Raw genomic sequence first — 57,156 nt, 5'->3', positions numbered from 1 at the left:
CGCGGTGCCCCCGCTCACCCTGCTGGCCTGGGCCTCCTGGGTCGCCGGGGACACGGCGACGGCCCGGGTCGTGCTGGGGCACGTCCTGAGCCTCGCCCCGGGGTACCTGCTCGCCGATCTGCTCCACCAGTCGCTCAACGACGGCCTGACGCCCCGGGCGCTGATGGCGGTGGTCGAGGCCCAGCGGCGGCGTCGGGAGACGTGCGAGGCCGTGCCTGCCGAGCCCCTGCCCGCCGACGCACCGGAGGAGGCGCCCGGCCCCGTCCCGGCCGCGGGCGCCCCGTCGGGGCGGCGGCGTCGCCGGGGTGGCCGCCGCAAGGGCGCGGCACCGGTCACGGCGGCGGAGGGGAGCGGGCCTTCGGGCGGCACGGGGCCCGCCCCGGGCGGAGCCCCGAGCGCCGCCCCGGAGTCCGGGCCGGTCGCACTGCTGCCCTCGCCCCGGCGCGCGCCGGAGGCGGAGCGGGCCGGGGAGCGGCCCGCCGGGGGCGTGCGGCTGGGCCGGTCCTCGGCCTGCGCCCCGGCGGAGGCCTCCCGGGCCGCCGCCGACCGGTGCCGGGGCGCCCGGCGGGCGGGGGGAGGAGGACGCCATGCGCGCTGACCTCCTCTTCGCCGCCCCGCCGGGGCCGGCGGGGCGGGCTCTAGGCCTCGCCGTGCGCCATCTTGATCAGGCGGTCGAGCACCTTGCCGCCACTGACCCGCAGGCCGTCGTGCTCCCACTCGTTGGTGACCCAGGCCCGCAGGCCGCGCACCGCGCGGGCGGTGGCCAGCGAGTCGGCGGTCGCCACGTACATGTCGTCGTGGTAGACGGCCGCCGTCACGGGCACGGTGTTGGCGGCCAGGCGCGCCGGGTCGTACAGGGCGGGCCATTCGGTGCGGGCGGCCAGCAGTTCGGCCGCCTCCTTCAGCGGGCGCAGCGCCGGGTCGGTGTCGAACATCCAGGGGTAGATCATCTCCCCGGTGAACAGCACCGGGCCGTCGCCCTCCAGCGCGGACCGGGCGTCGAACTGCGGGAACTCCTTGCGGACGCGCTCGGCGGCCCAGGCGGTGGCGGCGCCGCCGTCCACGGACCGCTGGCCGTAGATCGACTCGTGCAGCACGGCGTACAGCGGGCCGCCCGCGAAGGAGAGCTGGGCCTGCGCCCCGGCCAGGAAGGTGTCGGAGAGTTCGGGCCCGGCCACGCCCTCCACCCAGGCCTCCTCCAGCAGGTGGTGCAGGGAGCCGGAGCCGCTGCCGCCGCCGAGCATCAGCCCGAGGGCCTGGAACGCCTCGACGGTGAGCAGCCCGCCGCCCGGGAGGGACGCGGGGGCCCCGGCGAGGTGGGCGGCGATCCGCCGCACCGCCTCGACGTCCCCGGGGAAGCGGGCGTAGTGGTCCTCGTTCTTGCGGGCGACCTGACGGTAGGTGGCGCGGTAGACGTCGTCGGCGCCGGTGGTGAGGCCGGCGAGGCCGCCGGTGACGAAGGCCTCGGTCAGGCCCTCGGGGAAGAAGGAGAGGTAGGTGAGGGTGCAGAAGCCGCCGAAGCTCTGGCCGAGCAGGCTCCAGCGGCGGTCGGCGCCGAGCAGTCGGTGCCGGATGAACTCGGCGTCGCACACGATCGAGTCCGCGCGGAAGTGCGCCAGGTAGTCGGCCTGCTCCTGGGCGCCGCCGCGCCGGGCGAGGGTCTGCCGGGTCGCCGGGGTGGAGCGGCCGGTGCCGCGCTGGTCGAGGAGGAGGACGCGGTAGTCGTCCAGGGCGCGGTCCAGCCAGGCGTCGCGGCCGAGCGGGCGCGGGGACTTCCCGCCGGGCCCGCCCTGGAGGAAGAGCAACCAGGGCAGGTCGTCCTGCTCGCGGCCGGCGGCGACCACCTCGCGGGCGTACACCTCGATCCGCTCGCCTTCCGGGGCGCTGTGGTCGAGGGGCACCTGGAAGACGTGGTCGGTCGTGACAATCCCGGGCAGCCGGCTGACGGTGGACATGCAACTCCTCGGTCTCTGCTGGTCACAGCCGTCGCGTCGCCGACCACGGGGTCGCCGGGCGCGGGCGCCGCGACCCTCGCACCGTATCCTGACCGCTTTCGGACGGTGGTTCGGCCTCCATCCACCCGCGCGGGCACCCGTCGCGGGGCAACCCCGGGCCGTACCGCCGGCGGCCGGTCCCGGTCCCGGGCGTGACCTGGAGGCGGCCCCCGGCGTTCACCCCTGGGGCGCGCGGCGTCGGAGCGCGTGCCCGCACGGCGGAGGAGGGAGCGACTGCGGAGCGGCGGTGTACCCGCCCTGCGGGCCCGCCTCCCCGAGGGGCCACCGCCCGCCGGGCCGCGAGGGCCCTCGCGGCGGCGCCCGCCGGCGGACCGGCAGCGGTCGGAGGGCGTCCGCGTCGGGGCGCCCGGCCGGCGGGAGCGACGGCCGTGCGGCGGTGGTGTGACGGCGAGGTGACGGGCCCGTGTGTCGGCCGGTCGGCTCGGGCCTTAAGGTCGGCGCGGCGCGTCTGCACCGGCCCGGTGCGGCGCACGGCGCGGCACGACCCGGCAGCGGGTACGGCCGGGCACGGCAAACCGTCGGCGGGGCAGCCCGCCGGCCCGCACCATCAGCACGCGATCGAGCACGCTCGCGGCCCACCGGCCAGACCCGGCCACCGGACCGCCGAGGGGAGGAGAGTCCGGTGACCGCCTTGAGGCCACCCCAGGCCATGCCGGCCGAGACCGTGGCCGGAGCGCCGCGACCGGCCGGACGGCCGGAGCAGGCCCCGCCGACCGCACCCGGCGGCGCGCCCGGCGGGCAGGGCCGCCCCACGGCTCCGCCGCGACCCCAGCCCCCCGCCGTCCACCACGCGGTGCTCTGCGTCAACGCCCCCGGCATGGCCGCCTCCGGCCCGGACGGCCAGCTGCGCGGCCACGGCCTGCACGGCTTCTACCAGCACGGCGTCCGGGTGCTCGCCCGGATGGAGCTGCGGCTCGGTGGGATGGAGCCGCTGCCCCTCCAGGGCACCCTGACCAGCGCCGCCCGGGCCCGCTTCCTCGGCGCCGTCCGCCTCCCCGGCGACCTCGACCCGGACCCGGCGCTCACCGTCGAGCGGCTGCGCCACGCGGACGGCGTGGAGACGGTGACGGTGCGCAACACCGGCGCCCGGCCCGCCCGGCTGCCGCTGGAGATCGCCCTCGGTACCGACCTCGGCCCGGTCGCCGAGATCGCCGCCGGGCACCGCCAGCCCGACCTGCCGGGCCAGGTGCAGTCCTCCGGCCTGCGCTGGACGGGCCCCGCGCACAGCGCCGTCGTCAGCGCCAAGCCCTCCCCGCACGCCGTGCTCGCCGGTGCCGGGGTCCTGCGCTGGGACTTGGAGGTGCAGCCCGGCGCCCGCTGGTCGGTCGAGCTGCACGCCGGGCTGGAGGCCACCGCCCCCGGCCCCCGGCCGCCCGGCGGGCGCGGCACCGGCGTTCCGCTGCCCTGGGCCGAACCGGAGGTCCGCAGCGACGACCCCCGCGTCGCGCCGCTGGTCACCCGCTCCCTGGACGCCCTCGGCGGGCTGCTGTTCGCCGACCCGGACCGCCCGACCGACCTCTACGCCGCCTCCGGCGCGCCCTGGCGCTTCGGCCTCGCCCCGGCCGACGCGCTGTGGGCCGCCCGGCTGACCCTGCCGCTCGGCACCCGGCTCGCCGCCGGCACCCTGCGGGCGCTGGCCCGCCGTCAGCAGGCCGCCCCCGCCCCCGGCCGGGTCGAGGGTCTGCTGCCCGGCGCCCTGCGCCACGGCGGCCCCGAGCTGCCGCCCACCTGCACCGCCACCGAGGCCACCCTGCTGTTCGTCACGGTGCTGGCCGAGGCCTGGCGCTGGGGCCTGCCCGCGGCGGAGACGGCCGAGCTGCTGCCCGCCGCCGAGCGGGCCCTGGCCGCCCTGCGCGAGGGCCTGGTCGACGGCTTCGTCACCGACCTGAGCCGCCCGGCGGAGGACCGCGCGGCGCACCCCGTGCCGGCCAGGGCCGAGGTCCAGGCCCAGGCCCATCGCGCCGCCCTGCACGGCGCCGAGCTGCTGGAGGCCTTCGGCCGCCCCGGCGCCGGGCAGTGGCGGGACTGGGCGGCCGGGCTGCGCGGGCGCTTCCGCGAGCGCTTCTGGGTCGATGACCTCTCCGGCGGCCGGCCCGCCGCCGCCCTCGCCCCCGGCGGCCGGCCGCTGCCCGCCCTCGCCTCCTCCCTCGTGCACCTGCTCGACACCGGGCTCGCCGCGGACGGCGGCCGGCACGAGAGCCTGCTGGAGCGCGAGCAGACCAGGCTGCTCGCCCAGCGCCTGCTCGCGCCGGAGCTGGACAGCGGCTGGGGCCTGCGCACCCTCAGCGCCAAGTCCCCCCGGTTCAACCCGCTCGGCCACCGCGGCGGCGCGGTGCGCGTCCACGAGACGGCGCTGGCCGTGGCCGGGCTCGCCGAGGCGGGCCACGAGAACGAGGCGGGCGCCCTGCTGGAGGGCCTGCTCGACGCCGCCGCCCACTTCGAGGGTCGGCTGCCCGAGATGTACGCGGGCGAGCAGCGCACCCCGGGCAGCCCGCCGGTGCCGCACCCCGCCGCCTGCCGCCCGGCGGCCGTCTCGGCGGCCGGCGCCGTGCACGCGGTGTTCGCGCTCGCCGGGGTCAGGCCCGACGTCCCCGGCGGCCGGGTCCTGGTGCGCCCGGCCAGCACCGCGCCGCTGGGCGAGCTGGAGCTGACCGGGCTGCGGGTGGCCGGAGAGCCGTTCTCCGTCCGGGTGAGCCGGATCGGGGTGGCGATGGTCGAGGAGGCCTCCGAGGAGCTGCAACTGGTCGCCCGCTGACCTCCCGCCGGCACCGCCCGCCCGGCACGCGCCGGGTGGGTGGGCGGCCCCGTCCCGTCCCGATCGGGGCCTGTGCTTATCGTCAGAGAGACGACTATGATCGTGGCCATGTCGCGTTACGATCCGTCGGCCTTCCCCCCGTTCGCAGTCACGGTTGACCTGGTGGTGCTGACGGTGCGCGACCACTCCCTCTGCGCCCTGCTCGTGCGCAGAGGTGAGCCGCCCTACCAGGGGTACTGGGCGCTGCCCGGCGGCTTCGTCCGCCCGGACGAGGGCCTGGCCGAGGCGGCCTCCCGGGAGCTCGCCGAGGAGACCGGCCTGCGCGCCCACTCCGCCCCCGGGCACGACGCGGTCGGCCCCGCCACCGCCGCCGGGGCCCACCTCGAACAGCTCGCCACCTACGGGCACCCGCAGCGCGACCCCCGGATGCGCGTCGTCAGCGTCGCCTACCTCGTGCTCGCCCCCGACCTGCCCACCCCCCGGGCCGGCGGCGACGCCAGCGGCGCCCGCTGGGCCCCGGTCGGCGACCTCCTCGGCCAGACCCCGGCGGACGGCGTCCCGCTCGCCTTCGACCACGGGCTCATCCTCGCGGACGGCGTGGAGCGCGCCCGCTCCAAGATCGAGTACTCCTCCCTCGCCACGGCCTTCTGCCCGACCGAGTTCACCGTCGGCGAGCTGCGCCGGGTCTACGAGGCCGTCTGGGGCGTGGTGCTGGACCCGCGCAACTTCCACCGCAAGGTCACCGGCACCCCCGGCTTCCTGCTGCCCTCCGGCGGCACGACGACCCGTCAGGGCGGCCGCCCTGCCCAGCTGTTCACCGCCGGGGGCGCCTCCGCGCTCAACCCGCCCATGCTGCGCCCGGAGTCCTGAGCCCGGCCCGCGCCCGGCCCGAGCCCCGCCCGGAGCCCTCCGCCCGAAGCCCTCCGCCCGGACCCCTCCCCGGTCGGCCCAACCCCGTTACCCGGCCGGGGAATCGCAGGATCGGATTGTCCCCTGATCGGGTGAGGTGGACGGCCCAGGGCCCCGCGCCGCCGTCGTAATGCCCGGAATCGCCCCCGCCGACCCCTAATGTGCTGGCGCGAGGCCGCGCGGGCACCCGTCGGCCGATCAGGGGGCACCGCGTCCAGCGGGACCGGCCGAGGGCATGGGAGCGACCAGCGATGATCCAGAGCACCGGACTGACCAAGGTCTACCGCAAGGGCGCCCCGCCCGCCGTGCTCGACCTGACCTACGACCTCCGGCCCGGCCTGGTCACCGTGCTCCTCGGCGCCGAGGGGGCGGGCAAGAGCACCGCCCTGCGGCTGATGCTGGAGCTCGAACGCGGCCAGGGCGTCACCCTGTTCGGCGGCCGCACCTACCGCAGGCTGCGCCGCCCCGAGCGCGAGGTCGGCGTGCTGCTGCCGGGCCCCGGGGAGGGCGCCGCGGCCGTCGCCGGGCACCCGGGCCACACGGCCCGCGGCCACCTGCGGATGCTCGCCGCGGCCGTCGGAGCCCCGGCCCGGCGGGCCGACGAACTGCTGGAGCAGACCCGGCTGTCCGCCGTCGCCGGCCAGCGGCTGCGCACCTTCTCGCCCGGCATGCACCGCCGCCTCGCCCTGGCCGCCGCCCTGCTCGGCGACCCCGCCGCCCTGCTGCTGGACGCCCCGACCGAGGGCCTGTCCCCGCGCAACATCGAGTGGTTCCACTCCTTCCTGCGCTCCTTCGCCGTCGCGGGCGGCACCGTCCTGACGACCACCCGCGCCCCGCGGGAGGCCGCGCAGCTCGCCGACCGGGTGATCACCCTGGACCAGGGCCGCCTGGTGGCCGACCAGCCGGTGACGGAGTTCAGCCGGACCAGGCTCAGCCCCGAAGTCGCCGTCCGGGGGCCGCAGATGGCCCGGCTGGCCGACCTGCTGGTGAGCCAGGGCGCCGAGGTCCGCCGGGACGGCAGCGTGGGCCTCGCGGTGGCGGGCCTGGACCGCACCGAGATCGGCGAACTCGCCTACCGCAACGGCATCCTGCTGCACGAACTGGCCGACCGGGTGGTCGAGCAGCCCGCGCCCCGGGCGGCCCTGCCCGTGCCCTCCGGCCGCTCCGGGAACCTCCAGGTCCAGCCCGGGGCCGAGGAGCCGCTCGCCCGCGAACTCCCCCAGCAGCCCGGCGAGTCGACGGCGGGGGAGCCGGGGCAGGCCCTGCCCGTCCGCGAACTCGCCCAGCAGGCGGGCGGGTCGGCCGCGAAGCCCGGCCCCGCCCTGCCCGTCGCCCCGGCCCCCGCCACCGGCCGCGGCCCCCGGGGGCCCCGCGCCGCCCTGACGGCCCTCGGCGCGGCCCCGCGCCGGGGGGAGGCGACGGGTGCTCGGCCCGGCGTGGCCGTGGACAGGCTCTACCGCGAGGACCCCGCCGATCCGCCGAGGCCCGCCCGCACCCTGCGCCGCACCAGCTCCGCCGACCTCCTCACCGACGACACCGTCCGGCTGGCCCGCTCCACCCGCCCCGCCCCCGCCGGGCAGTCGACCCCGGCCGTAACCCCGGCCGAGGCCCCGGCTGAAATCCCGGCCGAAGCCCCGAGCGGCACCCCCACAGCCCCGAGCGGCACCCCCACCCCCACCCCCGACGACCACCGGAGCGAGTGAACCGTGCGAGTCCTGGCCTACGAGCTGCGCCGACTGCGCGGCCTGCGTTCCACCTGGCTGCTGCTGGCCGCCGTCCTGCTGGTCGACGCCGTGGTCGCCGCCGTCCTGGCGAGCCAGGCCCCGGCCGGCCTGCTCGGCGCCCCCGCCGGGGCGCGGCTGCTCACCGCCGCCGTCCCGCTGATCCCGCTGCCCTTCGCCGCGCTCGGGGCCGGCGCGCTGGGCGCCCTCTCGTACGGGCACGAGGTGCGCCACCCCGGGCTGCCCGCCTCCCTGGTGTCCTACCCGCGCCGGGTGCGGCTGCTGCTGGCCAAGCTGCTGGTGGTCGGCCCGGTGGCCGCGCTGCTGGCGCTGGCCACCCTGCTGCTCGACACGGTGGCCGTGCACCTGGCCCTGCCGGGCGCGGTGACGGTCGCGGCCTGGACGGACCCGGCAGCACTGTCGGCCCGGGCCCTGGACGCGCTCACCGGAGCCGGGCTGACCGGCCTGGACGACCTGCCGGCCGCCTTCGCCCCGCTGGCCCTGGTGGCCGGCCACGGCGTCCCCGCCGCGCTGCTGGCCTTCGTCCTGCTGACGGTGGTCGCGGCCTGGACCGGCGTGCTGACCGCCTCCCTCACCCGCAGCGCCGTCGTCGGCGTCCTGCTGCTGTGCGCGCTCCCGCCGATGCTGGAGACCGGAGTGGCCCTGCTGCTGCGTCAGACGGGCCGCCCGTGGCCGGAAAGGGCCGCCGAACTGCTGCCCTTCCAGTCCGGCATCGAGTGGGCGTACGGCTGGGTGTACGGCGGTGCGCGGGAGGCGGCGTCCGGGGGAGCGGCCCTGACGGACCCGGCGCTGCTCGCGGCCGTCGCGGCCCCGGCGGCCCTGCTGCTGCTCGCCGTCCTGCTGCTCCAGGCCCGCCGCCGGACGCTCTGACCCCGCGAGGACCCGGCGAGGACCCCGCGACGACCCCGAGCGGACCTCGCCGCGCCCCTGACGGCGCATCGGGCGCCTGCGGTCCCGAACCACCAAGATCGACCAGCAGTGACCGGATTGAGCGGTTCTTCCTGATAAGAAGTCAATTATCCAGTCACGGTCGATCACCCTTTCGTGTGCTTTTCACGAGAATTCTCAAGCTGCGCCTGCCGATCGCCGACAAAGGAGGCGTGAACACCCTTGCGCACCCCACCATGACCCCCGCCCGTTCCGCCGAAGGGCCCATCGTCCCGGGCGATCTGGACCGCTTCACCTACGCCGACCGGCCGACCCCGCCGGCGCCCCGCTGGGAGGGCGCCGAGTCCGATCTCTCCCGGGTCGGCCGCAAGACCACCAGCAGCCGGGGTCGAGGCCTGCACGGCCAGCTGGTCCAGCAGCTCGGCCAGATGATCGTCTCCGGAGACCTCGGCGCCGACCGCCCGCTGGTCCCCGAGGAGATCGGCCAGCGCTTCGAGGTCTCCCGCACCGTCGTGCGCGAGTCGCTGCGCGTGCTGGAGGCCAAGGGCCTGGTCAGCGCCCGGCCCAACGTCGGCACCCGGGTCCGCCCGGTCGGCGACTGGAACCTGCTGGACCCGGACATCATCGAGTGGCGCGCCTTCGGCCCGCAGCGGGACGAGCAGCGCCGCGAGCTGTTCGAGCTGCGCTGGGCGATCGACCCGCTGGCCGCCCGCCTCGCCGCGGGCCACGGCCGCGAGGACGTCCAGCAGCGGCTGGGCGAGCTCGTCGAGATCATGGGCCACGCCGCCGCCCAGGCCGACCTGTCCACGTACACCCGGGCCGACGCCGAGCTGCACGCGCTCATCCTCCAGCTGGCCGGCAACCGGATGCTGGAGCACCTGTCCGGGATCGTCTCCTGCGCGCTCCAGGTCTCCGGCGGCCCGGCGATCTCCTGCGAGCGGCCCTCCGAGGCCTCCGTCGGCCTGCACGCCCGGCTGGTCGACGCGCTGGGCGCGGGCGACGGCACGGCCGGCGAGGCTGCGATGCGGGCGCTGCTCACCGTCCACCCCGAGATCGAGCCGTCCGTTCCCGCCCCCCGGGAGCACTGAGGGCCCGTTCCGGTGCGCGGCCGCCCCGGCTCCGTCCACCCCCCACCGTCCGTCCCCAGGGCCCTCCGGCCGCACCGAGCGGCGCCGCCGGAGGGCCCTCGCACGCTCCCGGACCGAAACGGACCCGAAACGGGCGGGCTCGGGCCGGCTCGGGCGGGAGCGGACGGGATCGGGCGAGGAGCGGCGGGGGATCGGCCGGAAACGACCGAACGACCGGTGGGCCGCCCCGAGGTGCGGTAGCGTCCCTGCCGACGACCTCCGGAGCCGGTGCGCGATGATGGACCCCGGCCCCGTGGCCGGGGGCGCCGTGCGGTGTGACCCGCGACACGATGGCCATGCGTAACACTTGACGCGTAGCAGCGATGTGTCCTGAGCGGAAGCAGCTCCGGAATACACCAACCTGTCAGAATGCTGTGTTGGTCCGCGGCGCTGCTGCCGTCCAGTTGACCCCAGTCCTCAAGCCCGAGTCGGTCGGAATCGACAACGCACGCCCAGGCGCGCGTCTCCTTCCCCGCCCGCTCGGGCGGCAGGTACGGGTTCGAGTCCACTCTTCGTCCGAGAGGTAGTTCGTGTCGGCCAGCACATCCCGTTCGCTTCCCCCCGAGATCGCCGAGTCCGCGGCTCTGCTGGCGCTCATCGAGCGGGGCAAGGCCCAGGGGCAGATCGCCGGTGACGACGTGCGCCAGGCGTTCGAGGCGGACCAGATCCCGGTCACCAAGTGGAAGAACGTCATGCGCAGCCTCAATCAGGTACTGATCGAGGAGGGGGTGGACCTCATGGTCAGCGCGGCCGAGCCGGCCGGCGCCAAGCGCAAGAGCGTTGCTGCCAAGAGCCCCGCCAAGCGCACCGCCACCAAGGCTGTCACCACCCGGACCCCGGCCGCCTCCGCGGCCCCGACCAAGCCGCCCGTGCGCATCGCCCCCGGTGCGCCCGTCGCGGCCCCGGCCGTCGCCGCCGCCTCGGCGCCGGCCCCCACGGTGTCCGCCGAGATCACCTCCGAGACGGCCGCGGCCGGCTCCGAGGCGAAGGCGCCCGCCGTGAAGAAGGCCGTGGCCGCCAAGAAGGCCGTGGCCAAGAAGGCCGCCGCGCCGGCCAAGAAGACCGCCGCCAAGAAGACCACCGCCGCCAAGACCGGCAAGGCCGGCGAGGACGAGGCCGGCGGCGAGGAGGAGGTCCTCGAGGACGTCGCCCTGCCGGGCGACAAGGCCGAGGGCGAGAGCGGCCCGGAGGAGGAGTCGGAGGGCTTCGTCCTCTCCGACGACGACGAGGACGACGCGCCGGCCCAGCAGGTCGCCGTCGCCGGTGCCACCGCCGACCCGGTCAAGGACTACCTCAAGCAGATCGGCAAGGTCCCGCTGCTCAACGCCGAGCAGGAGGTCGAGCTCGCGAAGCGCATCGAGGCCGGCCTGTTCGCCGAGGACAAGCTCTCGGCCGCCGACAAGCTCGCCCCCAAGCTCAAGCGCGAGCTGGAGATCATCGCCGAGGACGGCCGCCGCGCCAAGAACCACCTGCTGGAGGCCAACCTCCGCCTCGTGGTCTCGCTGGCCAAGCGCTACACCGGCCGCGGCATGCTCTTCCTGGACCTCATCCAGGAGGGCAACCTCGGCCTGATCCGTGCGGTCGAGAAGTTCGACTACACCAAGGGCTACAAGTTCTCGACCTACGCGACCTGGTGGATCCGCCAGGCGATCACCCGCGCCATGGCCGACCAGGCCCGCACCATCCGCATCCCGGTGCACATGGTCGAGGTCATCAACAAGCTGGCCCGCGTCCAGCGCCAGATGCTCCAGGACCTGGGCCGCGAGCCCACCCCGGAGGAGCTGGCCAAGGAACTCGACATGACCCCCGAGAAGGTCATCGAGGTCCAGAAGTACGGCCGCGAGCCGATCTCGCTGCACACCCCGCTCGGCGAGGACGGCGACAGCGAGTTCGGTGACCTGATCGAGGACTCCGAGGCGGTCGTCCCGGCCGACGCGGTCTCCTTCACCCTGCTCCAGGAGCAGCTGCACTCGGTGCTGGACACCCTGTCCGAGCGCGAGGCCGGCGTGGTCTCCATGCGCTTCGGCCTGACCGACGGTCAGCCGAAGACCCTCGACGAGATCGGCAAGGTGTACGGGGTCACCCGTGAGCGCATCCGCCAGATCGAGTCGAAGACCATGTCGAAGCTGCGCCACCCGTCCCGCTCCCAGGTGCTGCGCGACTACCTGGACTGATCGGCGCTTCGCCAACGAGGGCCCGCGGCCGTACCGGTCGCGGGCCCTCGCGCGTGTCCGGGCGTGTCCGGGTCCGTCCTGACGCGAGGAGGCACGGGGCCGGACGGCCGTCAGCGTACGGGTGGCGTTGATCGCTCGTCCGGGTGGAGGCGTACCCGTACGGGGTCGCACAGTGTAGCCGGTCCCCTACGCTGTGCCGGTCGCCCCCGCTACGAACCGACTGGAGTCACGGTGCTGCCTGACGTGGACCGCGCTGACCTGGGCCGAGCCGACCACCCCGCCCCCGCCGACCGCCCCGCGGGCAGGCGCCGCCGGGCCGTCGCCCTGGCACTGCTGGCCGCGGTGCCCCCGATGGTCGCGCTCGGCACCGCCGCGCCCGCCGAGGCCCAGCGCCGGGTGGTCGGCGGCACCACCGCGAGCACCTCCGACCACCCGTGGATGGTCGCCCTCTCCAGCCGCCAGCAGTTCGGCGGCGGCCGCTCCGGCCAGTTCTGCGGGGGGGCGATGATCTCCCCGACCAAGGTGATCACCGCCGCGCACTGCTTCTACGACGAGCCCAGGGGCACCCGCGTCGACCGGCCCGGCCTCAAGGTGATCGTCGACCGGGACGACATGCGCGGCTCGGCCGGGCGGGAGCTGTCCGTCAGGTCGGTGTGGATCCACCCCGACTACGCCTTCGCCGCCAACATGAACGACGTCGCGGTGCTCACCCTCGCCGAGCCGCAGGTGGACCGGCCCGTGATCGAACTCGTCGGCCAGGGCGAGACCGCCCCGTACGCGGCCGGCACCCGGGCGACGGTCTTCGGCTGGGGCGACACCACCGGCCGGGGCGACTACTCGCCCCTGCTGCGCGGCGTGGACGTGCCGATCGTCGCCGACCAGACCTGCGCGCGGGCCTTCCCGGGCGGGCAGGACGGGAAGTTCGACGCCCGCGGCATGGTGTGCGCGGGGGAGGAGAAGGGCGGCAAGGACGCCTGCCAGGGCGACAGCGGCGGCCCGCTGGTGGTCGCCGGCCGGCTGGTCGGTCTGGTGTCCTGGGGGACGGGCTGCGCCGAGGCGGCCCACCCGGGGGTCTACACCCGGGTCTCCTCCGTGGCCGACGCGGTGCGCTCCGCGCCGTGAGCCGCCGCGCCGTGAGCCGCCGCGCCGTGAGCCGCCGCTCCGGGTGACGGTGCGGTCACGTTCTGACGTCGCGTCGGCCGCCCGGGCGCGAACGGGAAGGAACGGTTCGGGAAACGACGGAGCCGGGCGGCCGGCCCCCGAGGGGGTCGATCGCCCGGCCTTCCGGTCGCGCGCGGTGCGCGGCCGGACACAGCTCGACGTTGCTGTCGGGTGCGGCGCCGGATCAGCGCTCGCCGTCGGTGGCCGTCGCCGTCGTGGTGGTGCTCAGGCGGCCGCTCTCGTCCTGTATCTCCACGGCGATCTTCTTGAGCTCGGGCTCGAACTTCCGGCCGTGGTGGGCGCAGAAGAGCAGCTCGCCGCCGCTGGCGAGTACGACGCGCAGGTAAGCCTGGGCGCCGCATCGGTCGCAGCGGTCAGCCGCGGTGAGCGGGCTCGCAGGGGTCAGAACAGTAGTCACGTCGCCTCTTCTCTAGCTCGACGAGCTGTCGTACCAGGGTCAACATCCAACCAGGTCGAAAACGTTCCCGCTCGTGGCTTTTCTTCTCTGAGGATTCTGCTGTGTTGATGAGGAGGTGCCCCGGGGGCCGGTGGTTCATGCGTACCGAAATCCCGGGAACGGCCCTCTCCTCGAACGCCCGATCGGGACGGGGTGCGAGGTCCGCGTAGCATAATCCTCTGCCGGGTTGGAGCATAAGCCCCGCCCCGGGCGCCGGTAGCCTGCATAACGGCAGTTCCGGAGCCTGCACCGGGCCCCACGGTCCGCCAGGACCGGTGCCACCGGGCGGAGATGGGGCCCGCGCGGTCCACACCCGGGGGCGGTCCTTGTTCGCGCAGCGCGTACAAGCTGCGCGGGGCCGGGCCGTCGTGCCGGACACCCGGCGCAGCGGGCCGGGCACGCTGGGCGACGGATGTCGGTGCGGCGTGCTGCACTGGCGGACGGACCGGACGCGTCCGGATGTGACCGACGAGACAGAACTTCACCGAGGAGAGTGCCGCCGTGAGTGCCGAAACGACCGTGCCGTCCGCGCTGCTGGCCGGCGACGACGGTTCCAACTACAGCGCTCGGCACCTGCTCGTCCTCGAGGGACTGGAAGCCGTCCGCAAGCGCCCCGGCATGTACATCGGCTCGACCGACAGCCGCGGCCTGATGCACTGCCTCTGGGAGATCATCGACAACTCCGTCGACGAGGCGCTGGGCGGCTACTGCGACCGCATCGAGGTGCTGCTGCACCCCGACTCCTCCATCGAGGTCCGTGACAACGGACGCGGCATCCCGGTGGACGTCGAGCCCAAGACCGGGCTGTCCGGCGTCGAGGTCGTGATGACCAAGCTGCACGCCGGCGGCAAGTTCGGCGGCGGCTCCTACGCGGCCTCCGGCGGTCTGCACGGCGTCGGCGCCTCCGTGGTCAACGCCCTCTCCGCCCGCCTGGACATCGAGGTCGACCGCGGCGGGCACACCCACGCGATCAGCTTCCGCCGGGGCGCCCCCGGCCTGTTCACCGAGGCCGGCCCGGACGCGCCCTTCGAGCCCGCCAACGGCCTCACCAGGACCCGCAAGGTCCCCAAGGCCCGCACCGGTACCCGCACCCGCTACTGGGCGGACCGGCAGATCTTCCTCAAGGACGCGCGCCTCTCCCTGGAGAACCTGTACAGCCGCGCCCGGCAGACGGCTTTCCTCGTCCCCGGCCTGACGATCGTCGTGCGTGACGAGCGGCTCACCGAGAGCGACAAGATCGAGGAGACGGTCTTCCGCTACGACGGCGGCATCGCCGAGTTCTGCGAGTTCCTCGCCCCCGACAAGCCGGTCTGCGACGTGCTGCGGCTGCACGGGGAGGGCACCTTCAAGGAGACCGTGCCCGTCCTGGACGAGCTGGGCCACATGACCCCCACCGAGGTCACCCGTCACCTCGGCGTGGACATCGCGCTGCGCTGGGGCACCGGCTACGACACCACCCTGCGCTCCTTCGTCAACATCATCGCCACCCCCAAGGGCGGCACCCACGTCACCGGCTTCGAGCGCTCGCTGGCCAAGACCGTCAACGAGGCGCTGCGGGCCGCCAAGCTGCTGCGCGTCGCCGAGGACGACATCACCAAGGACGACGCCACCGAGGGCCTCACCGCCGTCGTCACCGTCCGGCTCGCCGAGCCGCAGTTCGAGGGCCAGACCAAGGAGGTGCTCGGCACCTCGGCGGCCAACCGGATCGTCGCGGCCGTCGTCGCCAAGGAGCTCAAGAACTTCCTCACCTCGGCGAAGAAGGACGAGAAGCTCCAGGCGCGGTCCGTCATGGAGAAGGTCGTCGCGGCCGCCCGCACCCGGGTCGCGGCCCGCCAGCACAAGGACGCCCAGCGCCGCAAGACCGCGCTGGAGACCAGCTCGCTGCCCGCCAAGCTGGCCGACTGCCGCAGCGACGACGTGGACCGCAGCGAACTCTTCATCGTCGAGGGGGACTCGGCGCTCGGCACCGCCAAGCTCGCCCGCAACTCCGAGTTCCAGGCGCTGCTGCCGATCCGCGGCAAGATCCTCAACGTGCAGAAGGCCTCGGTGAGCGACATGCTCAAGAACGCCGAGTGCGCCGCGATCATCCAGGTGATAGGGGCCGGCTCCGGCCGCACCTTCGACATCGACCAGGCCCGCTACGGCCGGGTGATCTTCATGGCCGACGCCGACGTCGACGGCTCGCACATCCGCACCCTGCTGCTCACCCTCTTCCACCGCTACATGCGGCCGATGGTCGAGCAGGGCCGGGTCTTCGCCGCCGTGCCGCCGCTGCACCGGATCGAGCTCACCAGCCCCAAGCGCGGCCAGGAGAAGTACCACTACACCTACTCCGACGCCGAACTGCGCTCCACGCTGCTGGAGTTCCAGCGCAAGAACCAGCGCTGGAAGGAGCCGGTGCAGCGCTACAAGGGTCTGGGCGAGATGGACGCCGACCAGCTGGCCGAGACCACCATGGACCCGCGCTTCCGCACCCTGCGGCGGATCAACCTGGGCGACCTGGAGCAGGCCGAGCGGATCTTCGACCTGCTGATGGGCAACGACGTCGCCCCGCGCAAGGAGTTCATCGTCGACTCGGCGGCCACGCTGGACCGCTCGCGCATCGACGCCTGACCCCCGGCCTGTTCCGAGAGGGCCCTCCACCCCCGGGTGGAGGGCCCTCTCGCGTGCGGTTCCACCCGCCGTCCACCCCGGCGCCGATCAGCCGGGGCCGCCGCGTCCGTAGCGTCGGTGGGGTCGGAAGAAGGCACCTCGGGACGGAGAGATCCGATGAGCACGCTGATCAACATCGTGGTGGCCCTGGCGGTGGTGGCCCTGGTGGTCGCCCGCCAGATGCGCCCGCAGAAGCTGGACGGGGAGCGCAGGTTCTGGATCCTGCCGCTGGTCCTCGGGGTGCTCGGGCTGCGCGACCCGCAGCTGATCGACCACGACCACGCCGCCCTGTCCGTCACCCTGCTCGTCGCCTCCCTGGTCGCGGTGCTCGGCATGGGCACGGTCTGGGGCTGGACGGTGCGGATCTGGCGCACGCCCACCGGGGAGACCTGGGCGCGCGGTACCAAGGCCACCGTGGCCGCCTGGGTCGGGATGCTCGCCATCCGGATCGGCATCTACGCGACGGGCAGCGCCCTGGGCGTCCACCAGTCCGGCAGCTCGCTGATGCTCGGCATCGCCGTCCTGCTGCTGGTCCGCTCGCTCGTGGTGAACTGGAGGGCCCGGTCGCTGCCGGCCGCGCGGCCCGAGGCCGCGCTGCGCTGACCTGCGCCGACCCGCTCCACTCGCTCCACTCGCCCCACTCGCCCCACTCGCCCCACCGATCATTGAGAACGAACGCCGAGGAGTCGCCCGTGGCCGGGTGGAACGCAACCCGCTGGCCCTCCCGCGAGGGCCTGGAGCGCGAGGCGGAGAGCCGGCCCCGGCGCATCCTCACCGTGCTCGGCCGGATCGTCATGCTGACCTTCGTCGGCTGGGGCACCTTCTCGGACGGCAGGTACAGCGGCTGGGCGGCGGTGGCCGCGGGGGCCGGGCTGGCCGCCTCCGTCGCGGTCTGCGTCGCCTACCTGAAGGCCAGCCGGGAGCAACGGCCCACCGCCACCTACCTCCTGGCGGCCGCCCTGGTCGGCTGCGCCTGGCTGGCCGACGCGGGGAAGGCCTACACGCTCGCGGACCTGCTCTGGATCGGCCTGGCCGTGACGGCGACCGTCCGGATGCCGCCCGTGCCCGCCCTGCTCACCGGCGTCGCCGCGCTGGGCTCGTACACGGCGGCCAGCTGGGCGAACTGGCTCGCCATCGGCGGCACGATCGGCGGGGTCGCCCTGCTCGGCTACCTGATGCGGCTGGACACCGAGGCGCGCGGCACCGCCCGGCGGCTGCTCGCCCAGGAGCGGGCCGCCCGGGCTGCCGAGGCGGAGAGCGCGGCGCTCGCCGAACGGGCCAGGATCGCCCGGGAGATCCACGACGTGCTCGCCCACAGCCTCTCCGCTCAGCTCGTCCACCTGGAGGCCGCCCGGCTGATGCTCGACGCCGGGACGGACCGGGAGCAGATCCGCGAACGGGTCGTCGCCGCGCGGCGGATGGCGCAGGACGGGCTGGCCGAGACCAGGCAGGCGCTGTCCGCGCTGCGCGGGGAGTTCACGCCGGTCGGGGAGTTCCTCGTCGAGCTGACGGGGCGGGAGCGGGCCGGGCTCACCGTCACCGGCACCCCCCGGCCGCTCGCCGCCGAGGCCGCCCTCGCCGTGCGCCGCACCGCCCAGGAGGCCGTCACCAACGTCCGCAAGCACGCGGCGGGCGCCCGGTGCGACGTCGAACTGCGCTACCTGGACGGTGCGGTGGAGCTGGAGGTGCGCAACTCCCGGGCGGCGCGCGGCGAGGCCGACCCGGAGCTGGCCGACAGCGGCAGCGGGTACGGTCTGCTGGGGATGCGCGAACGCGCTGAACTGCTCGGCGGCACCCTGCTGGCGGGCCCGGAGGACGGAGGATGGCGCGTGCTGCTGCGGGTGCCGGCATGAACGGGGCGGCGGTCACCAGGGTGCTGGTGGCGGACGACCAGACGGTGGTGCGCGAGGGCATCGTGATGCTGCTGGGGCTGCTGCCCGGCATCGAGGTGGTCGGGGCGGCCGCCGACGGGGAGGAGGCCGTCGCCCTGGTGGAGCGGCATCACCCGGACGTGGTGCTGATGGACCTGAGGATGCCGCGGGTCGACGGGGTCGAGGCCACCCGGCGCATCCGCGCGGCCCACCCGGGTACCGAGGTCGTGGTGCTCACCACCTTCGCCGACGACGAGTCGCTGTTCCCCGCGCTCCAGGCCGGGGCCCGCGGCTACCTCACCAAGGACGCCGGCGGCGAGGAGATCGCCAAGGCCATCGCGGACGTGCGCTCGGGTGCGGCCGGGCTCTCCCCGCAGGTCCAACTCCGGCTGCTGGAGCGGCTTTCCGAGTCTCCGGCCGCCGCGCAGGGACCCGCCCCGATGGCCGCCCCGCCGGCCGCCGTACGGCCCGCCGTTTTGCCGGGGGAGCTGCCGGACGGGCTGACCGCCCGGGAGGCCGAGGTGCTGGCGCTGATCGCCGAGGGGCTGTCGAACACCGAGATCGCCCAACGCCTGTTCGTCAGCCCGGCGACGGTGAAGACGCACATCAACAACCTGTTCGCCAAGACCGCCGTCCGGGACCGCGCGCAGGCCGTCGCGTACGCCTTCCGGCACGGAATCACCGGGACGCAGCAGTAGTGCGATGAGTGTCTGTCGGATCATCGCTCACCTCATCGAGTGAAGGTACCGGCGATGGTCCGGAGCGCCGCCCGGCGGCCCCCATGATGGGTCGGGACAGAGTGCCCGCCGGTCCAGGAGCAGCAGTGCCACAGCAGCAGACGAGCAGTCCCGGGCAGGGACAGCGATTCGACTGGTGGGCCGCTCCGGCCGCCGCCACCGACCCCGAGCCGGCGGCCGGGCGCCGCCGAACGGCCGTACCGGAGCAGCCGCCGCTCCACCGGCCGGGCGCCGCCCGTACGGAGCAGGGCGTGCCGCCCCAGGCCGCGCCCGCCGCCGCTCCGGTCGTGCCGCCCGCCCCCGTCGCACCGGCCCTTCCGGTCGCCACGGCGCCGGTGCCGGAGGCGGCGCCCGAGCGGGCCGTGGTCAGCGTGGACAGCACCGAGGTCTACCGGTCCGTCCAGGCCAGCGACGCCTTCCAGGCCATCCGGCACAGCTACCGCTCGTTCGTCTTCCCCGTCACCGGCGCCTTCCTCGGCTGGTACCTGCTGTACGTCGCCGCCCAGGCCGCCGCCCCCGGGCTGATGCGCAGCCAGGTCGCCGGGCCGCTCAACGTCGCCTGGCTGCTCGGCCTGCTCCAGTTCGCCAGCACCTTCGCGCTCACCTGGCTCTACGCCCGCAACGCCCGGACCAAGCGCGACCGCGCCGCCCTCGGCCTGCGCTGGGACACCCAGGACCAGCTGCGATGACGACGACCGCCACCCCGCCGCCCGTCGCCCCCGCCGGCGACCACCACGCCCTCGCGATCGTCCTGTTCGCCGTCATCGTCCTCGTCACCCTCGGCATCACCCTCTGGGTCGGCCGCGGGGGCAACGCCGCCGAGGACTTCTACGCCGGCGGCCGCGACTTCACCCCGCTGCAGAACGGCTTCGCGCTCTCCGGCGACTACCTCTCCGCCGCCTCCTTCCTCGGCGTCGCCGGGCTCATCGCCCTGTACGGCTACGACGGCGTGCTCTACAGCATCGGCTTCCTCGTCGCCTGGCTCGTCGTGCTGATGCTCGTCGCCGAACTCGTCCGCAACGCCGGGCGCTACACCCTGGCCGACGTGCTCGCGCTGCGGCTGCGCCGGCGCAAGGTCCGTGCGGCGGCGGGCGGCGCCAGTGTCGTCGTCACCCTGCTCTACCTCGTCGCCCAGATGGTCGGCGCGGGCTCGCTCGTCGCCCTGCTGCTCGGCACCAACAGCGCGCAGGCCCGCACCTGGGCGATCATCGCGGTCGGCGGTCTGATGATCGTCTACGTCACGGTGGGCGGCATGCGCGCCACTACCTGGATCCAGATCGTCAAGGCGTTCCTGCTCATCGCCGGTTCGGTACTGCTCACCGTCCTGCTGGTGGTCCGCTTCCACGGGGACCTCGGCGAACTCATGCGCCAGGCCGCCCAGCACAGCGGCGCCGGACACCGCTACCTCGAACCCGGCCTGAAGTACGGCGCGAGCTTCACCAGCCGCCTGGACTTCGTCAGCCTCGGCCTCGCCCTGGTGCTCGGCACCGCCGGGCTGCCGCACATCCTCTCCCGCTTCTACACCGTGCCCACCGCCCGGGCCGCCCGGCGGTCCACGATGTGGGCGATCGGCCTGGTCGGCGCCTTCTACCTGATGGCCATCGCGCTGGGCCTGGGCGCCACCGCGCTGGTCGGCTCGGCCGAGGTGCGGCACGCCAACTCGGCCGGGAACACCGCCGTCCCGCTGCTCGCCCTCGTCCTCGGCGGAGGCAACGGCAGCACCGGCGGGGTGGTGCTGTTCGCGCTGATCTCCGCGATCGCCTTCGCCACCATCCTCGCCGTGGTCGCCGGGCTCACCCTGGCCTCCTCGGCCGCCTTCGCCCACGACATCTGGGCAGGCGCCTGGCGCGGGAGGCCCCGCCGGTCGCTGCGGCGCCGGGGCGCGGTGCCCGCCTCGCGGGAGGCCTCGGACGGGGAGGCACCGGGCAGCGAGTCCTCTGGCAGGGAGGCCGCCGAGGTCAGCGAGCGGCAGGAGGTCCGGGTGGCGAGGGTCGCCGCGGTCGGGATCGGCGCGGCCGCGATCGCGATCAGCCTCTTCGCCCAGCAGCTCAACGTGGCCTTCCTGGTCGGCCTCGCCTTCGCCGTGGCCGCCTCCTCCAACCTGCCGGTGCTGCTGTACAGCCTGTTCTGGTCGCGGTTCACCGCCCGGGGCGCGGTCTGGTCGGTGTACGGCGGGCTCGTCCCGGCGATCGTGCTGGTGGTCTTCTCACCGGTCGTCTCCGGGACGAAGGTGGCGCTGTTCCCCGGCGTGGACTTCCACTGGTTCCCGCTGGAGAACCCGGGCATCGTCTCCATCCCGCTCGGCTTCCTGGCGGGCTGGATCGGCACGATCACCTCGCCGGAGCCCGCCGACGCGGACCGCTTCGCCGAGCTGGAGGTGCGCGCCCTCACCGGTGCGGGCGCGGCCTGAGCCGCCGCGCCCGGGGCGGCCCCCGGCGGTCCTGGGGCCGCCGGGCCCCGCGGTTGACACGGCGCCGGTCTAGGGCCGGGCCGCCAGGCCGTAGCGGTGCTCGGGGCGGCCGGTGTCCCCGTAGCGCAGGGTGAGCCGCAGGCGGCTGTCCCGCTCCAGCTGCTTGAGGTAGCGCTGCGCGGTGGAGCGGCTCAGGCCGGTGGCGTCCGCGACCTCCTGGGCGGACAGCGGCCGGCCCGCGCCGCGCAGGACCCCCAGCACCAGGTCGGTGGTGGGCGCCGAGTGGCCCTTGGGCAGGGAGCCCGCCGGGGCGCCGGCGCTGCGCAGCGTCGCGAAGAGCCGGTCCACCTCGTCCTGGCCGGCCTCCCGGGCCGGGGCGGCCAGCGCGTGCCGCAGCTGCGCGTACGCGACCAGCTTCTCCCGCAGCCCGGCGAAGGTGAACGGCTTGACCAGGTACTGCAGGGCGCCGTGCTGCATGGCGGCGTGCACGGTGGAGACGTCGCGGGCGGCGGTCACCATCATCACGTCGCAGGCCACCTGGCGCTCCCGCAGCCGCCGGACCAGGGCGAGCCCGGTCTCGTCGGGGAGGTGGTGGTCCAGGAGCAGCAGGTCCACCGGGCGGCGTTCCAGCGCGGCCAGCGCCTCGGCGGCCGAGTGCGCGGTGCCGGTGACCCGGAAGCCGGGCACCTTCGCCACGTAGGCGGCGTGCACGTCCGCGACCCGGAAGTCGTCGTCCACCACGAGTACGTCGATCATCAGGCCTCCACGAGCCGGGCGGCGGGCTGGGCGGGGAGCAGGGCCTCGGGCAGCTCGACGGTGAACCGGGCGCCGCCGAGCGGGCCCGCGTCGAGCGCGATCCGGCCGCCGGTGCGCTCGACGAGGCGCCGTACCAGGGCCAGGCCCAGGCCGCGCGGGCGGTGCGCGGGCGCGTCCTTGCTGGTCCAGCCCTCCTCGAAGACCTGTTCGCGCAGGCACTCCGGCACGCCCGGGCCGCTGTCGGCGACCTGGAGCAGCAGGGTGGAGCCAGCCGCCGCGAGGCTGACCTCCACCCGGCCGCCGCCCGTCGGCATGGCGTCCACCGCGTTGTCGATCAGGTTGCCCAGCACCGTCACCAGCGCCCGGGCGTCCACCACGGTGTCCGGCAGGTGCGCGGCCGGGGCCAGCAGCAGCCGCACCCCGCGCTCGGCCGCGACGGCGGTCTTGCCCGCCAGCAGCGCGGCCACGTGCGGGTCCTGCACCTGCTCGGCGATCCCGGCCGCGACCACGGCGTGCGAGCCGGACTGCTCGGAGATGAACGCCACCGCCTGCTCGTGGCGGCCGAGTTCGAGCAGGCCGAGCAGGGTGTGCATCCGGTTGGCGTGCTCGTGGTCCTGGGCGCGCAGCGCCTCGGTGAGGCTGCGGGTGGTGTCCAACTCCCGGACGAGCGACTCCAGTTCGGTACGGTCCCGCAGGGTCACCACGGCGCCGCCCTCGGCCGTGCTCATTCGGTTGACCACCAGCACCCGGTCGTCCCGGACGGCCGGGAGGTCGGTGCCGGTGATCCGGCCGGTCAGCACGTCGGCGAGCCGGCCGGGCGGCAGCACGGCGCCGATCGGCCGTTCGGTGCAGCCGTCCGGCAGGCCGAGCAGCCGGACGGCCTCGTCGTTGGCGAGGCGGATGCGCCCGTGCTCGTCCAGCGCCACCATGCCCTCGCGGATGCCGTGCAGCATCGCCTCGCGCTCCGCCAGCAGCGCCGAGATGTCGGCCAGCGCGATGTTGTGGGTGCGGCGCTTGAGGCGGCGGGCCAGGGCGAGGGTGGCGACCGTGCCGGCGGCCAGGCCCGCGCCCGCGCACAGCAGGATGCCGGTGAGCATCTTGAGCAGCCGGCGGCGGATCGAGTCGTCGCTGATGCCGACGGACACCTCGCCCACGATCCGGCCGTCCGCCGTGCGCAGCGGCACCTTGCCGCGGGCGGTGCGCCCCAGGGTGCCCTCCTGGATCGCGGTGACGCTGCGGCCGCTGAGGGCGGGCTCGGGATCGGTGCTGACCCGGTAGCCGATCCGGCCGGGGTCGGTGTGCGAGAGCCGGATGCCGCCCAGGTCGGTGACCACGACGAAGCTGGCGCCGGTGGCCAGGCGGATCTGCTCGGCGTTGCGCTGCACGGTGGCGGAGTCGCGGGCGTCGGCGGCCCGGGCGATCACCTCGTCGGTGGCGGTGGCCTGGGCGATGGACAGGGCGCGCTGCATGGCGTCGTGGTCCAGTTCGCTGCTCACGGGGGCCAGGAAGAGGCCGGCGGTGACGGCGGTGACGCCGACCGTGACGACCGTCTGGCTGAGCAGGAGCTGGGCGAAGACCCGGCGGGGCCAGCGGGGGAGCTTCATCCGGGCCTCCTCTCGGGGTGGGGGAGCGCAGGGGGCCGTGGGGGCCGTGAGGGCCGTGGGGGTCGGCACACCCTATGTTTCCGGCGTGTTTCTGTCAGCCGCGTCCCCGCAGTTGTAGCGCAAGCAAAACGAGCAGAACACCCCTCAATGGGGAGAAGTCGCACTACGCCGAGAAGGCTCCCGCCGGGGGCGGGCCCGCTCCTACCGTTCCGGGGCAAGCACCGACCCCGGAGGAAACATGAGCGAGCGAAGCGAGGCGGGGGCATGACGAAGACCCCGGCGATCGAGCTGATCGGCGCGACGAAACGGTTCCGCACACCGTCCGGCGCCCTGCACACCGCCGTCCGCGACCTCGACCTGACCGTCGCCGAGGGCGAGTTCGTCGCCGTCGTCGGCCCGACCGGCTGCGGCAAGTCCACCACCCTGACCCTCGTCAGCGGCCTGGAGGAGCCCACCGAGGGCGATGTGCGGGTGCACGGCGAGCCCGTCACCGGGATCGACCCGAGGGTCGGCTTCGTCTTCCAGCAGGACGCCGTCTTCCCCTGGCGCACCGTGCTGTCCAACGTGACGGCCGGCCCGCGCTTCCGCGGGATGCCCGCCGCCGAGGCCCGGGAGCGGGCCCGCGACTGGCTCGCCCGCGTCGGCCTGTCCGCCTTCGAGGACCGCTACCCCCACCAGCTCTCCGGCGGCATGCGCAAGCGCGTCGCGCTCGCCCAGACCTTCGTCAACGACCCGGCGATCCTGCTCATGGACGAGCCGTTCTCGGCGCTGGACGTTCAGACCCGCGCCCTGATGTCCGACCAGCTGCTGGAGCTGTGGGCCGGGACCGGTTCTTCCAGAAACGCGGCGTCGGTGGTGTTCGTGACCCACGACCTCGACGAGGCCATCGCCCTCGCCGACCGCGTCGTGGTGATGACCGCCGGGCCAGCCACCGTCAAGGAGATCTTCACCGTCGACCTGCCGCGCCCGCGCACCGTCGAGGCCGTCCGGCTGGAGCCCAGGTTCGTCGAGCTGTACCGCGAGATCTGGGCCTCGCTCGGCGAAGAGGTCCGCATCACCCGTGAGAGAGGAGCGGGTCGTGCCGCTTGAGACCGCCGCCGCCCCTGCCGCCCCCGTCGTCACCAGCAAGACCGAGGCCCGCCAACGCGCCGCCCGCAACCGCAGGTTGAGCGTGTACGGCGCCCGCGTCGGCGTCCTCGTCACCTTCCTCGGCCTGTGGGAGCTGTGCGCCCGCACCGAGGTGATCGACCCGTTCAACTTCTCGCAGCCGTCCAGGATCTGGAACCAGATCTGGCAGTGGACCACCCACGGCACCGCCCAGGGCTCCCTCGGCGAACAGATCGGCTACACCCTGTACGAGGCCCTGGCCGGCTGGGTCGTCGGCGTCATCGGCGGCGTGCTGCTCGGCATCACGCTGGGCCGCATCCGCTTCCTCGCCGACGTGTTCGGGCCCTACATCAAGGTGCTCAACGCCATCCCGCGCATCGTCCTCGCCCCGATCTTCCTGATCTGGTTCGGCCTCGGCCCGGCCTCCAAGATCGCCTCCGCCGTGGTGCTGGTCTTCTTCCCCGTGTTCTTCAACGCCTTCCAGGGCGCCCGCGAGGTCGACCGCAACCTCGTCGCCAACGCCCGCATCCTGGGCGCCTCCAACCGCAAGGTCACCCTCCAGGTGGTCATCCCCGCCGCCACCACCTGGATCTTCACCAGCCTGCACGTCAGCTTCGGCTTCGCGCTGATCGGCGCCATCGTCGGCGAGTACATCGGCGCCACCAAGGGCCTCGGCCTGCTCGTCGCCGCCGCCCAGGGCACCTTCAACGCGGCCGGCGTGTACGCGGCCATGACCATCCTCGCCGTCGTCGCGCTGCTCACCGAGGGGCTGCTGACCTTCGCCGAGAAGAAACTGTTCCGCTGGAAGCCCGCCGACGCGGGCGACGGCCGCTGAACCCCCCATCGCAGAAAGGCACTTCCGTCATGCGCCCGAACCCGACCGGCAGAGTCCTCGCCGTCGTCCTCGCCGCCGCCCTGCTCGTCCCCCTCACCGCCTGCGCCAACGACGCCGCCACCTCCACCCACGGCGCCGCCGCCCCCGCCGGGCAGAAGGTCGACGGACCCACCGTCAAGATCATGGTCGGCGGCCTGGACAAGGTCATCTACCTGCCCGCCATGCTCACCCAGCGCCTCGGCTTCTTCGCCGAGGCCGGCGTCAACGTCGAGCTGCTGAGCGAGCCCGCCGGCGTCAACGCCACCACCGCCCTGCTCGCCGGGGACGTCCAGGGCGCCGTCGGCTTCTACGACCACACCATCGACCTCCAGGCCAAGGGCAAGCACGTCGAGTCCGTCGTCCAGTTCTCCCAGGCCCCCGGCGAGGTCGAGATCGTCTCCACCAAGCAGGCCGACGCCATCAGGTCGGGCGCGGACTTCAAGGGGAAGAAGCTCGGCGTCACCAGCATCGGCTCCTCCACCGACTTCCTCACCAAGTACCTCGCCGTCAAGAACGGCACCAGCGTCAGCGAGTTCAGCCCCATCGCCGTCGGCGCCGGCCAGACCTTCGTCGCCGCCCTCCAGCAGGGCAGCATCGACGCCGGGATGACCACCGACCCCACCGTCGCCAACGTCCTCGACAAGGGTCTCGGCAAGATCCTCTACGACATGCGCACCCCGGAGGGCTCCCGCGAGGCGCTCGGCGGGCTCTACCCCTCGTCCTCGCTGTACATGAACACCGACTGGGTCGAGAAGAACAAGGACACCACCCAGAAGCTGGCCAACGCCTTCGTCAAGACCCTCACGTGGATGTCCACCCACAGCCCCGAGGAGATCGCCGCGAAGATGCCCGCCGACTACGCGCAGGGCGGCGCCGCCCAGTACGCGGCCGCGATCAAGGCCACCCTGCCGATGTTCACCACCGACGGCGTCATGCCCGCCGACGGCCCCAAGACCGTCCTCGCCGTCCTCGCCGCCTTCCACCCGGACGTCAAGGGCAAGGAGGGCACGATCGACCTCGCCAAGACCTACACCACCGAGTTCGTGGGCAAGGCCACCGGCTGAACCCGCTGAACCCGCTGAGCCCGCCGCCCGAGCGGTCCCGCGCCCACCCCCACGGGCGCGGGGCCGTTCACTCCCCGTGCGCCGCTCACACTCCCCGTACGGAGAGCACGTCCATCCGCGAGGGCGTCCCCGCCGCCCGGCCGCAGCTCTCCGGCCGCGCCGGCTCGCTGAATCCCTCCACCACGTCCACCTCCCACGCCCGGCCGTCCCGGTGCACCACCGACACCAGCCAGCGGCCCTGCCCGTCCGGGCGCTGCGACAGCGTCAGCACGTCCACCGCCGTCTCGCCCGTCGCCAGCCGCACCGCGTGCTCCGCCGCCTGGCCCGGACGCTCCCAGCCCGAACAGCCCCGCGACCACTGCGGCACCACATGGCCCGCCGCCGTCGCCGCCAGCACCTCCTTGGCGCTCTCCGCCGACAGCCGCCCGTACGCGTAGCCGTACGGCAGCACCAGCATCGTGGGGGAGAAGCGGTGCCCGCCCAGGTGCGTCACCTCCCACACCTCGCTGTGCCCGGCCGCCGCCAGATCCGCCGCCAGCGGACGGCCCAGCAGCGCGCAGCAGCGGTCCCGACGGCCGTTGGTGCACACCAGGGCCACCGGGCCGCCGACGTGCTCCGCCCCGAAACCCGTGTGGTCGCCCGCGCCCAGCGCCGCGAAGTCCAGCGCCAGCAGCTCGGACGGGTCCGCGACCTGCGCCCGGCGCACCCAGCCCCGGCCCGGCACCGTGTGCGCCACGATCACCTCGTGCCGGACGTCCGGCAGGCAGTCCGCGTGCCGCCCGGGCCGGCGGATCAGCGCCACCCGTACGCCGGTGCCCTCCGCGGCCGCGTCCAGGGCCCGGCCCACCGCCGCGTCCAGATGGCTCTCGCCCAGGGCCTTCGCGCCCCAGGGGCCGTTCTGCTCCAGCAGCAGCCAGGTGGCCGCCGTCGCCGCCGTCGCGGCCAACGGCTCCGAAAGTTCGAGCGACGCGCTCGCACAGGTGCTCACCGGCGTAAGGGTACCCTCACCGGACGACCGGGGCCCGTCCCCTCGGAGGAGGCGGGCCCCGTCACGCTCACGCCGGGCCGGCCACCACCGCGACCGGCGCCGCCACCGGCGTACCCGAACCGTCCCGGCGCGGGTCCCGCTCCGGGAGCTCCACCGGCACGCCCTTGTCCGACGCGGCCCGCGCCGGAGCGGCGCCCGCCCACGCGAACGTCAGCGCGTCCTCACCGCGCAGGAACCGCTGGCAGCGCACCCCGCCCGTCGCCCGGCCCTTGCGCGGGTACTGCTCGAACGGCGTCACCTTCCACGAGGTCGGCTCGTCACCCGACAGCGTCCCCGTCGACGCCGCCACCGAGACCACCACCGCGTCCACCGCCGGGTCCACCGCCGTGAACGACAGCACGCGCGCCCCGTCCGACAGCTTGATCCCCGCCATGCCGCCCGCCGGGCGGCCCTGCGGACGCACCTGGCCCGCCGGGTAGCGCAGCAACTGCGCGTCCGAGGCGATGAAGACCAGGTCCTCCTCGCCCGTGCGCAACTCCACCGCGCCCACCAGCTCGTCACCCTCCTTGAGGGCGATCACCTCGAACTCGTCCTTGTTCGCCGGCCACTCCGGCACCACCCGCTTCACCACGCCCTGCAGCGTGCCCAGCGCCAGCCCCGGCGAGGACTCGTCCAGCGTCGTCAGCGCCAGCGCCCGCTCCCCGGCCTCCAGCCGCAGGAACTCGCCCACCGCCGCACCGCCCGCCAGCGTCGGCGACGGGGTCGGCGGCAGCGCCGGCAGATCGATCACCGGCAGCCGCAGCACCCGGCCCGCCGACGTCACCACACCCACGTCCGCCCGCGCCGTCGCCGGAACCGCCGACACGATCACGTCGTGCTTCGCCCGCTTCTCCGACACCTCGAACGGCTCGCCGTCCGCCGTCCGCGCCAGCAGACCCGTCGACGACAGCAGCACCCGGCACGGATCGTCCGCCACCTCCAGCGGCACCGACAGCGCCGCCGACGGCACCGCCCCCGCCTCCAGCAGCACCGTGCGCCGCTCCGTACCGAACTGCTTCGACACCGCGCCCAGTTCGGAGGACACCACGCTGCGCAGCCGCGCGTCCGACTCCAGGATCTCCGTCAACTCGGCGATCTCCGAGGTCAGCTTCGCCTTCTCCTCCTCCAGCTCCACCCGGTCGAACCGCGTCAACCGGCGCAGCGGAGTGTCCAGGATGTACGCCGTCTGCGTCTGGGACAGCGAGAAGCGCTCCATCAGGCGCTCCTTCGCCTGCTGAGCGTTGTCACTCGACCGGATGATCGCGATGACCTCGTCGATGTCGACCAGCGCCACCAGCAGGCCCTCGACCAGGTGCAGCCGCTCCTCCCGCTTGCGGCGGCGGAAGTCGCTGCGCCGCCGCACCACCGTGAACCGGTGGTCGACGTACACCTCCAGCAGCTCCTTCAGACCCAGCGTCAACGGCTGACCGTCCACCAGCGCCACGTTGTTGATGCCGAAGGTCTCCTCCATCGGCGTCAACTTGTACAGCTGCTCCAGCAGCGCCTCCGGCACGAAGCCGTTCTTCACCTCGATCACCAGGCGCAGCCCGTGCTCGCGGTCCGTCAGGTCCTTGACGTCCGCGATGCCCTGCAGCTTCTTCGCGTTGACCAGGTCCTTGACCTTCGAAATCACCTTCTCCGGGCCGACGTTGAACGGCAGCTCCGTCACCACGATGCCCTTGCGGCGCGCCGACACGCTCTCGACCGACGTCGTCGCCCGGATCTTGAACGTCCCGCGCCCCGACTCGTACGCGTCCCGGATGCCCGACAGGCCCACGATCCGCCCGCCCGTCGGCAGGTCCGGCCCCGGCACGAACCGCATCAGCGTGTCCAGGTCCGCGCTCGGGTGCTTGATCAGGTGCCGGGCCGCCGCCACCACCTCGGACAGGTTGTGCGGCGGCATGTTCGTCGCCATGCCCACCGCGATGCCCGTCGCGCCGTTCACCAGCAGGTTCGGGAACGCCGCCGGCAGCGCCAACGGCTCCTGCTCGCTGCCGTCGTAGTTCGGGCCGAAGTCGACGGTGTCCTCGTGGATCGACTCCACCATCGCCATCGACGCCGCCGTCAGCCGCGACTCCGTGTACCGCATCGCGGCCGGCGGGTCGTCGTTGCCCAGCGAACCGAAGTTCCCGTGCCCGTCGATCAGCGGCAGCCGCATCGAGAACGGCTGCGCCATGCGCACCACCGAGTCGTAGATCGACGCGTCACCGTGCGGGTGCAGCCGACCCATCACCTCGCCCACCACGCGCGCGCACTTCACGTGCGCGCGGTCCGGACGCAGGCCCATCTCGTTGGCCTGGTACAGGATTCGCCGGTGCACCGGCTTCAGACCGTCCCGCGCGTCCGGCAGCGCACGCGAGTAGATCACCGAGTAGGCGTACTCCAGGAAGGAGCCCTGCATCTCGTCCACGACGTCGACGTCGAGGATGCGCTCCTCGAAGTCTCCGGGCGGCGGGGTCTGCGAACTGCGGCGGGCCATCGCGGCGGGGCTCCCTTACGTGTCGCTGGCGCTGTCTCGATCGGGCCCGGCCACCGGGCCCGCCGCGGCCCCCGTCAACAGGGCGCGGCGCCCCCATTGTGGACCCTCGCACGGACACTCCCGGCCAGCGGCCCTCTTCCGCCCCTGGCGAACGCCCCGTCCGCGCGGACACGAACGCACCGCTCGCGCGTTGCACCACAATGGGGGACGCCACACGAACCCCGACATCGACGACGGGAAGGACCCGAGCGCATGGCCAACCCGGCCCCCGCCTCCCAGCGAGGCATCGCCATCACCGAGCACCGCCTGGCCAACGGCCTGCGTGTCGTCCTCTCCGAGGACCACCTCACCCCGGTCGCCGCTGTCTGCCTCTGGTACGACGTGGGCTCCCGCCACGAGGTCGAGGGCCGCACCGGCCTCGCCCACCTCTTCGAGCACCTCATGTTCCAGGGCTCCGCGAACGTCTCCAACAACGGGCACTTCGAACTGGTCCAGGGCGCCGGCGGCTCCCTGAACGGCACCACCAGCTTCGAGCGCACCAACTACTTCGAGACCATGCCGGCCCACCAGTTGGAACTCGCCCTCTGGCTCGAGGCCGACCGCATGGGCTCCCTGCTCGCCGCCCTCGACGAGACCTCCATGGAGAACCAGCGCGACGTCGTCAAGAACGAGCGCCGCCAGCGCTACGACAACGTCCCGTACGGCACCGCCTTCGAGAAGCTCACCGCGCTCTCCTTCCCCGGCGACCACCCGTACCACCACACCCCCATCGGCTCCATGGCCGACCTCGACGCCGCCACCCTCGAGGACGCCCGCGCGTTCTTCCGCACCTACTACGCGCCCAACAACGCCGTCCTGTCCGTCGTCGGCGACATCGACCCCGAGCAGACCGTCGCCTGGGTCGAGAAGTACTTCGGCACCATCCCCGCCCACGACGGCAAGCAGCCCCCGCGCTCCGGCGAACTCCCCGACGTCATCGGCCGCGAGGTCCGCGAACTCGTCCACGAGGACGTCCCCTCCCGCGCCCTCATGGCCGCCTACCGACTCCCGCACGACGGCACCCGCGAAGCCGACGCCGCCGACCTCGCCCTCACCATCCTGGGCAGCGGCGAGTCCAGCCGCCTCTACAACCGGCTCGTCCGCCGCGACCGCACCGCCGTCTCCGCCGGCTTCGGCCTGCTGCGCCTCGCCGGCGCCCCCAGCCTCGGCTGGCTCGACGTCAAGACCTCCGGCGACGCCACCATCGCGCAGATCGACGCCGCCGTGGACGAGGAGCTCGCCCGCTTCGCCGCCGAGGGCCCCACCACCGAGGAACTCGAGCGCGCCCAGGCCCAGATCGAGCGCGAGTCCCTCGACCGCCTCACCACCGTCGCCGGCCGCGCCGACGAACTCTGCCGCTACGCCGTCCTGTTCGGCGACCCCGGGCTCGTCAACGAGGCCCTGCCCCACGTCCTCTCCGTCACCGCCGAAGAGGTCCGGGCCGTCGCCGCCGCCCGCCTCCACCCCGCCAACCGGGCCGTCCTCGCCTACGAGCCGACCGCCACCGCCGACGACGCCGACACCGACGCCGACACCGCTGCCGACGAGGAGGGTGCCACCGTATGAGCACCGACCAGGCCCCCGCCATGACGTTCCACCCCCAGCCCCAGCCCGGCACCCCCACCCCCTGGGCCTTCCCCGCCCCCGAGCGCGCGGCCCTCGGCAACGGCATCACCGTCCTGCACTGCCACCGGCCCGGCCAGCAGCTCGTCGCCGTCGAGGTCCTCCTCGACGCCCCGCTCGCCGCCGAGCCCGACGGCCTCGACGGCGTCGCCGCCGTCCTCGCCCGCGCGCTCAGCGAGGGCACCGACACCCTCACCGCCGAGCAGTACGCCGCCGAACTCGAGCGCGCCGGCGCCACCCTCGACGCCCACGCCGACCACCCCTGCCTGCGCGTCTCCCTCGAAGTCCCCGCCTCCCGCCTCCAGCGCGGCCTCACCCTCCTCGCCGACGCCCTGCGCGCCCCCGCCCTCCCGGAGGAGGAGATCGAGCGCCTCGTCGCCAACCGCCTCGACGAGATCGTCCACGAGCAGGCCAACCCGGCCCGACGCGCCGTCAAGGCCCTCTACGCCGAGCTCTTCGACGCCGCCGACCGCCTCTCCCGCCCCCGGGCCGGCACCGCCGACACCGTCAAGGCCATCGACCGCTCCGCCGTCCGGTCCTTCTACGAGGCCCACGTGCGCCCGGCCACCACCACCGTCGTCGTGGTCGGCGACCTCACCGGCGTCGAGCTGCCCGCCCTGCTGGAGAGCACCCTCGGCACCTGGACCGGCACCGCCGCCGAGCCCTCCGCCCTCGCCCCCGTCACCGGCGACGACCGCGGCCGCGTCCTCATCGTCGACCGCCCCGGCTCCGTCCAGACCCAGCTGCTCATCGGCCGCATCGGCGCCGACCGCCACGACCCCGTCTGGGCCGCCCAGATCCTCGGCACCTACTGCCTCGGCGGCACCCTCACCTCCCGCCTCGACCGCGTCCTGCGCGAGGAGAAGGGCTACACCTACGGCGTCCGCGCCTTCGCCCAGCCGCTGCGCTCCGCCGCCGACGGCACCGGCCGCTCGCTGCTCGCCATCAGCGGCTCCGTCGACACCGCCTCCACCGCCCCGGCGCTGGAGGACACCTGGAAGATCCTGCGCACCCTCGCCGCCGAGGGCCTCACCGACGCCGAGCGCGACGAGGCCGTGCAGTTCCTGGTCGGCGTCGCCCCGCTCAAGTACGAGACCGCGGGCTCCGTCGCCGGCACCCTGGCCGACCAGGTCGAGCAGCACCTGCCGGACGACTACCAGGCGGAGGTCTACCGGCAGCTCGCCGAACTGCCCACCGCCGCGGCCACCGCGGCCGTCGTCGCCGCCTTCCAGCCGGACCGCCTCGTCACCGTCCTCGTCGGCGACGCCGCCGCGATCGCGGAGGACGTGCGGGCGCTCGGCATCGGCGAGGTCACGGTCGTCAGCTGAGGTCTCCCGTTCCCGGCCCGGTGGAGCACCCGCTCCGCCGGGCCGGACGCATTCTTGAACCGGCGCTGCTTAATTCCGTTGCAGGCACCTGACGTTCCGTGGATAGATGTTCCCCGACGCACAGAACGTGCGAATCGCGGATACGACGAAGGGAGGCGGTCACCATGCGGGTCGAGCGAACCATACGACGCTCCCCAAGGCCGTCCTCCCCCTGTTCCGCCCTGACCGCCTGAGCGCGGTCCACCCCCGAACTTCCCCGAGCCGCACCGGGATTCTGCGTGCGGCACTCTCTCCTGCGTTCAACCGACCCCTGGAGGTCGTTCCACCATGACGTACACCGAAGTCCCCGGCATCCGGGTCCCGATCCGGATGTGGACCAACCCGGCGACGGTCGAGGGCGCGGCCATGCAGCAGCTGCGCAACATCAGCTCCCTGCCCTGGCTCCACGGCCTCGCCGTGATGCCCGACGTCCACCTGGGCAAGGGCGCCACCGTCGGCTCCGTCATCGCCATGAACGGCGCGGTCTGCCCGGCGGCGGTCGGCGTCGACATCGGCTGCGGCATGAGCGCGGTGAAGACCTCCCTCACCGCCAAGGACCTCCCGGACGACCTGTCGCGGCTGCGCTCCAAGATCGAGCAGGCCATCCCCGTCGGCCGCGGCCTCCACACCGACCCGGTCGACCCGACGAAGCTCCACGGCTTCCGCACGTCGGGCTGGGACGACTTCTGGGAGCGCTTCGACGGGGTCGCGCAGGAGGTCAAGTGGCGCCGCGAGCGGGCGATGCAGCAGATGGCGACGCTCGGAGGAGGTAATCATTTTATCGAAGTGTGTGTTGATTCCACCGGTGCGGTCTGGCTGATGCTCCACTCCGGCTCCCGGAACATCGGCAAGGAACTGGCGGAGCACCACATGGGCGTCGCCCGCTCGCTGCCGCACAACCAGGGCCTGGTCGACCGGGACCTCGCCGTCTTCATCGCGGACACTCCGCAGATGGCCGCCTACCGCGAGGACCTCTTCTGGGCGCAGGAGTACGCCAAGCGCAACCGCGCGGTGATGATGGCGCTCTTCCAGGACGTCGTCCGCCGCGAGTTCGCCAAGGCGAAGGTCGCGTTCGACGAGGTCATCAGCTGCCACCACAACTACGTGGCCGAGGAGACGTACGACGGAGTCGACCTGCTCGTCACCCGCAAGGGCGCGATCCGGGCCGGCAGCGGCGACTACGGGATCATCCCCGGCTCGATGGGGACGGGTTCGTACATCGTCCGCGGCCTCGGCAACGAGGCGTCGTTCAACTCCGCCTCCCACGGCGCCGGCCGCAAGATGAGCCGCACCGCGGCGAAGAAGCGCTTCACCACGAACGACCTGGCCGAGCAGACCAGGGGCGTGGAGTGCCGCAAGGACAGCGGTGTCGTGGACGAGATCCCGGGCGCCTACAAGAACATCGAGAAGGTCATCGAGCAGCAGAAGGACCTCGTCGAGGTGGTCGCGCACCTCAAGCAGGTCGTCTGCGTCAAGGGCTGACCGACGCCGACGGGGGTGTCGCCCACGGATCGTGGGCGACACCCCCGTCGGGGTGCTGCGCGACTCAGGCGGCGGCGGGGAGTTCGTCGAGGCCTTCGGCGACGAGCTTGGCGAGGCGGTTGAGGGCGTCGTCGGCGTTCTCCGCGTCGGAGGCGAGGATGACCTCGTCGCCGCCCTGGGCGCCCAGGCCGAGGAGGCCGAGCATGGAGGCGGCGTTGACCGGGTTGCCGCCCGGCTTGGCGATGGTGATCGGCACGCCGGTGGCCGTGACGGCCCGGACGAAGACGGAGGCGGGACGGGCGTGCAGGCCCTCGGCCCAACCGATGGTGACGCGGCGCTCAGCCATTGAACGTGCCTTTCCGGTGAAGCTGGTCACGGCCGTGCTCAGGGGGAGCGGGGGAAACGGCCATGTTGTCTAGACCAGTGTTGCACGCAGGCGACCTCTCGGAGCCGCCGCGTTCGGGAGTTGTGATTGTTTCTTTTCGGGGCATAAGGCCCGGTCGCGGGCCCTGTTCACCTTGCCGTGCACGCACGCCCGACGCCATTCGGCTCGCCGCCGGATAACCTGACGATCGTGGACGACTCCGCCTCAGACTCCGCCGCAGCGCACCCCGACCAGCCGGACTATCCGCAGCACTGGGAAGCCGACATCCTGCTGCGCGACGGCGGTACGGCCCGCATCAGGCCGATCACCCCCGGTGACGCCGGACGGCTGGTGGAGTTCTACGGACAGGTCTCGGAGCAGTCCAAGTACTTCCGCTTCTTCGCCCCCTACCCCCGGCTGTCCGACAAGGACGTCCGCCGCTTCACCCACCACGACTTCGTGAACCGCGTCGGCCTCGCCGTCGTCGTCCGTGACCGATTCATCGCCACCGTCCGCTACGACCGGATCGACGGCGAGGGCCGCCCCTGCGACACCGGCACCGACGCCGAGGTGGCCTTCCTGGTGCAGGACGCCCACCAGGGCCGGGGCGTGGCCTCCGCCCTGCTGGAGCACATCGCCGCCGTGGCGCAGGAGCGCGGCATCCGGCGCTTCCAGGCCGAGGTGCTGCCGGAGAACCGGAAGATGGTGAAGGTCTTCACCGACGCCGGCTACACCCAGCACCGCAGCTTCGCGGACGGCGTGGTGCACCTGGAGTTCGACCTCGAACAGACCGACCGCTCGCTGGCCGTGATGCGCGCCCGCGAGCACCGCGCCGAGGCCCGCTCGGTCCAGCGGCTGCTGACCCCGCGCTCGGTGGCGGTCATCGGTGTCTCCCGCAACCCGCAGACCGTCGGCCGGGCGATCCTGCGCGACCTGCTGGGCGGGTTCGCGCACGAGCCCGCCGAGACGGCCCGCACCGTGTACGCGGTGAACCGCAACGCCCCCGAGGGCACCGAACTGGACGGCATCCCCGTCCACCGCTCGCTCCTGGACATCCCCGGCCCCGTCGACCTCGCGGTGGTCACCGTCCCGGAGGGCGCCGTCCCCGCCGCCGTCGCCGAGTGCGGCGCGCACGGCGTGCAGGGCCTGGTGGTGGTGACGGCCGGCTACGCCGAGACGGGCCCCGAGGGCCGCGACCGCCAGCGCGCCCTGGTGCGCCAGGCCCGCGCGGCGGGCATGCGGGTGATCGGCCCGAACGCCTTCGGCCTGATCAACACCGACCCGGACCACCCGCTGAACGCCTCGCTCGCCCCGCACCTGCCCGATCGCGGCGGCTTCGGCATCTTCTGCCAGTCCGGTGCGATCGGCGTCGCCCTGCTGGAGGCGGCCCACAAGAGGGGCCTGGGCGTCTCCTCCTTCGCCTCCGTCGGCAACCGCTCGGACGTCTCCGGCAACGACTTCCTCCAGTACTGGGCCGAGGACGAGGCCACCGAGGTGGTCCTGCTCTACCTGGAGTCCTTCGGCAACCCCCGCAAGTTCACCCGGATCGCCCGCCGCCTGGCCGCCGTCAAGCCGGTCGTGGTGGTCAAGGGCGCCCGGCACACCGGCAGCCTCCCGCCCGGCCACGCCGTCCCCGCCACCGCGACGGGCCTGCGCGACGCGACCGTGGACGCCCTGTTCGAACAGGCCGGCGTCACCCGGGTCGCGACGATCACCGAGCTGTACGACACGGGCGAGCTGCTCGCCCAGCAGCCGCTGCCCCCGGGGGACCGCGTCGCCGTGGTCGGCAACTCCGACTCGCTGGGCCTGCTCACCTACGACGCCTGCCTCAGCGCCGGCCTCCGCCCGCGCACGCCCGTCGACCTCACCACCGCCGCCACGGGCGAGAACTTCCGCATCGCGCTGGACACCGCCCTCACCGACCCGGCCGTGGACGCGGTGATCGCCGTCGCGATCCCGCCGATCGGCACCTCCGCGCACGCCTTCATGGGCGGACGGCTCACCGGCCCCGACGACCCCGAGATGGGCTCGGACGATCCGGAGATCGCCGGGGCCCTGCTGGAGGCGGGCGTGCGCGCCCGCGAGTCGGGCAAGCCGCTGCTGCTGGCCCACCTGGCCCTGACCGACCTGCCGCTGCGCCTGCGCGAGGGCGGCATCCCCGCGTACGCGGCGCCCGAGCGGGCGGTGCGCGCGCTCGCGCACGCCGTCCACTACTCCCAGTGGCGCCGCCGCACCGCCGAGGCGGAGGAGACGGCCCGCGTCCCCGAGCTGGACCGGATCGACGAGCCGGCCGCCCGCGCCCTGGTCGAGGCGGCGCTCAACACCCGCGCCGCGGTCGCCGCCCGCACCCAGCCCGGCGGCGCCCGGATCACCCTGCCCGACGCCGAGGCCCGCGCCCTGCTGGACAGCTACGGCATCGACGTCTCCCCGACCCTGCCGGCCCCCGGCGAGGAGACGGCCGTCCGGGCCGCCGAGGCCCTGGGCTACCCGGTGGCCCTCAAGGCGACGGCCCCGCACCTGCGCCACCGCCCCGACCTGGGCAGCGTCCGCCTGGACCTCACCGGCGAGACGGGCCTGCGCCGCGCCCACCGCGAGCTGGACGCGCTGCTCGGCGGCGCCGCCCAGGCCGAGCTGGTGGTGCAGCGGCTGGCCCCGCGCGGGGTGGACACCGTGATCGGCGCGACCGTGGACCCGGCGGTCGGAGCGATCCTCTCCTTCGGCCTGGCCGGCGCCCCCGCCGAACTGCTGGGCGATGTGGCGCACCGGCTGGTTCCGGCCACCGACCAGGACGCGGCCTCCCTGATCAGGGAGGTGCGGGCGGCCCCGCTGCTGTTCGGCTGGCGCGGGGCGGAGTCGGTGGACACCGCCGCGCTGGAGGAGCTGCTGCTGAGGGTCTCGCAGCTGGTGGACGACGTGCCGGAGATCGCCTCGGTGGACCTCGAACCCGTGGTCGTGGCGCCGCACGGGCTGGCGATCCTGGGGGCGCGGGTGCGGATCGCGCCGCTGCCGGTCCGCAGCGATCTGGGTCCGCGCGCCATGAGCACGCTGTAGCCTTCCTTGGTTGCGCCTCGCCCGTGGGCGCCTGTTGTCCGAAGCTCGGCGCCGCGCCGCCCGCTTCGTCGGCGGACCATGCCAGGATGGAGTTATGGCGAAGACCGGTACCACCACTCAGGACCTGCGCTCGGCGATCGAGCGCAGTGGCTACTACCCGGCCCTGGTGTCCGAAGCGGTGGAGTCCGCGGTGGGCCCCGAGCCGATCAGCTCCTACCTGGTGCACCAGGAGACGACCTTCGACGCCAACGAGGTGCGCCGGCACGTGACGGTGCTGGTGCTGACCCCGACGCGCTTCGTGGTGAGCCACACCGACGAGCAGTCCGGCTCGGAGGGCAGCCCGGCGGTGCCGTTCGCGACGACCTCGACGGAGAGCGTCCGCCTGGACCGCATCGGCTCCGTGGTGGTGAGCCGGATGGTGGCGAACCCGGAGACGTACACCCCGGGCACGCTGCCGCGCGAGGTCGTGCTGACCATCGGCTGGGGCGCGGTGCAGCGCCTGGACCTGGAGCCGGCGGGCTGCTCGGACCCGAACTGCGACGCGGACCACGGCTACACCGGGTCGGCGACGGCTGACGACCTCTCACTGCGCGTGAGCGAGGCCGGGGACGGCCCCGAGACGGTGGCCCAGGCACTGCTGTTCGCCCGGGCGCTGTCCGACGCGACGATCGACAACGGCCCGCGGGCCTGACCGGCGCCTCCCGACAGCCAGCCACGAACCACCCCGACGAATCCGGTTCCATGTCCTTCGCTTCCCCCGACGGCTACGACGCCTTCGAGATCCTCGACCCGGCCACCGCCCCCGCGCCCCCGTACGGCAGCGGTTCGCTGTGCGACCTGCTGCCCTCGGTGGCGGCGGGCCTCGGCGTGCCCGGGTTCACCGCGACGCTGCCGATCGCCCCGGCCGACCGGGCGGTGGTGTTCCTGGTGGACGGCCTGGGCTGGGAGCTGCTGCTGCGCCACCCCGAGTACGCGCCGTTCCTGTCCTCGCTGATCGGCAGCTCGCTGGGCGGCTCCGGCCGCCCGCTGACCGCCGGCTTCCCGTCGACCACGGCGACCTCGCTGGCCTCGGTCGGCACGGGCACCCCGCCGGGCCTGCACGGGCTGGCGGGGTACACGGTGGCGGTGCCGGGGGCCGGGTACCTGATGAACCAGCTGCGCTGGCAGCCGCACACGGACCCGTACGCCTGGCAGCCGTACCCGACGGTCTTCGAGCAGGTGCACGCGGCCGGGGTGGCGACGGCGCAGGTGTCCTCGCCGCTGTTCTCCCAGACCCCGCTGACCAGGGTCGCGCTGTCCGGCGGCACCTTCCTGGGCCGCACCACGGGCGAGGAGCGGATGGACCTGGCGGCCTCCTGGCTGGCCGAGAACGACCGGGCGCTGGTGTACACCTACGTCAGCGAGCTGGACGGCGCGGGCCACCGCTTCGGCGTGGACTCCGACGAGTGGCGGATGATGCTGGACGCGGTCGACCGGCTGGCCCGGCGCCTGGCCGAGCAGCTGCCGCCCCGGTCGGCGATGTACGTGACGGCCGACCACGGCATGATCGACGTCGCTCCGGAGGACCGGATCGACTTCGACGAGGACTGGGAGCTCGGCGCGGGCGTGGCCCTGCTGGGCGGCGAGGGCCGGGCGCGCCACGTGTACGCGGTGCCGGGCGCGGCGGCCGACGTGCACACGGTGTGGAGCGAGGTGCTGGGCGACCGGATGTGGGTCGCCACCCGGGACGAGGCGATCGCGGCGGGCTGGTTCGGCCCGGTGGTGGACGATCGGGTGTACGGGCGGATCGGCGACGTGGTCGCCGCGGCGCGCGACGACATCGCCGTCATCGCCTCCCGCAACGAGCCCGGCGAATCCGCGATGATCGGTCTGCACGGCTCGATGACTCCGGTCGAGCAGTTCGTGCCGCTGCTCGAAGTCCGCGGCTGAGAAGCCACCTTGACCCCTCTGTGCCCGAACCCCCTTGATGTGAAAGGCCCTTGCTCCACCCATGGCTGAACTGGTGTTCTTCTCGGGCACGATGGACTGCGGTAAGTCGACGCTCGCGCTGCAGATGGACCACAACCACACCGCGCGCGGCCGGCAGGGCCTGATCCTGACCCGCAACGACCGGGCGGGCGCGGCGACGATCTCCAGTCGGCTGGGCCTGCGCGCGGACGCGGTGGAGGTGACGGACGAGTTCGACTTCCACGCGTACGTGGTGCAGCGGCTGTCGGCGGGCGGCCGGGTGGACTACCTGATCTGCGACGAGGCGCAGTTCTTCGCCGCCGAGCAGGTCGACCAGCTGGCCCGGGTGGTGGACGAACTCGACATTGACGTCTACACGTTCGGGATCACCACCGACTTCCGGACCCGGCTGTTCCCCGGTTCGCAGCGGCTGATCGAGCTGGCCGACCGGGTGGAGGTGCTGCAGGTCGAGGCGCTGTGCTGGTGCGGCGCGCGGGCGACGCACAACGCCCGTACGGTCGGCGGGGTGATGGTGGTCGAGGGCGCCCAGGTGGTGATCGGCGACATCTCGGTGCGCGAGGACGAGGTCGGCTACGAGGTGCTGTGCCGCCGCCACCACCGCCGCCGGATGACGGCGGCGACGGCCCGGGCCTCGGTGCTCTCCCCGGACGTGCTGCCCTTCGAGGAGCAGCAGGTCTAACCCGCGGCCTCCAGCACCGAGAAGTGCCCGCCCTGCGGGTCGGCCAGCCGGGCGGCGCGCCCGTGCGCGGTGGGGTGGGGTTCGACCAGGACGCGGCCGCCCAGGGCGAGGGCCCGGCCGGCCGTCGCCTCGGCGTCGCGGACGGCGAAGTGGGTGCGCCAGCGCGGCGGGTGGCCGCGCAGGTCGGCGTGGTGGCGGATGCCCGCGACGGGCCGGCCGTGGACGACGAGCGCGCTCTCCTCGGCGCCGGGCCGGACAGGCCGGACGGGCCGGGCGAGGACGGCGGCGTAGAAGGCGGCGGAGCCGTCCGCGTCGGGGGTGAGCAGTTCGGACCAGGCGGGCCCGCCTGGCTCGGCGCCGGCCTCGCGGCCGGGGTGCTCCTCGCCCTGCCAGAGGCCGAAGACGGCGCCGGAGACGTCGGCGGCGATGGCCATCCGCCCGGCGTGCTCGGCCTGGAGGGGGCCCACGGCGACCGTCCCGCCGCATTCGCGGACGAGCTGGGCGGTGCGGTCGGCGTCGTCGACGGCGAAGTAGGTGGTCCACAGCACCGGGAAGCCGGTGGCGGTGGAGACGCCGAGGCCGGCGACGGGGACGCCGTCGAGTTCGGCCCGTACATAGGCGCCGAGTTGCCCGGGGCCGGGGGTGTACGTCCAGCCGAGCAGTCCGCCGTAGAAGTCCTGGGCGCCGGGCAGGTCGTCGGTCAGCAGGCTGACCCAGCAGGGCGTTCCCTGGGCCAGTCGGAGTTCCACCGCGGGCAATGCGGGCCTCCTCACGGGTGGTTGGCGCACGGAAATCCTCGCGCGCGAGGGTGATGCTTCCACCCTGGCGCGCGCCCAACCCTCGACCCGCGCGGAAAGTCCGGCAAAGAGCGCACAAAGTGCCCGCCCCCGGGGCGGCTGGGCGAGAATGGCGCCCATGACCACCTTCAACGACGGTTCCCCGCTGATCTCCGCGGCCGACGTGGCGCGGGAGCTGGACTCCGCGCGCCCGCCGGTGCTGCTGGACGTGCGCTACCAGCTGGTCGGCGCGGCTCCGGGCGGCCCGACCGCGGCCGAGGAGTACGCCGCGGGGCATCTGCCGGGCGCCCACTTCGTCGATCTGGACCGGGACTTGGCGGCCCCGCCCGGCGCGCCGGGCCGGGGCGGGCGGCACCCGCTGCCCGGCGTGGCGGAGTTCGGCGCGGCGATGCGCCGCTTCGGGGTGAGCGCGGACCGCCCGGTGGTGGTGTACGACGGCGCGGCCTCGATGGCGGCGGCCCGCGCCTGGTGGCTGCTGCGCTGGGCCGGGCACCGGGAGGTGCGGGTGCTGGACGGCGGCTTCGCCGTGTGGCGGGAGGCCGGTCTGCCGGTGACGGCCGAGGTGCCGGAGCCGGGGAAGGGCGACTTCGAGCCCGCCCCGGGGGCGATGCCGACGGTGGACGCGGACGGCGCGGCGGCCTGGGCGCGCGAGGGCCTGCTGCTGGACGCCCGCTCGGGGGAGCGCTACCGGGGCGAGGTCGAGCCGGTGGACCCGAGGGCGGGGCACGTCCCGGGCGCGGTGTCGGCGCCGACCTCGGAGAACGTCGGCCCGGACGGCCGGTTCCGTCCGGCGGCCGAACTGGCCGCGCGTTTCCGGGAGCTGGGCGCGGGGGAGCGCGCGACGGCGGTGTACTGCGGTTCGGGCGTGACGGCCGCGCACCAGGTGCTGGCGCTGGAGCTGGCGGGCGTGGACGCGACGCTGTACCCGGGCTCGTGGAGCGAGTGGTCGAGCGACGCGGCCCGCCCGGTGGCGGTCACGGACCAGCCGGGCTGAGCCCGGAAACGACGGAAGGGGCGGGAGGCCCATGGCCTCCCGCCCCTTCGATGTCTCGCCTACTCCTGCTTCTTGCGCCGGCTGCCGAAGACGATCTCGTCCCAGCTCGGCACGGTGGCCCGGCGCCCGGGCCGGACGCCGTCCGCCTCGGCCTGACGGTCCGTGGTGCCGACCAGCCGCTCCCGGTGCGGGGCGACGGCGCGCGGCATCAGGATGTCGGCGTAGGCCGATCCCGCGCCGACGGCCGGTGCGGCGGCAGCGGCGGCCGCTGCCGGCTCCTCCGCCTCCTCGGCGACCTCGGCCGGCACCGGTTCGACCGGGGCGGGGCCGCCGACGGCGAGGTCTCCGCGGAAGGCGGGGACGACGTCGAGCAGGCTGGTCAGCGAGTCCCGGGCCTCGGCGGTGGCCTCCCGCGACTCGCGGACCTCACGGGCCGACATGATGCGGTCGGCGGAGGGCCGGTCGATCATCGGGCGGGGCGGCCGGTCCTGGGGGAGCCGGGCGATCCGCGGGATGAACGGGAAGACCGACTCCTCCTCGCGCTCGACGTTCTCGCCGATCAGCGCGCGGGCCTCGTCGTCGTTGGGCTGGACGAGCCGCCGGGGCGGGTCGTACGTCCAGGAGGCGCTGCGGCCCTCGCCGTCGGCCCGGTAGGAGAGGATGACCTCCCAGGTGCCGTCGTCGCGCCGCCAGGAGTCCCAGCGCTCGGTGTCCTTCTCGGCGCCGCGCAGTGCGAGCCGCTCGGCGACGGCCTCGCCGAGCTGGGGCCCGGTGGTCTCGCCGTTGCGCCGGATCGCGGTCTTGCGGGCGCGTTCGGCCATGAAGGCGCGCTCGGCGAGGACGGGGCCCTCGAAGCGGCGGACCCGGTCGACGGAGATGCCGGCGGCCTGGGCGACCTCCTCGGCGGAGGCACCGGCTCGTATCCGCGCCTGGATGTCCCGGGGGCGGAGGTGGCTCTCGACCTCGATCTCGATCTGGCCGAGGCGCGGCCGGTCCCCACGGATGGCGGCGCGCAGCCGCTCGTCGATGGGGAGGGTGTACTCCGTGCTGTCGGCAGCCTTGAGCACCAGCCGTGTGCCGTCGTTGCTGACGGCCACAACCCGCAGTTCGGGCACGGTTACCTCCCGGGTGGTGCCTGCCGACGTCACCTGCGTCGCTGCTCCCGTACTGAGTGTGGCCTGCCCGTTGGCGACTGGCCACAACCTTGCTGAGTTCCCCGGCGTGTCGGGCTTACGCCCGCGCGCGCCGCTGTGGCACGGTTGCCTTTTTGCCACGTCATCCGTCGACGTCGCGCCTGGGTGTCCCGGCCGTCCTCGCACACGGAGTGTTCGCGACGATCCGGGACCGGCGTCGCCGTGCGTGCCTGGTCCGTGGCTCTTCGTCAAGCTGCCGGTGAAGGCGCAGTCGACAAGTCGACCCAAGGCTCAGGCCTTACGAACAGTACTCCATTCGTGGCATCCGGAGGGGCGGCTCGCCGCTCAAGTCTCCCGCGATTCACGGGAATCTCAAGAGCGCGCGCCCCCACTGGAAGGCCACCGGCGGATGAACGGTGATCATCTTCACACAATCCGGGCGCGGAGAACCGCATTTTCGTCCCTTGTGTCCTTCTTTGGGCAAGATGGAGAGGCTTGTTCGAAGAACAGTCGTACGGACCGAGGGATGTCGATGCCGGAGCGGAGCCCCGCTGGAGAGGGCCAGAAGAAGGAGCGCAAGCGGATCGACCTGAGTGTGGCTCAGGTCGCGGCGAGCGCGTTGGCCACGGTGGTCGGGGCGCTGCTGGCCTCCGAACTCGGCGTGTACGGCACGATCATGGGCGCGGCGGTGGTCAGTGTCGGGGCGACGACCGGGGGTGCGCTGTTCCAGCACCTCTTCAAGCGCACCGGGGAGCAGTTGCGCGAGGCGGTGGACCGGGGGCCCAACCAGGCGGCCAACGCGCTGCGCCAGGTGCCGGCGGGGGAACCCGTCGAGGAACCCGGGGAGGAGCCCGGCGCCGAGCCGCCCGGCGTGTCCTCGCGGTGGAACGCGCCGCAGGTGGTGCGGGCGCGTCGCCGGTGGACGTGGAAGTCGTACGCGGCGGTGTCGGCCCTGGTGTTCGTGCTGGCGATGGTGCCGATCACGGCGTTCGAACTGGCCACCGGTCAGCCGGTGTCGGCGACGGTGAAGGGCGAGTCCGGCAACGGGACGTCCTTCGGCGGGACGGTGACGCCCAAGGACCGGGCGCCGCAGGACGTGCCGGCGGACCGTCCGGCCCCGGGCGGAGGCGGTCGCGGCTCCGAGCCCACGCCCACCGCCCCGCAGCCCTCGGCGCGGCCGGAGCAGAAGCCGACGGGGACGCCGAGCGCCGACCCGGGCGCGGGGGAGGGCGGCGCCTCGCCCACGGCGGGCCCGAGCGCGACGCCCTCCGCCGGGGCCTCCCCCTCGGCCGGCGGCGGCAGGCCGACGGGTGCGGCGACCCCGCAGCCGCCCGTCCCGAGCACGGCGCCCGCCTCGCCCGCGAGCGGGAACTAGGGCCCTAGTCGCCGAGGACGCGGCGCAGGTAGTCGTTGCCGAAGACGCGCCCCGGGTCGACCTCGTCGCGCAGGGCGGTGAAGTCGGCGAAGTGCGGGTAGACCCCGGCGAGGTACTCGGCGTCGCGGGTGTGGAGCTTGCCCCAGTGCGGGCGCCCCTGGTGGGCGGCCATCAGCTGTTCGACGCCGGTGAAGTAGCCCTGGTCGGCGGTGCCCTTGTAGAGGTGGACGGCGATGTAGGCGCTGTCGCGGCCGGAGGCGGTGGAGAGCCACAGGTCGTCGGCGGGGGCGAAGCGGACCTCGACGGGGAAGCTGACCTTCCAGTCGGAGCGCTCGATGAGCGCCCTGAGTTCGCGCAGCACCTCGCCGACGGCGGCGCGCGGGACGGCGTACTCCATCTCCAGGAAGCGCACCTTGCGGGGGCTGGTGAACACCTTGTACGCGGTGTCGGTGAAGCTGCGCTCGGACCAGGCGCGGCTGGCCAGCGAGGCGATGGCGGGGATGGAGCCGGGGAAGCGGCGGCCGACGCGGCAGGCGCCCTCCCAGACGGTGTTGGAGAGGAAGTCGTCCTCCAGCCACTCCTTGAACCGGGGCAGCGGGGCGGCCGGGCCCTGGCTGCGGTTGTTGCGCTTGGTCGAGCACCGGTCGGTGTGGGGGAACCAGTAGAACTCGAAGTGCTCGTTGACGGCGGCGAGGTCGTCGAGCTTCTCCAGGACCTCGTCGAAGGCCATCGGCTGCTCGTGGGCGGTGAGCAGGAAGGCCGGTTCGACGGCGAAGGTGAGCGCGGTGATCACGCCGAGGGCACCGAGGCCGAGCCGGGCGCCCTGGAAGAGCCGGGGGTTCTCGGTGGGGGAGCAGTGCCGGACGCTCCCGTCGGCGAGGACGATCTCCAGGGAGCGGATCTGGGCGGCGAGGGAGCCGGAGTCGCGGCCGGTGCCGTGGGTGCCGGTGCTGGTGGCGCCGGCGACGGTCTGGACCTCGATGTCGCCCATGTTGGTGAGGGAGAGGCCCTCGGCGCCGAGCAGCCGGTTGAGGCGGTGGAGGGGGAGGCCGGACTCGACGGTGACGGTGCCGGCCTCGCGGTCGAGGCCGCGGACGGCGGTGAGCGCGTGGGGGCGCAGCAGCAGGCCGTCGCCGGGGGAGGCGATGGAGGTGAAGGAGTGCCCGGAGCCGGCGGCCTTGACGGTGCGGCCCTGGTCGGCGGCGCGCAGGATCTCCCTGGCGAGCTCCTCGGCGGTGCCGGGGGTGGCCGTCCGGGCGGGCCGGGCGCTCTGGTTCCCGGCCCAGTTGGTCCAGCGGGTGGGGGTCGCGGTACCGACCTGGGGCATGCGCTGCCTCCGAAATCCTGGCGGGGGATGGGGGCGGCGCGACCCGCCCTACCCATGAGTAGGGGCTCACGGGTAGGGCGAGATTAGTCAGATCACCGGTCGGCGTCTACGGGTTGTTCGAGGGCGGTCGCGTTCTCGCCGTCGGCGAGCCCGGCGTGCAGGCGGCCGAGGCCGGAGAGGGCGGCGACCACGCCGAGCAGGCCGGCGCCGAAGGGCACCCAGTAGCCGGCGGCGGAGCCGGAGGCGTCCACGACCCAGCCGCCCGCGGAGGAGCCGACGGCGACGCCGAGGGCGAGGCCGGTGGTCGTCCAGGTCATGCCCTCGGTCAACTGGGAGGCGGGGACGAGCCGTTCGACCAGGGCCATGGCGGAGATCAGGGTGGGGGAGATGGCGATGCCGGCGATCAGGAGGGCGCCGCCGACGGCGGCGAGGCCGCCGACCCCGCTGACGGCGTGGGCGACGAGCACCAGCGGGACCATGCTGACGGCCATGAACACCACGCCGAGGACGAAGCGGCGGGCGAGGGAGCCGGTGAGCTTGAGGCCGCCGTAGACGACCCCGGCCAGGCAGGAGCCGAACGCCCACAGGGCGAGGATCACGCTGGAGATCGCCTTGTGGTGCTGGTCGTCGGCGAAGGCGACGGTGACGACCTCGACGGAGCCGAAGATCGCGCCGGTGGCGACGAAGGTCAGGATCAGCACCTGGAGGCCGCGGTTGAGGATGACCGAGCGGCCCGCGTGCCTGGCGGCGGGGTGGACGGGCGGCTCGGTGGAGCGCTGCCCGGCGAACAGCAGCACGCCGACGGTGAGGAAGACCGCGGCGAGCATCACGCCGGCCTCGGGGAAGACGGAGGTGGCCAGGCCGATGGAGAGGATCGGGCCGACGATGAAGCAGACCTCGTCGACGACGGCCTCGAAGGAGTAGGCGGTGTGCAGCTTGTCGGCGTCGTCGCGGTAGAGGTGGGCCCAGCGGGCGCGGACCATGGCGCCGGTGCTGGGCATGACGCCCATGCCGGCGGCGAAGACGAACAGCGTCCAGTCCGGGGCCTTCAGCCGGGCGCAGAGCAGCAGGCCGACGGCGGCGGTGAGGGTGAGCGCCATGGCGGGGACGATGATCCGGCGCTGCCCGTACCGGTCGACCAGGCGGGAGACCTGGGGGCCGAGGACGGCGGCGGAGACGGCGAGGGTCGCGGAGACCAGGCCGGCGACGCCGTACGAGCCCCGCAGCTGGGAGAGCATCGTGACGATGCCTATGCCGGTCATCGAGATCGGGATGCGGGAGACGAAGCCGGTGGAGGAGAACGCCAGGGTGCCGGGGGCGGCGAAGATGCGGCGGTAAGTGGAGAGCACGGGGGAGCTCCGGACAGGAGGGGTAAGGAACAAGACGGGCAAACACAGCTTACGTACGTTGGCAAACCGTATTCCGGGGGCGCCGGAGCGGCCCCGGCACCGGTGCACGGCCCCTCAGTGGCAGGATCGGTGCCATGTCCGACGCGCGCAAACCCTCACCGTCCGGGGCCGCTCCCTACGACGCCCTGCTGCTGCTCTCCTTCGGCGGGCCCGAGGCCCCCGAGGACGTCGTCCCGTTCCTGGAGAACGTCACCCGGGGCCGGGGCATCCCGAAGGAACGGCTCAAGGAGGTCGGCCGCCACTACTTCCTGTTCGGCGGGGTCAGCCCGATCAACGGGCAGAACCGCGAACTGCTCGCCGCCCTGCGGAAGGACTTCGCCGAGGCCGGCCTGGACCTGCCGGTGTACTGGGGCAACCGCAACTGGGCGCCGTACCTGGTGGACACCCTGCGGGAGATGGCGACGGACGGCCACCGCCGGATCGCCGTCCTCGCCACCAGCGCCTACGCCGGGTACTCGGGCTGCCGCCAGTACCGGGAGAACCTCGCCGACGCGCTGGCCGCGCTCGCCGAGGAGGGCCTGCCGGCGCTCACCGTCGACAAGCTGCGGCACTTCTCCAACCACCCCGGCTTCGTCGAGCCGATGATCGACGCCGCGCTGGCCGCCCTGGAGGAGCTGCCGCCCGAGGTGCGCGACGGCGCCCGGCTGGCCTTCACCACCCACTCCATCCCCACCGCGATGGCCGAGGCCTCCGGCGCCCCGGACGACCCGGCCCGGGGCACGCCCGGCGGCGCGTACGTCGCCCAGCACCTGGACGTGGCCCGGCTGATCGCGGCCGCCGTCGCCGAGCGCACCGGCGTCGCGGACCGGCCGTGGGAGCTGGTCTACCAGAGCCGCAGCGGCGCCCCGCACATCCCGTGGCTGGAGCCCGACATCTGCGACCACCTCCAGGCCCAGCACGAGGACGGCGCGCCGGCCGTGGTGATGCTCCCGATCGGCTTCGTCTCCGACCACATGGAGGTCGTGTACGACCTCGACACCGAGGCCGTCGCCAAGGCCGCCGAACTCGGCCTGCCGGTCTCCCGCGCCGCGACCGTCGGCGCCGACCCCCGCTTCACCGCCGCCGTGCGCGACCTCGTCCTGGAGCGGGCCGCCGCCGAGCGCGGCGAGGCCGTGACCCGCTGCGCCCTGGGCGCGCTCGGCCCCAGCCACGACCTGTGCGCCACCGCCTGCTGCCCCAACCCGCGCGCCCCGCGCCCGGCCGCCGCCGAGGAGAGCCATGTCTGAGCGAGCCCTGCCCGAGGACGCCCTCCTCGACGACCTGCTGGAGGTCGCCCTGGACGCGGCCCGCCGGGCCGGCGCCCTGCTGCGCGACGGCCGCCCCGCCGACCTCGGCGTGGCGGGCACCAAGAGCAGCCCCGTCGACGTGGTCACCGAGATGGACCTCGCCTCCGAGAAGCTCGTCCTGGAGCTGATCACCGACCGCCGCCCCGAGGACGGCTACCTCGGCGAGGAGGGTTCCGAGCGCCACGGCACCAGCGGGGTGCGCTGGGTCGTCGACCCGCTCGACGGAACGGTCAACTACCTGTACGGGCTGCCCTCCTGGGCCGTCAGCGTGGCCGCCGAGCTGGACGGCCGGGCGGTCGTCGGCGTGGTGTACGCCCCGGCACGCGGGGAGCTGTTCCACGCCGTGACCGGCCGTGGCGCCCGGCTGGACGGCCGCCCGGTCTCCGCCCGGCAGGCCCCGCCCTGGGGCCAGGCGCTGATCGGCACCGGCTTCAACTACGTCCAGCCGGTGCGGGTGCGCCAGGCGGAGGTGCTGCTCGCCCTGATGCCCGAGGTGCGGGACGTGCGCAGGGGCGGCGCCGCCGCGGTGGACCTGTGCGACGTCGCCGCCGGGCGGCTGGACGGCTACTACGAGCGCGGGCTCGCCCCCTGGGACCGCGCGGCCGGCTGCCTGATCGCCGCCGAGGCCGGTGCCCTGGTCGGCGGCCGCCCCGGCCACGGCCCGGACGGCCAACTGACCGTCGCGGCCGCCCCGGGCGTCTACGAGCCCCTCCAGGAACGCCTCGCCGCCCTGCGCGCCTGGGAGGACTGAGCCTCCCCGGACATGCGAAGAGCCCTGGCATACGGGGGATGCCAGGGCTTGAGGGTTTCGCAGGTCTCACGGATCTCGCACGGCCCCCGCAGGGCCGCAGGTGCCGGTGATCCGGCAGGGCGGATCAGGCGGCGGTGCGGTGGCGCTCCAGCACGGTGTCGATGCCGTGGTCGGCGGCCAGCCGGCGGAGGTCGTCCAGCTCGGACTGCTCCACCTCGGCGAGGAACTCGTCCCCGGCTTCGATCGCGCGGTGCAGGTCCTGCTCGGCGTTGGCGATGCGCTGCAGGATTCCGGCCTTGAAGGCGTCCATACGGGCCCCCTTACTGTGTCGGACGTGCACGGTCGTACGCTCTCCGCCCCGAGGTGGTCCAGCCGGTGAAAACGCCCGATCCGACGGATGATGGCTCTCCGGTCGGGCGCGGAGACGGCCGCTCGGCCGCTCCCGGTGACGTCCCAGCCCCAGGGCCGGCGCGGATGAACGCACGGCGGGTGGGTGCGATCGGCTGACGAGCCAGATCGCGGGGTGTGCAGCTGTCCTCCCCGCCCCGGGGGCGGGGAAACCTCCCGGCGGAAGAAAGTTGCCCGTGTCACAGTCCAATCGGAGCGGTGCCGGTACGAACGGTGACCGTCCCGGGCCCGCGGGCCCTGCCCGGGAGGCAGCTTATCGCTGCTTTACCGCAGGACCAGGCAGGATGGAGGCACCGTCGGAGCCGTGCGTCCGCTTCCGGGGCCGGCCTGGAGAAGGGACAACGACCGTGCGGGTTCTCGTCGTCGAGGACGAGCAGCTGCTCGCCGAGGCCGTCGCCACCGGCCTGCGCCGCGAGGCGATGGCCGTCGACGTGGTGTACGACGGGGAGGCCGCGCTCCAGCGCATCGCGGTCAACGACTACGACGTGGTCGTCCTCGACCGCGACCTCCCCCTGGTCCACGGCGACGACGTGTGCCGCAAGGTGGTCGAGCAGGGCCTCGCCACCCGGGTCATCATGCTGACCGCCTCCGGCGACATCAGCGACCGCGTCGAGGGCCTGGAGATCGGCGCGGACGACTACCTTCCGAAGCCGTTCGCCTTCAGCGAACTCGTCGCCCGCGTCCGGGCGTTGGGCCGCCGGGCGACCATCCCGCTGCCGCCCGTCCTGGAGCGCGCCGGCATCTCGCTCGACCCCGGCCGCCGCGAGGTGATCCGCGAGGGACGCACCGTCCAGCTCGCCCCCAAGGAGTTCGCCGTCCTGGAGGTGCTGATGCGGGCCGGCGGTGCCGTCGTCTCCGCCGAGCAGCTCCTGGAGAAGGCCTGGGACGAGCACACCGACCCCTTCACCAACGTCGTGCGCGTCACCGTGATGACGCTGCGCCGCAAGCTCGGCGACCCGCCGGTGATCGTCACCGTGCCGGGCTCCGGCTACCGCATCTGACCCGGCCGGAATCCGCCCCCGAACCGGGATTCCCCGCCGCGACCCCGCGCCCGCCCCCGGCGGACGCCCCGAGAGGACCGTCATGACCACCCCGCCCCCGGTCGGCGGGCCCTCCGGCGCGCCCGCCGGAGGCCCGCGCGCCGTCGTCCCGCCCCGGCCCGCGCACCCCCCGCGCCCGCCCCGGCTGGGCCAGCCCGAGACGTACGTCCCGGGCGACGGCCTGCTGGCCTGGCTCCCCTTCCGCCCCACCATCCGGATGCGCCTGACCCTGCTCTACGGCGGGATGTTCCTGATGGCCGGCGTCGTCCTGCTGCTGGTCATGTACTTCTTCGTCCAGCAGGCGCTCCAGGAGGTCGGCCAGCCGCACCTGGTGCTCAGCGGGCCGAGCATCATCTCCGTCCGGACCCCGGACGGCCAGACCATCACCAACCAGGCCGAGCTCGATCAGTGGCTCAACGCCTACAAGTCCGTCCAGGCCGACCAGGCCCTCAACACCCTGCTGCGCAAGCTGCTGACCGTCCTCGTCTGCCTCGCCGTGATCGCCTTCGCGGCCGGCTACGCGATGGCCGGCCGGGTGCTGCGCCCCCTCGGCCGGATCACCCGCACCGCCCGCGACGTCGCCTCCTCCGACCTGCACCGGCGCATCGAGCTGGACGGCCCCGACGACGAGCTCAAGGAGCTCGCCGACACCTTCGACGAGATGCTCGACCGGCTGGACCGCTCCTTCGACTCCCAGCGCCGCTTCGTCGCCAACGCCTCGCACGAGCTGCGCACCCCGCTGGCGATCAACCGGACCCTGCTGGAGGTCCAGCTCTCCGACCCGGCCGCCTCGCCCGACCTCCAGCAGCTCGGCAGGACGCTGCTGGCCACCAACGAGCGCAGCGAGCAGCTCGTGGAGGGCCTGCTGCTGCTCGCCCGCAGCGAGAACGAGCTGACCGACCGGCGCCCGGTGGAGATGTCCGAGGTGGCCACCCGGGCGCTCGAGCAGACCCGCTCCGAGGCCGACAAGCGCGAGGTGGAGCTGCGCTCCAAGCTCTCCCCGGCCGTGGTCGCCGGCAACGGCGTGCTGCTGGAGCGGCTCGCGCTCAACCTGCTGCAGAACGCCGTCCGGTACAACACCCCCGGCGGCTGGGTGGAGCTGGCCACCGCCGAGGTGCCGGGCGGCGGGGAGCTGGTGGTCTCCAACACCGGCCCGGTGGTGCCCGGGTACGAGCTGGAGCACATCTTCGAGCCCTTCCGCCGGGTCAAGGGCGCCGACCGCACCCGCAGCGACAAGGGCGTGGGCCTCGGCCTGTCCATCGTCCGCTCGGTGGTGCGCGCGCACGGCGGCACGATCGAGGCCACCCCCCGCGCCGGGGGAGGCCTCACGATGCGGGTGCGCATCCCGAAGCCGTAGAAGCACCCCGGCCGTAGAAGCACCCCGAAGGGCCGGAGAAGCCCCCGGAACCGCAAAAGCCGCAGCCCCGCGCGCTGCTCCGCGCGCGACCGTTCCCAGCCGCCCCCGCAAGGCCCGTCAAGACGACATAAGGCCAGGCGGGGGCGGCTTGTCTTTTCCTGCCCGGGCAACTTACGGTGTCGTAACCTACGCAACCGTAAGTGCGGTCGCCGGTTTCGACGCCGGCCCGTACGACGAGTGCCCGCCGAACGCGCCCGTCCCGCGCGTGTCCGTCCCCAGGAGCAAGACCGTGACCATCGCCCCTGTGCAGAGCAGCCCCTCGCTCGGATCGAGCGGCTGGACCGACGCGCGGCTGATCCTGGCCCTCGAAGAGGTCGTGGAGAAGGAGCTCAACCGCCACCTGGCCATCGCCAAGGAGTGGATGCCGCACGAGTACGTGCCGTGGGGGCAGGGGCGCGACTTCGACGGCGTGCTGGGCGGCGAGGCGTGGTCGCTGGAGCAGTCCAAGGTGACCCCGCTGGGGCGGGTCTCGCTGGTCGTCAACCTGCTGACCGAGGACAACCTGCCGAGCTACCACCACGAGATCGCCACGATGTTCGGCCGCGAGGGCGCGTGGGGCACCTGGGTGCACCGCTGGACGGCCGAGGAGGGCCGGCACGGGATAGCGATCCGCGACTACCTGCTCGCCACCCGGGCCGTCGACCCGGTGGAGCTCGAGCGGGCCCGGATGAGCCACATGTCCGAGGGCTTCGAGTCCGACAACGCGCACAGCATGCTGCACTCCGTGGCGTACGTGGCCTTCCAGGAGCTCGCCACCCGCATCTCGCACCGCAACACCGGCAAGTACGCCGGGGACCCGCTGGCCGACCAGCTGCTGGCGAAGATCGCCAACGACGAGAACCTGCACATGGTCTTCTACCGGAACCTGCTCAAGGCCGCCCTGGAGATCGCCCCGGACCAGGCCATGGGTGCCATCGCGGACGTCGTCACGGACTTCCGGATGCCCGGGCACGGCATCCCCGGCTTCGAGCGCGCCGCCGCGCAGATCGCCATCGGCGGGGTGTACAACCTGCGCATCCACCACGACGACGTGCTGCAGCCCGTGCTGCGCCACCTGCGGGTCATGGAGGTCACCGGGCTCGGCCCCGAGGGCCTGCTGGCCCAGGACCGGCTGGGGGCCTTCCTGGACGGCCTGGACGCCCAGGCGACCAAGTTCGAGGAGCGCCAGGCGGCTCTGCTGGCCCGCCGGGAGGCGCGCCGCAACGCCGGCTGAGGGGCCCGCCGGGACTGTCGGACTGGGTGGATTTTCCACGGTTTGCCCGGGAAGATTCTGAACGTGACCAAGCTCACACCGTGTCGCTCCGCGGTTGCGGGCGACCTCGGAGCGTGATCATGCCCCCTGGGGTGCCGATCGCCGTCCGTGACCGGAATCGATCACTCCGCCGGTCCACAGGATTGCCCGGCACCCCAGGTGGGCATGGGAATCAGCAGATGTCCGGACGGTCGACGACTACTGTGCGTGGTCGGAGAACCGGCCCGGAAGCGCACCGGCGATGGCCCAGCGTGAGGCCCGTCGAGCCTCGATGGATCACCCCAACGGACCCCCGGCTGAGTGTCGATTGAGTAACGGGGCTTGAAGTAAGGCAAAATCTCGCCCTCGGGTCGGGCACAAGACCGACCCCCCATGCGTTACGTGCGCTGGAGATACCGCACACCGCACAACCCGGAGGGGGAGAGCGAACTATGGCAACGGACTACGACACCCCACGCAAGACCGACGACGAGCTCAACGAGGACAGCATCGAGGAGCTCAAGGCACGTCGTAACGACAAGGGCGGCGGATCGGTCGACGTCGACGAGTTCGACGCCGCCGAGGGCATGGAGCTGCCCGGCGCCGATCTGTCCAACGAGGAACTCGCCGTACGGGTGCTGCCGAAGCAGGCCGACGAGTTCACCTGCATGAGCTGCTTCCTGGTGCACCACCGCAGCCAGCTCTACAGCGAGAAGAACGGCAACCCGATCTGCCGGGACTGCGGCGCCTGAGCACCGCGGTCGTCAGGGCCCGGTGGCCGCGGGTTCCCGCGGCGCCGGCACAGCGCCCCTTCCGGCCCCGGGCAGCGGGGCCGGACGGCAGGACCGGAGGCCGCCCTCGGGCGGCACCGGTGGGACGGAGTTCGGGCGGCGACGCGCCGACCGGCACAAAGTCATGGGGACGGTCCCGCAGCAGCGGAACCGTCCCTCTCCGTTTTCCCCGGCGTCCCCGGGGCCCTCTCCGCGGCGCCTCAGGCGCGGGCGCCCCGGCGTGCCTCGTCCAGCGCCTGCGCCAGCTTCATCGGCGAGCGGGTCGACAGGTAGAGGTAGGGCGTCGGGTCGGCCGGGTCGGTCACCTCGACCCGCAGCGCGGTCGGCACGTAGCTGCGCAGCAGCATGAAGGCGCGGGGATCGGCCTTGGGCCCGCGCCAGGCCGCGGCCTCGGACGGGCTCAGCGCCTGCGCCGCGCCCAGGGCGTCCACCGGGATGCGGGCCTGGCCGGCGACCAGGGAGCCCTGCACCACCCGGATCCGGGCAGAGCCGTAACTGCTGATCGCGACCGCGCCGGCGGCGACGCCGACCACCAGTCCGATCAGCGCCGCCGGGCCGCTGACCCGGATCAGGATCAGCGCCAGCGTGAGACCGACTGCGACCGGGAGCAGCCACCAGGAGCGGGGCACCGTGAGGCGTTCGTCGTACATGCCTCCATTGTGGGCGCCCTCACGCCCCGGGTCGGACGCCACCCCTGCCCGAGCGACCGTCGGACCGTCTGTCGGACCGCCTGTGGGACGGGCCCCCGGGGGCTTGCTACCCCTGGGTAGGGTGGGCTCCCGTGACCCCCACCACCTCCTTCCCCGCGACGCCGACCACCCCGCCGCCGGACGCCGTCCTGCCGCAGCGCCACCCCGAGGCGCCCGCCCCCGGCACGCACCTCGGTTCGCACTACGAGCACTGCTTCGGCTGCGGCCCGCAGCACCCCGGCGGCCTGCGGATCGACGCCGTCGCCGGTGAAGGCCTCGACGTCACCGCCGAGTTCACCGTCCGGGACGTTCACCAGGGCGGCCCCGGCCTCGCCCACGGCGGCGTGCTCACCACGGCGATGGACGAGACCCTCGGCACGCTCAACTGGCTGCTGCACGCCCCCGCCGTGACCGGCCGCCTGGAGACGGACTTCCTCAGCCCGGTGCCCGTCGACTCGGTGCTGCACCTGCGCGCCTGGGTCACCGGCGTGCACGGCCGCAAGATCTACAGCGCCGCCGAGGCGCGGATCGGCGGCCCCGACGGACCGGTCGCGGTGCGGGCGGCGGCGCTCTTCATCCAGGTGAAGCTGGAACACTTCACCTCGCACGGTCGTCCCGAGGACATCGAGAAGGTCCTCGACGACCCGGATCTGATGAAGCGCGCACGAGCCTTTGAGGTGAACCCGTGAGTACCAGCCCCCGAGAGCCCCTGGACGTCCTGATCAGGCGCCTCGACCCCGAGCTGCCGCTGCCCGCGTACGCGCAGCCCGGCGACGCGGGTGCCGACCTGCGCACCACCGTCGACGCCGAGCTGGCCCCCGGCGAGCGGGCCGTGCTGCCCACCGGTGTCGCGATCGCCCTCCCCGACGGCTACGCGGCCTTCGTGCACCCCCGTTCCGGGCTGGCAGCTCGTTGCGGAGTTGCCCTCGTGAACGCCCCGGGGACGGTCGATGCCGGGTACCGTGGAGAGATCAAGGTGATCGTCGTCAATCTGGACCCGCGCGAGGGGGTCAGCTTCCGCCGAGGGGACCGGATCGCCCAGCTGGTCATCCAGCAGGTCGAGAAGGCCCGCTTCCACGAGGTGCAGGAGCTGCCTGGGTCGGCACGTGCCGAGGGCGGGTTCGGGTCGACCGGCGGCCACGCCGCGGTCTAGCATTCCCGCGGCCTCGCAGGAAGCCGAGCAGGTATTCGCATCGGTCTTGGACCGGGAAGGACAGTGACCGTGTTCCGTCGCCAGAAGAGCGAGGACGCTGTCGAGCAGCTCGCCGACGACGCCATCAGCGCCGACGAGACGGCCGATGACGTCGAAGGTTCCGCCGAGAGCGAGAACGAAACCGAGCTGGACCCGGCCGACAAGGTCGGCCTGCCGCCGGCCCCGCGGCCGGACGGTCCCTGGGACCACTCCGAGCTGGAGAACCCCGAGGAGGGGCGGGTCGACCTCGGGGGTCTGCTGGTCCCCGGCGTCGAGGGCATGGAGCTGCGGGTCGAGGTCGCCGGTGACGCGATCGTCGCCGCCACGCTCGTGCTGGGCAACAGCGCCATCCAGCTCCAGGCCTTCGCCGCCCCGAAGTCCGAGGGCATCTGGGGCGAGGTCCGCGAGGAGATCGCCACCGGCATCACCTCGCAGGGCGGCATCATCGAGGAGGAGGAGGGCGAGCTCGGCTGGCACCTCCGTGCCCAGGTTCCGGTGCAGCTGCCGGACGGCACCCAGGGTGTGCAGCTGGTGCGCTTCGTCGGCTGCGACGGGCCGCGCTGGTTCCTGCGCGGCGTGATCTCGGGCCAGGCCGCCGTGCAGCCCGAGATGGCCGGCATCCTGGAGCAGGTCTTCCGTCAGACCGTCGTCGTCCGCGGTGAGAGCCCGATGGCTCCGCGCGACCCGATCGTGCTGAAGCTCCCCGAGGACGCGCAGATGGTCGCGGACGGTGGCGGGGCGGCCGCCGCCTCCGGCGAGAACCGCTACGGCTCCCTCGACCCGTTCGCGCGCGGCCCGGAGATCACCGAGGTCCACTGACCGTCCACCGGTCGTTCGCCGATCGCCCCCGTCCGGAAGCCCGGACGGGGGCGATTTGCATGTGGCGGTCCCGTCCCCGTACAGTTCCGGAGTCGCCGCGGGAGACCGGGGCAAC

At 74.0% G+C, this 57,156-nt stretch carries 47 protein-coding genes and 1 pseudogene (1 of these 48 only partly in view); 35 read left to right on the top strand and 13 right to left on the bottom strand.

Annotated elements, in window-relative coordinates; genetic code table 11:
- Positions 1-598, top strand: partial view of a DUF4192 domain-containing protein gene (locus tag ACIRRS_RS30235; RefSeq protein ID WP_402977303.1) — the 3' portion only. The gene continues 878 nt to the left of window position 1, outside the view; the window shows 598 of its 1,476 coding nt (coding positions 879-1,476); its start codon lies beyond the left edge, outside the window; the stop codon is at positions 596-598.
- A 40-nt stretch (positions 599-638) separates the two neighbouring features.
- Here the strand turns inward: ACIRRS_RS30235 and ACIRRS_RS30230 are convergent, their stop codons facing one another.
- Entirely contained in the window at positions 639-1,955 is a 1,317-nt protein-coding gene (locus ACIRRS_RS30230) for an alpha/beta fold hydrolase (protein ID WP_402977300.1), read from the bottom strand.
- Between the two features lie 709 nt (positions 1,956-2,664).
- Here ACIRRS_RS30230 and ACIRRS_RS30225 point away from each other — a divergent pair.
- The 7 genes from ACIRRS_RS30225 (at position 2,665) to ACIRRS_RS30195 (ending at position 12,732) form a co-directional block, all read left to right on the top strand.
- A complete protein-coding gene (locus ACIRRS_RS30225; RefSeq protein ID WP_402977423.1) occupies positions 2,665-4,770 on the top strand; it encodes a glycogen debranching N-terminal domain-containing protein in 2,106 nt (701 codons plus the stop codon).
- 108 nt (positions 4,771-4,878) lie between these two features.
- On the top strand, positions 4,879-5,640 hold the full coding sequence (locus ACIRRS_RS30220; RefSeq protein WP_402977297.1) for an NUDIX domain-containing protein: 762 nt from the start codon (positions 4,879-4,881) through the stop codon (positions 5,638-5,640).
- Positions 5,641-5,930: 290 nt separating this feature from the next.
- Entirely contained in the window at positions 5,931-7,382 is a 1,452-nt protein-coding gene (locus ACIRRS_RS30215; protein WP_402977295.1) for an ATP-binding cassette domain-containing protein, read from the top strand.
- Positions 7,383-7,385: 3 nt separating this feature from the next.
- The gene (locus ACIRRS_RS30210) at positions 7,386-8,291 is read left to right on the top strand and encodes a hypothetical protein (protein ID WP_402977292.1); all 906 of its coding nucleotides are present in this window, start codon (positions 7,386-7,388) and stop codon (positions 8,289-8,291) included.
- A 230-nt stretch (positions 8,292-8,521) separates the two neighbouring features.
- Positions 8,522-9,397 (top strand): FadR/GntR family transcriptional regulator, encoded by an 876-nt coding sequence (locus ACIRRS_RS30205; RefSeq protein WP_402977290.1) that lies wholly within the window; start codon positions 8,522-8,524, stop codon positions 9,395-9,397.
- Between the two features lie 569 nt (positions 9,398-9,966).
- Positions 9,967-11,610 carry an RNA polymerase sigma factor gene (locus ACIRRS_RS30200; protein ID WP_402977287.1) on the top strand — a complete coding sequence of 548 codons (1,644 nt, stop codon included), beginning with the start codon at positions 9,967-9,969 and terminating at the stop codon, positions 11,608-11,610.
- Between the two features lie 243 nt (positions 11,611-11,853).
- A complete protein-coding gene (locus ACIRRS_RS30195) occupies positions 11,854-12,732 on the top strand; it encodes a S1 family peptidase (RefSeq protein ID WP_402977285.1) in 879 nt (292 codons plus the stop codon).
- A 223-nt stretch (positions 12,733-12,955) separates the two neighbouring features.
- On the opposite strand, the gene ACIRRS_RS30190 is transcribed toward ACIRRS_RS30195, so the two are convergent.
- Positions 12,956-13,189 carry a hypothetical protein gene (locus tag ACIRRS_RS30190; RefSeq protein ID WP_402977283.1) on the bottom strand — a complete coding sequence of 78 codons (234 nt, stop codon included), beginning with the start codon at positions 13,187-13,189 and terminating at the stop codon, positions 12,956-12,958.
- Positions 13,190-13,729: 540 nt separating this feature from the next.
- Between ACIRRS_RS30190 and ACIRRS_RS30185 the strand changes: the two genes are divergently transcribed.
- The 6 genes from ACIRRS_RS30185 to ACIRRS_RS30160 all read left to right on the top strand — a co-directional run bounded on the left by ACIRRS_RS30185 (position 13,730) and on the right by ACIRRS_RS30160 (position 20,898).
- On the top strand, positions 13,730-15,841 hold the full coding sequence (locus tag ACIRRS_RS30185; protein WP_402977280.1) for a type IIA DNA topoisomerase subunit B: 2,112 nt from the start codon (positions 13,730-13,732) through the stop codon (positions 15,839-15,841).
- A gap of 156 nt (positions 15,842-15,997) precedes the next feature.
- On the top strand, positions 15,998-16,483 hold the full coding sequence (locus ACIRRS_RS30180; RefSeq protein WP_402977277.1) for a DUF1453 domain-containing protein: 486 nt from the start codon (positions 15,998-16,000) through the stop codon (positions 16,481-16,483).
- Between the two features lie 89 nt (positions 16,484-16,572).
- On the top strand, positions 16,573-17,733 hold the full coding sequence (locus ACIRRS_RS30175) for a sensor histidine kinase (protein ID WP_402977274.1): 1,161 nt from the start codon (positions 16,573-16,575) through the stop codon (positions 17,731-17,733).
- Positions 17,730-18,449, top strand: coding sequence for a response regulator (locus tag ACIRRS_RS30170; protein WP_402977271.1), 720 nt, complete (start codon positions 17,730-17,732; stop codon positions 18,447-18,449). Before ACIRRS_RS30175 ends, ACIRRS_RS30170 begins: the two co-directional genes overlap by 4 nt.
- 125 nt (positions 18,450-18,574) lie before the next feature.
- On the top strand, positions 18,575-19,177 hold the full coding sequence (locus ACIRRS_RS30165; RefSeq protein ID WP_402977268.1) for a DUF485 domain-containing protein: 603 nt from the start codon (positions 18,575-18,577) through the stop codon (positions 19,175-19,177).
- Positions 19,174-20,898: a cation acetate symporter gene (locus tag ACIRRS_RS30160; RefSeq protein ID WP_402977265.1), complete on the top strand. Its 1,725-nt coding sequence runs from the start codon at positions 19,174-19,176 to the stop codon at positions 20,896-20,898. The genes ACIRRS_RS30165 and ACIRRS_RS30160 overlap by 4 nt, the downstream gene beginning before the upstream one ends.
- 69 nt (positions 20,899-20,967) lie before the next feature.
- Here the strand turns inward: ACIRRS_RS30160 and ACIRRS_RS30155 are convergent, their stop codons facing one another.
- Both ACIRRS_RS30155 and ACIRRS_RS30150 read right to left on the bottom strand, forming a co-directional pair.
- Positions 20,968-21,654, bottom strand: coding sequence for a response regulator (locus ACIRRS_RS30155; protein WP_402977263.1), 687 nt, complete (start codon positions 21,652-21,654; stop codon positions 20,968-20,970).
- A complete protein-coding gene (locus ACIRRS_RS30150) occupies positions 21,654-23,258 on the bottom strand; it encodes an ATP-binding protein (RefSeq protein WP_402977260.1) in 1,605 nt (534 codons plus the stop codon). The genes ACIRRS_RS30155 and ACIRRS_RS30150 overlap by 1 nt, the downstream gene beginning before the upstream one ends.
- Positions 23,259-23,522: 264 nt before the next feature.
- Here ACIRRS_RS30150 and ACIRRS_RS30145 point away from each other — a divergent pair, with 264 nt between their 5' ends.
- Genes ACIRRS_RS30145 through ACIRRS_RS30135 form a run of 3 tightly spaced genes read left to right on the top strand, consistent with a single transcriptional unit; the run spans position 23,523 to position 26,303 of the window.
- Positions 23,523-24,347: an ABC transporter ATP-binding protein gene (locus ACIRRS_RS30145; protein ID WP_402977258.1), complete on the top strand. Its 825-nt coding sequence runs from the start codon at positions 23,523-23,525 to the stop codon at positions 24,345-24,347.
- On the top strand, positions 24,337-25,200 hold the full coding sequence (locus ACIRRS_RS30140; protein WP_402977256.1) for an ABC transporter permease: 864 nt from the start codon (positions 24,337-24,339) through the stop codon (positions 25,198-25,200). The genes ACIRRS_RS30145 and ACIRRS_RS30140 overlap by 11 nt, the downstream gene beginning before the upstream one ends.
- Before the next feature lie 29 nt (positions 25,201-25,229).
- A complete protein-coding gene (locus ACIRRS_RS30135) occupies positions 25,230-26,303 on the top strand; it encodes an ABC transporter substrate-binding protein (RefSeq protein ID WP_402977253.1) in 1,074 nt (357 codons plus the stop codon).
- Between the two features lie 85 nt (positions 26,304-26,388).
- Here ACIRRS_RS30135 and ACIRRS_RS30130 read toward each other — a convergent pair whose 3' ends face one another.
- Both ACIRRS_RS30130 and ACIRRS_RS30125 read right to left on the bottom strand, forming a co-directional pair.
- Positions 26,389-27,291, bottom strand: coding sequence for a sucrase ferredoxin (locus ACIRRS_RS30130; protein WP_402977250.1), 903 nt, complete (start codon positions 27,289-27,291; stop codon positions 26,389-26,391).
- A gap of 67 nt (positions 27,292-27,358) precedes the next feature.
- The gene (locus ACIRRS_RS30125; protein WP_402977247.1) at positions 27,359-29,809 is read right to left on the bottom strand and encodes a DNA topoisomerase (ATP-hydrolyzing) subunit A; all 2,451 of its coding nucleotides are present in this window, start codon (positions 29,807-29,809) and stop codon (positions 27,359-27,361) included.
- Positions 29,810-30,061: 252 nt separating this feature from the next.
- Between ACIRRS_RS30125 and ACIRRS_RS30120 the strand changes: the two genes are divergently transcribed.
- The 3 genes from ACIRRS_RS30120 to ACIRRS_RS30110 all read left to right on the top strand — a co-directional run bounded on the left by ACIRRS_RS30120 (position 30,062) and on the right by ACIRRS_RS30110 (position 34,320).
- The gene (locus ACIRRS_RS30120) at positions 30,062-31,414 is read left to right on the top strand and encodes a M16 family metallopeptidase (RefSeq protein WP_402977244.1); all 1,353 of its coding nucleotides are present in this window, start codon (positions 30,062-30,064) and stop codon (positions 31,412-31,414) included.
- Positions 31,415-31,434: 20 nt separating this feature from the next.
- Positions 31,435-32,799: a M16 family metallopeptidase gene (locus ACIRRS_RS30115; RefSeq protein ID WP_402977420.1), complete on the top strand. Its 1,365-nt coding sequence runs from the start codon at positions 31,435-31,437 to the stop codon at positions 32,797-32,799.
- A 327-nt stretch (positions 32,800-33,126) separates the two neighbouring features.
- Positions 33,127-34,320, top strand: coding sequence for an RtcB family protein (locus tag ACIRRS_RS30110; RefSeq protein ID WP_402977241.1), 1,194 nt, complete (start codon positions 33,127-33,129; stop codon positions 34,318-34,320).
- Positions 34,321-34,384: 64 nt separating this feature from the next.
- Here the strand turns inward: ACIRRS_RS30110 and ACIRRS_RS30105 are convergent, their stop codons facing one another.
- Positions 34,385-34,666 carry an HPr family phosphocarrier protein gene (locus ACIRRS_RS30105; RefSeq protein ID WP_402977238.1) on the bottom strand — a complete coding sequence of 94 codons (282 nt, stop codon included), beginning with the start codon at positions 34,664-34,666 and terminating at the stop codon, positions 34,385-34,387.
- A gap of 228 nt (positions 34,667-34,894) precedes the next feature.
- Between ACIRRS_RS30105 and ACIRRS_RS30100 the strand changes: the two genes are divergently transcribed.
- The 4 genes from ACIRRS_RS30100 to ACIRRS_RS30085 all read left to right on the top strand — a co-directional run bounded on the left by ACIRRS_RS30100 (position 34,895) and on the right by ACIRRS_RS30085 (position 40,382).
- Positions 34,895-37,735 (top strand): GNAT family N-acetyltransferase, encoded by a 2,841-nt coding sequence (locus ACIRRS_RS30100; protein ID WP_402977235.1) that lies wholly within the window; start codon positions 34,895-34,897, stop codon positions 37,733-37,735.
- 94 nt (positions 37,736-37,829) lie between these two features.
- Complete coding sequence (locus ACIRRS_RS30095) at positions 37,830-38,426, top strand: DUF5998 family protein (protein ID WP_402977232.1); 597 nt, start codon at positions 37,830-37,832, stop codon at positions 38,424-38,426.
- 50 nt (positions 38,427-38,476) lie between these two features.
- Positions 38,477-39,664 carry an alkaline phosphatase family protein gene (locus tag ACIRRS_RS30090; RefSeq protein WP_402977229.1) on the top strand — a complete coding sequence of 396 codons (1,188 nt, stop codon included), beginning with the start codon at positions 38,477-38,479 and terminating at the stop codon, positions 39,662-39,664.
- 61 nt (positions 39,665-39,725) lie between these two features.
- On the top strand, positions 39,726-40,382 hold the full coding sequence (locus tag ACIRRS_RS30085) for a thymidine kinase (protein ID WP_402977226.1): 657 nt from the start codon (positions 39,726-39,728) through the stop codon (positions 40,380-40,382).
- Here ACIRRS_RS30085 and ACIRRS_RS30080 read toward each other — a convergent pair.
- Positions 40,379-41,131, bottom strand: coding sequence for a VOC family protein (locus tag ACIRRS_RS30080; protein ID WP_402977418.1), 753 nt, complete (start codon positions 41,129-41,131; stop codon positions 40,379-40,381). The genes ACIRRS_RS30085 and ACIRRS_RS30080 overlap by 4 nt on opposite strands.
- Positions 41,132-41,297: 166 nt before the next feature.
- Here ACIRRS_RS30080 and ACIRRS_RS30075 point away from each other — a divergent pair, with 166 nt between their 5' ends.
- Positions 41,298-42,173, top strand: a complete 876-nt coding sequence (locus ACIRRS_RS30075) for a sulfurtransferase (RefSeq protein ID WP_402977223.1) — start codon at positions 41,298-41,300, stop codon at positions 42,171-42,173.
- A 59-nt stretch (positions 42,174-42,232) separates the two neighbouring features.
- Here ACIRRS_RS30075 and sepH read toward each other — a convergent pair whose 3' ends face one another.
- Positions 42,233-43,321, bottom strand: coding sequence for a septation protein SepH (gene sepH, locus ACIRRS_RS30070; RefSeq protein WP_402977220.1), 1,089 nt, complete (start codon positions 43,319-43,321; stop codon positions 42,233-42,235).
- 517 nt (positions 43,322-43,838) lie between these two features.
- Here sepH and ACIRRS_RS30065 point away from each other — a divergent pair.
- Positions 43,839-44,681, top strand: coding sequence for a hypothetical protein (locus ACIRRS_RS30065; protein ID WP_402977217.1), 843 nt, complete (start codon positions 43,839-43,841; stop codon positions 44,679-44,681).
- A 4-nt stretch (positions 44,682-44,685) separates the two neighbouring features.
- On the opposite strand, the gene ACIRRS_RS30060 is transcribed toward ACIRRS_RS30065, so the two are convergent.
- Entirely contained in the window at positions 44,686-46,008 is a 1,323-nt protein-coding gene (locus ACIRRS_RS30060; protein WP_402977214.1) for a D-arabinono-1,4-lactone oxidase, read from the bottom strand.
- Between the two features lie 92 nt (positions 46,009-46,100).
- The gene (locus ACIRRS_RS30055; RefSeq protein ID WP_402977211.1) at positions 46,101-47,357 is read right to left on the bottom strand and encodes an MFS transporter; all 1,257 of its coding nucleotides are present in this window, start codon (positions 47,355-47,357) and stop codon (positions 46,101-46,103) included.
- A 134-nt stretch (positions 47,358-47,491) separates the two neighbouring features.
- Here ACIRRS_RS30055 and ACIRRS_RS30050 point away from each other — a divergent pair, with 134 nt between their 5' ends.
- Together ACIRRS_RS30050 and ACIRRS_RS30045 are read left to right on the top strand one after the other, a co-directional pair.
- A complete protein-coding gene (locus ACIRRS_RS30050) occupies positions 47,492-48,643 on the top strand; it encodes a ferrochelatase (protein WP_402977208.1) in 1,152 nt (383 codons plus the stop codon).
- Positions 48,636-49,454 carry an inositol monophosphatase family protein gene (locus ACIRRS_RS30045; RefSeq protein WP_402977205.1) on the top strand — a complete coding sequence of 273 codons (819 nt, stop codon included), beginning with the start codon at positions 48,636-48,638 and terminating at the stop codon, positions 49,452-49,454. The genes ACIRRS_RS30050 and ACIRRS_RS30045 overlap by 8 nt, the downstream gene beginning before the upstream one ends.
- Positions 49,455-49,578: 124 nt before the next feature.
- On the opposite strand, the gene ACIRRS_RS30040 is transcribed toward ACIRRS_RS30045, so the two are convergent.
- Positions 49,579-49,764: a hypothetical protein gene (locus ACIRRS_RS30040; RefSeq protein WP_224282990.1), complete on the bottom strand. Its 186-nt coding sequence runs from the start codon at positions 49,762-49,764 to the stop codon at positions 49,579-49,581.
- A 445-nt stretch (positions 49,765-50,209) separates the two neighbouring features.
- Here ACIRRS_RS30040 and ACIRRS_RS30035 point away from each other — a divergent pair, with 445 nt between their 5' ends.
- The 4 genes from ACIRRS_RS30035 (at position 50,210) to ACIRRS_RS30020 (ending at position 54,302) form a co-directional block, all read left to right on the top strand.
- A complete protein-coding gene (locus ACIRRS_RS30035; RefSeq protein WP_030285473.1) occupies positions 50,210-50,863 on the top strand; it encodes a response regulator transcription factor in 654 nt (217 codons plus the stop codon).
- 82 nt (positions 50,864-50,945) lie between these two features.
- Positions 50,946-52,259, top strand: a complete 1,314-nt coding sequence (locus tag ACIRRS_RS30030; RefSeq protein WP_402977201.1) for a sensor histidine kinase — start codon at positions 50,946-50,948, stop codon at positions 52,257-52,259.
- A 289-nt stretch (positions 52,260-52,548) separates the two neighbouring features.
- Entirely contained in the window at positions 52,549-53,532 is a 984-nt protein-coding gene (locus tag ACIRRS_RS30025; RefSeq protein ID WP_402977198.1) for an acyl-ACP desaturase, read from the top strand.
- A 470-nt stretch (positions 53,533-54,002) separates the two neighbouring features.
- Entirely contained in the window at positions 54,003-54,302 is a 300-nt protein-coding gene (locus ACIRRS_RS30020) for a DUF4193 domain-containing protein (RefSeq protein ID WP_030057692.1), read from the top strand.
- A gap of 239 nt (positions 54,303-54,541) precedes the next feature.
- On the opposite strand, the gene ACIRRS_RS30015 is transcribed toward ACIRRS_RS30020, so the two are convergent.
- Complete coding sequence (locus tag ACIRRS_RS30015) at positions 54,542-54,991, bottom strand: DUF3093 domain-containing protein (RefSeq protein WP_402977195.1); 450 nt, start codon at positions 54,989-54,991, stop codon at positions 54,542-54,544.
- A gap of 131 nt (positions 54,992-55,122) precedes the next feature.
- Here ACIRRS_RS30015 and ACIRRS_RS30010 point away from each other — a divergent pair, with 131 nt between their 5' ends.
- From ACIRRS_RS30010 to ACIRRS_RS30000, 3 genes and pseudogenes are all read left to right on the top strand, one after another.
- Positions 55,123-55,719, top strand: a complete 597-nt coding sequence (locus ACIRRS_RS30010) for a PaaI family thioesterase (protein ID WP_402977192.1) — start codon at positions 55,123-55,125, stop codon at positions 55,717-55,719.
- Positions 55,716-56,250 (top strand): annotated as a pseudogene (gene dut, locus ACIRRS_RS30005) (dUTP diphosphatase). The gene ACIRRS_RS30010 and the pseudogene dut overlap by 4 nt, the downstream one beginning before the upstream one ends.
- A 2-nt stretch (positions 56,251-56,252) precedes the next feature.
- A complete protein-coding gene (locus tag ACIRRS_RS30000) occupies positions 56,253-57,041 on the top strand; it encodes a DUF3710 domain-containing protein (RefSeq protein ID WP_402977189.1) in 789 nt (262 codons plus the stop codon).
- Positions 57,042-57,156 lie beyond the last annotated feature (115 nt).

This window comes from Kitasatospora sp. NPDC101183 (assembly GCF_044767945.1).
Taxonomy (GTDB): Bacteria; Actinomycetota; Actinomycetes; order Streptomycetales; family Streptomycetaceae; genus Kitasatospora.
The sequence above is the reverse complement of the archived record's forward strand: the minus strand, read 5'-3'. Positions and strand labels throughout refer to the sequence as shown.

What these genes read in the sequence shown, in the direction of transcription:
- ACIRRS_RS30155 (WP_402977263.1), bottom strand. Translation starts at nt 21,654, where the DNA reads ATGATCGACGTACTCGTGGTGGACGACGACTTCCGGGTCGCGGACGTG.
- ACIRRS_RS30145 (WP_402977258.1), top strand. Translation starts at nt 23,523, where the DNA reads ATGACGAAGACCCCGGCGATCGAGCTGATCGGCGCGACGAAACGGTTC.
- ACIRRS_RS30075 (WP_402977223.1), top strand. Translation starts at nt 41,298, where the DNA reads ATGACCACCTTCAACGACGGTTCCCCGCTGATCTCCGCGGCCGACGTG.
- ACIRRS_RS30180 (WP_402977277.1), top strand. Translation starts at nt 15,998, where the DNA reads ATGAGCACGCTGATCAACATCGTGGTGGCCCTGGCGGTGGTGGCCCTG.
- ACIRRS_RS30125 (WP_402977247.1), bottom strand. Translation starts at nt 29,809, where the DNA reads ATGGCCCGCCGCAGTTCGCAGACCCCGCCGCCCGGAGACTTCGAGGAG.
- ACIRRS_RS30160 (WP_402977265.1), top strand. Translation starts at nt 19,174, where the DNA reads ATGACGACGACCGCCACCCCGCCGCCCGTCGCCCCCGCCGGCGACCAC.
- ACIRRS_RS30115 (WP_402977420.1), top strand. Translation starts at nt 31,435, where the DNA reads ATGACGTTCCACCCCCAGCCCCAGCCCGGCACCCCCACCCCCTGGGCC.
- ACIRRS_RS30150 (WP_402977260.1), bottom strand. Translation starts at nt 23,258, where the DNA reads ATGAAGCTCCCCCGCTGGCCCCGCCGGGTCTTCGCCCAGCTCCTGCTC.
- ACIRRS_RS30015 (WP_402977195.1), bottom strand. Translation starts at nt 54,991, where the DNA reads ATGTACGACGAACGCCTCACGGTGCCCCGCTCCTGGTGGCTGCTCCCG.
- ACIRRS_RS30050 (WP_402977208.1), top strand. Translation starts at nt 47,492, where the DNA reads ATGTCCGACGCGCGCAAACCCTCACCGTCCGGGGCCGCTCCCTACGAC.
- ACIRRS_RS30090 (WP_402977229.1), top strand. Translation starts at nt 38,477, where the DNA reads ATGTCCTTCGCTTCCCCCGACGGCTACGACGCCTTCGAGATCCTCGAC.
- ACIRRS_RS30215 (WP_402977295.1), top strand. Translation starts at nt 5,931, where the DNA reads ATGATCCAGAGCACCGGACTGACCAAGGTCTACCGCAAGGGCGCCCCG.
- ACIRRS_RS30030 (WP_402977201.1), top strand. Translation starts at nt 50,946, where the DNA reads ATGACCACCCCGCCCCCGGTCGGCGGGCCCTCCGGCGCGCCCGCCGGA.
- ACIRRS_RS30060 (WP_402977214.1), bottom strand. Translation starts at nt 46,008, where the DNA reads ATGCCCCAGGTCGGTACCGCGACCCCCACCCGCTGGACCAACTGGGCC.
- ACIRRS_RS30110 (WP_402977241.1), top strand. Translation starts at nt 33,127, where the DNA reads ATGACGTACACCGAAGTCCCCGGCATCCGGGTCCCGATCCGGATGTGG.
- ACIRRS_RS30095 (WP_402977232.1), top strand. Translation starts at nt 37,830, where the DNA reads ATGGCGAAGACCGGTACCACCACTCAGGACCTGCGCTCGGCGATCGAG.
- ACIRRS_RS30065 (WP_402977217.1), top strand. Translation starts at nt 43,839, where the DNA reads ATGCCGGAGCGGAGCCCCGCTGGAGAGGGCCAGAAGAAGGAGCGCAAG.
- ACIRRS_RS30220 (WP_402977297.1), top strand. Translation starts at nt 4,879, where the DNA reads ATGTCGCGTTACGATCCGTCGGCCTTCCCCCCGTTCGCAGTCACGGTT.
- ACIRRS_RS30135 (WP_402977253.1), top strand. Translation starts at nt 25,230, where the DNA reads ATGCGCCCGAACCCGACCGGCAGAGTCCTCGCCGTCGTCCTCGCCGCC.
- ACIRRS_RS30225 (WP_402977423.1), top strand. Translation starts at nt 2,665, where the DNA reads ATGCCGGCCGAGACCGTGGCCGGAGCGCCGCGACCGGCCGGACGGCCG.
- ACIRRS_RS30040 (WP_224282990.1), bottom strand. Translation starts at nt 49,764, where the DNA reads ATGGACGCCTTCAAGGCCGGAATCCTGCAGCGCATCGCCAACGCCGAG.
- ACIRRS_RS30105 (WP_402977238.1), bottom strand. Translation starts at nt 34,666, where the DNA reads ATGGCTGAGCGCCGCGTCACCATCGGTTGGGCCGAGGGCCTGCACGCC.
- ACIRRS_RS30085 (WP_402977226.1), top strand. Translation starts at nt 39,726, where the DNA reads ATGGCTGAACTGGTGTTCTTCTCGGGCACGATGGACTGCGGTAAGTCG.
- ACIRRS_RS30045 (WP_402977205.1), top strand. Translation starts at nt 48,636, where the DNA reads ATGTCTGAGCGAGCCCTGCCCGAGGACGCCCTCCTCGACGACCTGCTG.
- ACIRRS_RS30120 (WP_402977244.1), top strand. Translation starts at nt 30,062, where the DNA reads ATGGCCAACCCGGCCCCCGCCTCCCAGCGAGGCATCGCCATCACCGAG.
- ACIRRS_RS30230 (WP_402977300.1), bottom strand. Translation starts at nt 1,955, where the DNA reads ATGTCCACCGTCAGCCGGCTGCCCGGGATTGTCACGACCGACCACGTC.
- ACIRRS_RS30170 (WP_402977271.1), top strand. Translation starts at nt 17,730, where the DNA reads ATGAACGGGGCGGCGGTCACCAGGGTGCTGGTGGCGGACGACCAGACG.
- ACIRRS_RS30020 (WP_030057692.1), top strand. Translation starts at nt 54,003, where the DNA reads ATGGCAACGGACTACGACACCCCACGCAAGACCGACGACGAGCTCAAC.